The following is a 57,671-nucleotide window of genomic DNA, read 5'->3' as shown; positions in this document are numbered from 1 at the left end:
GCAGCAACATGCGGCTTTTAATTTCGGCTAACATGGCGGCCATCACCATATACTCAGAGGCTAGCTCAAACTGCAGTGCGTGCATTAAACCAATGTATTCCATGTACTGTTTGGTAATTTCGAATACGTTGATATTGAGTATGTCTAAGTTTTGCTTGCGTATTAAATACAGCAGTAGATCGAGCGGGCCTTCAAAGGCATCGAGGAATACTTCTAATGCATCGGGCGGTATATACAAATCGATCGGGATTTGTGTCATCGCCTCGCCGCCTACGACCGCAAACGGCATTTCGCTCTGTTCAGCCGTGGCGCGTTCTCGCAAGGCTTTTAAGGCAAGCTGCTTGGGCGTTGGAGCTTTTTCTGGAACAGGGGCTGTTGTTTCGTCAAACAGAGGTTGCGGCCCGATGAAATTTTCATCAGCCGCTGGGTGTTGACTAGAATCGGGCCGTTGAGAATCAGACGATTCAATAGTCATACATTACCCTTGAAACGGTGTCGCATCACCGGCACCTTCACGCAGAACTTCGGGCACACCTTCTAAAAGGCTGACAATCGTTGATTCATCAAAGCCACAAAAGCCACCATCTATGACGAGGTCTAACTCATGCTCTAGAAGATCTCGGATATCATAAGGGTCGGCCATTGGTTGATCTTCGTTAGGCAAAATTAGTGTGGTGCTCATCATTGGCTCACCCAGTTCCGCTAACAGCGCAGACGCGATGGCATTACCTAATACTCGTAAACCAATGGTACGGCGCTTAGGGTGTAGCAAACGGCGCGGCACTTCTCGTGTGGCCTGCAAAATAAAGGTAATTGGGCCTGGGGTGTTATTTTTAATTAACCGAAATGCTGAGTTATCTACTTTAGCAAACAAGGCCAAGTCGGCTAGATCTCTGCAAACGAGAGTCATGTTATGTTTATCGTCGATCTGACGAATACGGCGGATTTTATCCAATCCATTTTTATTGCCCATTAAACAGCCAAGTGCGTAGGCTGAATCGGTTGGGTAGGCAATAACCCCGCCTTTTTTGAGAATTTCTACCGCATGGCTAATTAAACGAGCCTGAGGGTTCTCTGGGTGTATTACAAAAAATTGACTCATATTGGCTCCCGCCAAGGGCGAAAAAAAACCTATTTTACCTTGATCTAATCAAGGATACCAGCAATCAACCACGCTATTGTGACCGCGCTAACATCCAGTCTTTGGCCAACTTCACTTGCCGAGGCCACTGTGGGAAATAGCCTAACTTTAACCAGCTTGTATTTGGACTGTGAAAATCACTGCCGCCACTAATATACATGTCTCTAGCGGTGGCCTGTTCTACTAAGAATTTGCGCATATTCGGGTCCATACCCACGCACGAGGCTTCAATACCCTGACCACCAGCGGCGTTGAAGTCATCGAGCATTTCTTTGCATTTCGTCCACGTTAAATTGTAGCGATGTGGGTGCGCTATAACCGCCATACCGCCAAGGCTGATAATGGTCTGTACGGTCTCTTCAAGTTCTGGCCACTGGCTTTTCACATCACCAATGCAACCTCGCCCTAACCACTTTTTAAAAGCATGGGCAGATGATTTAACTTGCTTAGTTTCAACCAGATGTGCAGCAATGTGCGGCCGTGCTGGCGGCCCTGGAGCGGCAATGTCACGGATATTTTCTTCATCTAGCTCAAAGCCCGCACGCCGTAGAACAAACAATAGTCGCTCAAAGCGCTTTTCACGCCGAATCACATATTGCCGCTCCACTTCTAGCCAGCCTTCGCTGTAAACATCAATCCCGAGTGCGACTACATGAATAGCGCGGCCCTTCCAGACACTCGAAAGCTCAGCCCCAGGATGCAATGTTAGATTGTCTGGTACCCAGTTATTTTCAATTGAGGCGCGATAACCCGCAGCGGTATCATGATCGGTTAACACTAAATGGCTAATTTCACGCTCTTGTGCCAATTCGAACAAGGCTGGACAATCGAGTTTTCCATCCGAAAACTGACTATGACAGTGTAAATCCCAGTCTTGCTTTACATTTACATGCATTAAACAACCTTTTACTTTGAAATTTAGTTAACAAATTTTACTATCCGCAGTTGCAAACAACCGCCTTGGCCTTGTACCTTAGAGCGCTTCATAAGGTTTCGCACAGGACAATACTTATATGTGGTACGCCATTATCGCAGAAGATCAACCAAACAGCTTACAAAATCGCCTTTCTGTTCGCGCAGCCCACTTAACACGCTTACAAGCACTCCAAGATCAAGGGCGTTTGCTGGTCGCTGGCCCTCACCCTGCAATCGATAGCGAAGATCCCGGCAAGGCGGGGTTTACCGGCTCATTGGTTATTGCTGACTTTGACTCTTTAGAAGCAGCCAAGCAATGGGCCGATGAAGACCCTTACGTCACGGCTGGCGTCTACGCTAAGGTCGTGGTAAAACCCTACAAGAAAGTACTTCCAGCTTAAAACTGTAAACTTGGTTATTATTGAATTCATTTTTTTATAGATAGGACTAACATCGATGCTTTTCCGACACGCTGCTAAGACGCTTTTACTGGCAACCCTTTTAAGCTCTTCCATCACTGCATTTGCCGAAACTGCCTGGCTAAGCGACAGCCTCTGGGTCAACGTACGCACTGGGCCAGCAGACACTTATCGAATTCTCAAAACCGTACAATCTGGCACCCGTATGGAAATACTAGAAAAACAAGAAGATGCCGGTTTTTATCGAGTGCGTACTGAGGCGGGCTTAGAAGGCTGGATTCCTAGCCGCTACCTAACCGATGAGCCTACCGGTCGCTTGCAAGCTCAGGCATTGGCCACTGAAAAAGCTCAGTTACAGCAGCAATTCGATGCACTAGATCAAAAATATAAAGAATTAGCCGCCGACAAAGGCGACGTAAACGGCGAGCTAGGCTCATTACGCACCAGCAATGCCGAACTTACCAAAGAGCTTAACCGCATTAAAGCCATCAGCGAAGGTGCTATTAACTTAGACGAGCAGTATCAATCGCTTGCTGAAGAAACCGCTAAATTGAAAAACGAGCTTGACGTAGCACAAGCAGAAAACCAAGCGAATAAAGAATTTAATGACAACACCATGCTCTACACGGGTGCCGCTTTAGTCATTCTCGGTATTGCATTAGGTACTATTTTACCGCGCTTAAGTGCTCGTCGTCGTCGAGATGGCTGGTCTTAATCGCCACAAATCATGTACACTTAGGCCATTGAATTTATTGGATTAATCTCGATGGCCTGGTCGTCCGAACCCATCCTAAAACCTTACACTTTGTCAAACTTAGTCGATTTATTGAGCCAAGGTTTACTTGGCTCAATGTCGCGCTTTAGTCATTTTCAAATTGTTGAATGGTGCAGCCGTTTTACCGAAGAGTATGATCTTCAGCCCGATGACAATATTCCCCTGTCTCCTCAAGGTGCTATTGAGCTAGCCGATGATGTGCTGGTGCAATGGGAGCTGTTCATTGCGACTCAATACTCTTTAGATGAGTTAAGCATGTTTTCAGTTAGTGTGGTGGTATTACCTAAAACACACTTTGAACAATGGTTAAATCAGGCGCTTGCCTTACCTAGTCAACATTAAGCAATGAAAAACACCGACATATATTTTATTGAAGACGGCACACCAAAGTCTGCGACATTTGATGATTTTTACTTTTCAAATGGCCAAGGTGTTGAAGAATCACAGTATGTTTTCATTGCGCCAAACAACTTGGTTGAGCGCTTTAAGTCTCTGCCAGATTACGGTCACTTCACCATCGCGGAAACCGGCTTTGGTACAGGTCTTAATTTCACTATCGCGTGGCAGTGTTTTTTAGAACATGCTCCCAACACAGCGCGCCTGACTTTTATTAGCTGTGAAAAACATCCGCTATCAGCCGCAGACTTAGAACGAGCACACGCAAATGGGCCACATAACGATCAATTAAGCGCCCAGTTGCAAGCACACTACCCGCCCTTAGTTGAAGGCTTCCACCTGCTTGAATTTAATCGTGTTAATTTAGTGTTGATACTCGATGATGCCGCCAAGGCTTTTGGTGAAGTCACTGCCAAAGTCGATGCTTGGTTTTTAGACGGTTTTGCACCAAGTAAAAACCCGGATATGTGGCAGCCGGCACTTTTCGAGCAAATGACCCGCTTAAGTCACCTTAATACCACAGTTGCGACTTTCACCAGCGCACGCGTTGCCCGCGAAGGCTTGATCGGTGCGGGTTTTGCAATCCAAAAGCAAACTGGCTATGGCTTAAAGCGTGAAATGGTCAAAGGCTCCTTTGTTGGTTTGTGCGGCCCAAAGCCTATTATGGGTTGGCCAAAATCTGAACTACCGGCACCTAAGGCAAACCACGCTAAGCACGTTGCTATTATTGGAGCAGGTATTGCCGGAGCGACAACCGCTATAGAACTAAAAAGACGCGGCTATACGGTGACTGTTTTCGAAAAAGCACCATACCCGGCCAGTGGTGGCTCTGGCAACCGGCAAGGCGCGGTTTACGCAAAACTATCCGCCAGTGCCAATCACAACACACAGTTTTATATTCAGGCGCTCGAAACCGCCCAAAAAGCACTTGAACAACTGCCATCCCGTGTACCGCACGATGCCTGTGGTTTGGTGCAATTAGTCCATGATGCCCGCGAATTAAAACGACTGAAAGATATTGAACGGTCCAGCTATATCCCCATGGACCTAGCGCAAGTTAAAACCGCTGAACAACTGACCGAGCTCGTTGGTACCGCGCTCAGTGAACCGGGCTTATGGTTTCCTAACGGTGGCTGGGTCAGCCCAAAAGAATGGGTGGCTTATTTATTAGAAGGTATCAACTGCCTATATAATGAAGAGATTGTATCGGTGTCACTGCAAGGTCATGTCTGGCAATTAACTAACCAACTTGGCCAAATTAAAAGCTTTGACCAAGTTGTACTATGCTCTGCCTTTGATAGCCTAAAACTCCAGCAAACGGCACATTTACCCTTGAATGCTATCGCAGGTCAGGTGACTCAATTAGCCTGTGTTGAGAAAGCAAACACATTGAAAGCAGTCATTTGTACTGACCGCTATGTCATGCCTGCGCTAGACAACATGCTCACCATTGGCAGCACATTCCGCCTAAAATCATCCGATACCCGTACAAATGAAGCTGAAAACCAGGACAACATTGCTGGATTAAAGTCACGCGTTCCAGTCTTGCTTGAGACCAACCCAAAAGTCGTTGACGACCGTGCAGGCGTGCGTTGTACAACCCCCGATTACCTGCCATTGGTTGGTGCACTTAGTGAGCAACGGGCGCTTGTCGATCAATTTACGGTGCCTTTGCAACGTAATCGAGCACATAAAGAAATACCCGCAAGGCACTTACCAGGCTTCTGGGTAAATGTAGGTCATGGTTCGAAAGGTTTATGCTCTAGCCATTTAAGTGCAAAATTACTGGCCGCGATGATATGCGGTGAGCCATACCCAATGTCCCAGTCCATTGTTGATCACCTCAACCCAAATCGCTTCGTGATACGCGACATGATGCGAGCCAAACGCCAGAAAACTGCCAACTAACTTAGCCTGCCTAATATTACCCCTCCTTAAATTAGACCTACGTCAGAAATATGTCAGCCAAGCATCATTGTGTATAGCTATAAACTTAATAGGTAGATACGCATAGACATAAACCCTGAAAACCTGTACTTTCCGCGCCCCTTATTAACTGGGCTGCGGAGTTTTCTACAGTCCAAATCAATTGAAAAACTAAAGGAAACTTCATGACCGATACTTACGACCTTACGCTCGTATTGGCCTCTTACTTAGTCGCAGTCATTGCCTCTTTTGCGGCAATTTACTTCAGCATCCGCGCCCGTAAAACCAACGCCGGTGTTAAGTCATTTACTTATGCTGCAGGTGCTTTTTGCTTGGGTGCAGGTATTTGGTCTATGCATTTTGTAGGTATGAGTGCCTACCACACCAACTTTGATATGACGTTCAATTTCACTTGGACTGCCTTTTCTCTAGTTGCTGTGCTTATTGCTTCAGCATTAGGGCTGTGGGTCATTACCCTTGAAAAAGTAACTATTTTACAGCTAGCGGTAAGTGCTTTTATTATGGGCATGGGCGTATTCACCATGCACTACAGCGGCATGATTGCGATGCAAATGTCTCCTGGCATTATTTATAATATACCCTTAGTTATTTTATCGGGTGTCATTGCTGTTGTTGCTTCGTTTGCGGCTCTGGTCATCTGCCGAAACATAGAGCACGTCCCGGTCCGCTATAGTTTACGCGCGCGCCTGTCCGCAGCGCTTGTCATGGGCGTTGCTGTATGCGGTATGCATTACACGGGTATGTCAGCTGTCACCTTTTTAGTCGATGCTATGTGCTCAGCAGACAACACTCTGCGAGGTAATTGGATGGGCATCCCGACAGCTATCGCAGCCTCTGCTTTCTTAATTTTATTAGTTTATATTGGCTTTGAAGATTACCGAGCCATTGAGCGTGCTAAACGTAAAAAAGCAGCCGAAGAAGAAGCCGTCATGAAATTCGCGTTTCTAGATGCAGGCAGTGGCCTTCCTAATAGGGCCTCGTTAGATAAACACCTAGAACTACTTTTAAAAGGCAGCAATGGCCAATCAGCTAAACCCTTTGACCTTTTTTATATAGAGCTCAGCGATTACCGCAATCTATTGCAAACTCATGGCGATGCGATTGCCCAAAAGTATGCAACAGAATTTGCTCGTAATATTAAACAATGTATTCCCGAAGGTACTTATTTGGCGCGATACAATACCAACGGTTTTGTGGCAGTGATGCCAGATACTGGACTAGCAACCCTGGAAGAATCGGCCAAAATGCTGTCTGACCAGCTGATTAGATCTTCCGGTGGTAAATTGGCGAATTTACCCGTGCGTTTTGGCCTTGGCTACAGTCATTTTCCACAATCGGGCACCTTAGCTCGATTACTAGTTCGCCAAGCACAGGTTATAAAATTGCGCCAGCAACCTAAGCGAACCAGCGGCGCCAAACCTAGTTTAGTTTAACACCTAAAATCTAGGGTGAGTCGCACCGCTCATCCTAGAATTGCAATCATTTTTGCTTCTTCCTCGATTCATCAATCCTCCTAGCTATATTTCAACCTGCTAATACTAGTTGTTTTCCGATTTTCTTCTATACTTCAAATACGCATCGCAAAATTATAGTTAACTAACTATTGGGCCGTCATTAATGTCATCTAAGTATTCGAGCGAAACCCTTTACCAGCGCATTGCTGAAAACATGACTGACATGGTCGCCTTGCATGCGCCAGATGGCAATTACCTTTGGATAAGTCCTTCGGTAAAACTCATTCTCGGCTACTCCCCAGAGGAGCTTTTAGGCACAAGCCCATACGCGTTGTTCCATCCCGATGATATTGAATCTATCCACAATGATACGCATATACCTGCCGTTACAGGCGCAGGAAATATATTAGTTCGTTACCGGATGCGAAAAGCTGACGGCACCTTTACCTGGCTTGAAACCCTCACTCAGCCAATGAAAAACGATAAAGGCGATATTTACGAATTACTCACTACTTCGAGAGATGTCACGCCACAACGAGAGCTTGAACATGCCCTTATTGAAAATGAAGCACTTTCACGGGCAATCTTCGATAGCCTTGAAGAAGGTGTCATCGTTTATGATTCTGAAGGTCAAATAGAGACGTATAACCCGCAAGTTTTAAAAATAATGGGGTTAAGTGCAGAAGAATTAATAAACAGAACTGCACGCGACTCCCAGTGGCAAACCAGGTACCCAAACGGAGCTGCAATGTCTATTAGGGATTTAGCATTGTCAACAAATAAGCCGGCAAGCCAAGTGCTCATCAATGTTACGAACCCTAAATGGAAAGAACACCGCTGGGTCTCCATTAATTCACGTCCAGTTAGCTCAAGCTCTGATAAGGCTGCGGTCGTTGTGTCATTTGAAGATGTCACCAACTTAATCGAACGAACAGAACAATTAGAACTTTGGTCAACCGTCTTTCGTTACAGCGAAGAAGCTATTGCAATAATCGATACCGACGGCTATATACAAGATATAAACGAGGGTTTCGTAAGATACCTTCACGCAGATAAAGATGCTTGGCTAGGTCGGCAAGTCGATGAGATTACACTCAGCAGCCGTTCGGAAGGGTTATTTGCCCGTACCATCTGGCCAGCACTTGAATCCAATGGCAATTGGCGAGGCGAGATATGGCTGCGCGATGCACTAGGACAAGTTCAGGTGACTTGGGCTGCCATGACAAAAGTACAACAGCAAGTCTCAGCTAAAACCCATTACTCGCTCATCTTGAGTGATATTAGTGAAAAGAGTAGAAAAGAAGATAAATTACGTTACAACGCAGGTCATGACTCACTCACCGGAGTACCTAACAGACTGCTTTTAAATGACCGTTTCGATGTAGCGCTGAAGACCGCTGAACGCCAAGGTCAGACTTTCGCCTGTTTATTTATAGACCTTGATGGCTTTAAGCCGATCAATGACCGTTACGGGCATGCAGTGGGCGATACAGTTCTTCAAACCGTTGCAGAAAAGATTGCAACATTGGTGCGATCAATGGATACGGTATCAAGAATAGGCGGCGACGAATTTACGGTTCTATTATTCGGCATGTCGAATGAAAATGAATATCGCGCTGCAGCAGAGCGTATTGCCCTTTCAATAAACGAGCCCATGATAATTGAAGGACATGAAATCAAAATTGGGGTCAGCATTGGAGGCGCGCTATACCCCTCAAACGGCAATACTCAAGCAGCTCTTATGGCAGCCAGTGACCAAGCGATGTATCAAGCAAAACGTCACGGCAGGTTGGTGGTGTTTGCAGATTCAAATGTCTAGCTATTGCTCATAAGTTATTTGTGGACTTCCAGACTTTACTAGACACTCAAGAGAGTTAAAATGTAGCTCAAACAGGAGTGTTTATGAGCAAAGGTAAGCGTTATACAGAAGAGTTTAAAATTGAAGCCGTTAAGCGATCAGACTATGGTGAACTGATCGATGAAATCGGTGAAGTGGTATTTAAGGCAGCAACAACGGATGCTCTTGAAAAGGCACTAAGATATTTATGAAAACAAAAATAGTCACGAGAGAAGGTTACGAGCGGCTGCAAAATGAGCTGGACACCCTTTGGAGAAAAGAACGCCCTGAAATTACTAAAATAGTCACTTGGGCTGCAAGCCTTGGAGACAGATCGGAAAATGCCGACTACACCACAAATAAGAGGAAGCTTCGTGAAATTGACCGCCGTGTTCGATTTTTACGAAAATACCTTTTCGATGTAAAAGTCGTCGATTATGACCCTCAACAAGAAGGAAAAGCTTATTTTGGAGCATGGGTCGAACTCGGGAATGAGGAAAGCGATACTCTTGAATTTCGAATTGTTGGACCAGAAGAAATTTATTGGAACAAAGCATTCATTTCAGTTGACTCACCGATGGCAAGAGCCTGCGTAGGAAGAGCTATGGATGATGAAATAACAGTTCGCACACCAGAAGGTAGCAAGCATTGGGAGATTGTAAATATTCGGTACGATTTACAGCCAAAGGAAGCCGACATATAAATCAGGCTTGGCTCAAAACGAGTTTGGTACCATTGCACAGTTTGAGCGTGATGTGCCAGGCAGCACTTTGTTGACCGTTGGCGTCGGCAAGAGAGGCTAGATCGATAAACGCGTTTGATGATGGTTGTTTGGGTCATGTGAATCTCACGTCGTGATCAGAATGTGAGATAAAAGTAAGCGTGGCGCTTAATGAAATATAATTACGTGGCGGTATGAATGGTTACCTTATGATCACTTCTCCCAGTCCAAATTTGAGGCAAGACTCCTATAGGCAAATTATTTCTAATTAATCCACGTCATCACAACTCACCCAACATGTTCGTCCAACTCCGACAGGCTGCACACTAAAAGTGCCATTTAACGAAAAAACTTCTAGAGGATCCCGTAAATTTGAATGTGCTTGAAATAAAAATGGTAACATCTATCTAGTAAAATGCCGCTATTGTTAAATTAATGATTGGAATTTTTAAAAGGAGGCGTTCAAATTGACTTTGCAACAATTAAAATATGTATTAGAAGTAGCAAGTAAGGGGTCCATGAATGAAGCAGCAAGAAGTTTATTCATCTCCCAGCCAAGACTATCGACAGCAATTAAGGAATTGGAAAGGGATGTTAAGATTACTATATTCATTAGAACGAACCGAGGCGTTACTGTTACTAATAAAGGAGCCGAGTTTCTGGGTTATGCAAGACAGGTATTGCAGCAATTTAACATGCTTGAAGAAAGATATTTAAGTGAAAAACCCGGTAAACAATATTTTTCTATTTCAACTCAGCATTATACTTTTGCAGCAAATGCTTTTGTGGAACTTGTAAAAGAGTTTGGATCTTCTGAGTACGAGTTTACACTTCGTGAAACAAAGACATATGAAATCATTGATGATGTTAAAAACTTACGAAGCGAGTTAGGAATTATATATTTAAGTAATTACAATGAATCTATTTTATTAAAACTTTTGAGAGAAACTGATTTAGTATTTTCAGAATTATTTACTGCACAACCACATGTATTTATTAGTAAAAGACATCCTTTAGCTGACAGAGAATCAATTGATCTGGAAGAATTAGATGACTATCCTTGTCTTTCTTTTGAACAAGGAGAGTACAATTCCTTTTATTTTTCAGAAGAAATCTTCAGCACTAGAAGTGTGAAAAAAGCATTAAAGTCAGTGACAGGGCAGCCATTGTAAATTTTATGATTGGACTCAACGGTTACACCATTTCTTCGGGAATCTTTCCTAAGTATCTTCATGGGGATGATATTATTGCTGCCCCTCTTAATGTAGATGAACTTATACGTGTAGGAATTATTCAGCACAAAGATGTCACGTTATCGCAACTTGGTGAAATATATATGGATGCTTTAAAAAATGTTAAGCAGAAATTATAAATAAAAACTTGTATCCCCCTCTCACCCTGCTATAGCTTTCTGTTATACCGAGTTATGATTTTTAAGTATTATGCTATAACTGAGAAATACCCTTATAATTTTGCTGTTAATTATTTATATTGAAGAGTGAATGCGGTATGGGAATTCAAGTATTATTATCATTTTGTATATACGTAATAGTAAATGCTTTTACACCGGGTCCGGGTAATATTTTGGCATTAAATACAATGACTAATTATGGATGGAAAAAAGGAAAGCCTTTATACTTCGGGATATTTTGCGGTTATTTTTTTGTACAATCTTTATGCGCCTTGTTTATTTTTGGATTAAACAATTTAATAAACCCAATTATGAGTGTACTTACATATGCAGGAGTTATTTATATTTTATGGCTAGCCTATGGGGTTGCAATTAGCAAACCCGACAATAAGAAATCTGACAAACAGCCCTCTTTTTGGATTGGCTTTATCCTTCAAATTGTTAATGTAAAAATATTTCTATTTGGAATTACTGCTCTAACAGGATATGTTACACCTTATTACTCATCTCTGGGAATGCTTTTATTTTTTGAAATAATTATTGCTACAGTAGGTTCGATTGCCACCATGACTTGGATATTCTTCGGAGGGTTATTACAACACACATATTTTAAATATTATCGAACAATAAATATTATATTGGCATTCCTTCTTTTGCAATGTGCGGTTGCACTCTTACTGCATTAAAAATATAGCGTTAACTTGACGGTCTATGCAAGGGTCGACTATGAGCTTTTCCCGATAATAAGGATGGCATATTTACAATAGTGGGCACCTAAAGCCATTGGCATGAAACTGTAAATAAGTATTTACACGCAAACTTGATTTCAATCAATCTGAAATTCTATCACTACAATATGAATATTAACAAGGTGAAAACTCATAGATTATAACAGAGTCATAGACTTCACCTTCCTCTAATACACTGTTCGGAAACGTAGGTTGGTTCGGTGAATCCGGCCACTGCCCAGGCTCAAAACAAAACCCTCCATATTTCTGATAGTTCTCGTTAGTGCCATAGGGTGTATTCGCTAGAAAATTACCCGAATAGAACTGAAGCCCCGGCTGATTGGACGAACAGGTTAATTGCACATTCGACATTTCAGATTTTGCTGAAGCAACTTGTCGCAAGACGTTGTCATTTGGGTAACAAAAGCAATGGTCAAAACCTCCTGCGCGAAGCAAGCGAGAGTCGTTGGTTTGACTCAAAACCGCATCTACGTTGGTCCAGTTCAACAAATCTAGTGGTGTATTTTTAATCTCGACTAGCTCCCCATTGGGTATCGCATTCGCATCAACATCCACAACGGTTTGAGCAGGAATACAGAACTCATGGTTCTCTAGCGAGCCTGCCGTTCGGCCATCCAGGTTAAAGTAAACATGGTTTGTCATGCCAAATACGGTCTTGGTATCTGAACTCGCACGATAACGAAACTCGACTCGGTCGTCGTCGGTCAACCTAATGTCGACACTAACTTGCACATTACCCGGAAATCCACCGTTACCTGACGGTGAGTTGTGTGAAAATCGAATCATGACTCCGTTCTGAATATCTTGCTGTTCCTCAACGGTCCACAGTGTTTGTGTGAAATTTTCTACGCCGCCATGCAAATGATGACGCCCTTCGTTTTGATCAACCTGCAGTCGCTTACCATCCAATTCAAACTGCCCATTGGCAATTCGGTTAGCATAACGGCCGACTGTTGACCCTAAAAAAGCCGTTTGATTTAACAGGGCTTCTAACGTATCACAACCTAAGACAAGACTTTCCGTATCTTCAGGTCGTTGAAAGCCCATCCACGCAGCGCCGTAATCAACAAAGCTGGCGATGGTTCCTCGACGGTTAGTGAGCCGATACCGTCGAACGTATCGACCATCCGGTAATTGACCAAAATCTTCTACTGTTATCGACATACTATTTTCCTGATCCATGAATGGTAAGCATTAAAACTAGGGCGGCATAAAAAGGCCCGCATTAGCGGGCAAAGGTCCAACATATGATAGAAAAAATGCTAGGTTGACTTATTTTTGTTGTAAACGTCGAAGATCACCGCCGCCAACAAAACCAACCCTTTAATGACTTGTTGCCAATCGATACCGAGGCCCATGATCGACATGCCGTTATTCATCACGCCCATGACTAATGCACCGACAACCGCACCGATTACCTTACCGACGCCACCTTGCATGGAGGCCCCGCCAATAAATACAGCTGCAATGACATCTAGCTCAAACGCCAACCCTGCTTTGGGCGTCGCGGTATTCAAACGAGCAGCGAAAACCATTCCGGCTAAGGCGGCTAACACGCCCATATTTGCAAATGTAAGAAAGGTAAGGCGCTTGGTATTGATGCCCGATAATAAGGCGGCTTTTTCATTACCACCAATGGCATAAATGCGCCGACCTACAATCGTTTTATTGGTAAAAAATGTATATGCCGAAATCAGTAGCGCCATAATGATCAATACATTTGGCAGACCTTGATAGGTTGACAGCAGATACAGGATATACCCAGCCGCGAGTGACAATACACCATTTTTGATTAGAAAAACCTGTAACGATTCGACAGCAATTTCATGTGCAATCTGCTTTTGACGTTGCCTGTATCCAGTAATGAACAAGAACGCGATCAGTAAGATGCCGATCAAAAACGACGTAACATGAAATCCACCTTCACCAAAAAGATCGGGGATAAATCCTGAGCTTAATCGCTGGAATGATTCTGGAAATGGGCCTACCGATTGACCGTTTAATAAGGCTAATGTTAACCCTTTAAACACCAACATACCGGCCAACGTTACAATAAATGCGGGGATGCGATAATACGCCACCCAGTAGCCCTGTGCGGCGCCAATCAAGCCGCCAGCAATTAAGCAGACGATCACTGTAGGTATCATTGGCCAATTAAAATTGACCATTAATACCGCTGCCAGCGCACCAACAAAGCCGACGACAGAACCAACAGACAGATCGATATGACCCGCAACAATAACCAACAACATACCAATCGCCATGATGATGATATAGCTGTTTTGCAGCACCAAGTTCGTAAGGTTCAATGGCTTCAACAAAACACCATCGGTCAGCACTTGGAAAAATAGCATGATCACGACAAGCGCAATCAACATGCCATACTCACGGATATTGCCCTTCCAAGATTTGGTTACAACTGGCTTTTTATTACCTGCCAGCGGTTTGACACTAGTTGATTGTGTGGACATGGTCTTTACTCCCAGCCTTCATAATAATTGACATAATTGCTTCTTGAGAGGCGTCTGCTACTGGCAACTCACCGATCATCGCGCCCTCGTTCATAACGTATATTCGATCACACATTCCCAACAGTTCAGGAAGCTCGGATGAAATCATCAAGACACCCTTTCCTTCTGCTGCAAGCTGATCAATGATGCTATAAATTTCATACTTGGCGCCGACGTCAATACCGCGAGTCGGTTCATCCAATATCAAAACATCAGGATTGGAAAACAACCATTTCGATAAAACAACTTTTTGTTGATTCCCGCCGGAAAGGTTGACGGTTTTTTGATACACATTCGAACATTTGATGTTCAGATCCTGGCGATATTTTTCTGCCACTTTCGACTCACCATTACTGTCAATAACACCTGAACTCGAGACGGCATTTAAGTTAGACAACGTGATATTTTTAACAATGTCTTCGATTAACACCAAGCCGTAGTTTTTTCGATCTTCCGTCACGTAGGCCAAACCGGCCTTCACCGCTTCGTCAACGCTATTAAATTTATGCTCCTCGCCTCGTAACTTAACCGTACCGGAAATGTTTCGGCCGTAGGATTTACCAAATAGACTCATTGCTAGTTCGGTTCGGCCTGCGCCCATTAAACCGGCAATACCGACCACCTCACCGCGACTCACCGTTAGGTTGACATTCTTTACTACTTGGCGATCGCGTTTTAGATGGTGAAATACATTCCAGTTTTCGACTTCCAATACCGTTTCACCCACCGTGGCGGTTTTCGGCGGGAAACGATCTTCCATTGAGCGGCCAACCATGTGTTTAACGATTTCTGCTTCTTCAATTCCGTCTGCAACGCAATCGAGCGCTTTTACGGATGCGCCGTCTCGTATAACGGTAATCGTATCGGCTACTTTTCGAACTTCATTGAGTTTGTGTGAAATCAGAATCGCTGACATGCCTTGGCGCTTAAACTCCAACAGCAGCTCCATGAGTGCATCACTGTCTTTTTCGTTTAAACTGGCTGTTGGTTCATCAAGAATTAATAGCTTTACGTTTTTAGAAAGGGCTTTAGCAATTTCAACCAACTGCTGTTTGCCGACACCGATGTCTAAAATAAGTGAATCCGGCGAATCCGTTAAACCTACTTTCGCTAATAATTCATGGGTTTTTCTAAACGTTGTTTCCCAGTTAATGAATCCGTTTTTTGCTTGTTCATTACCTAAGAATATGTTTTCAGCGATCGACAACTGTGGGACTAATGCCAATTCCTGATGAATAATGATAATGCCTTTGGCTTCACTGTCTGATATCCCACGAAAGGACTGTGTATTGCCTTCATAAACGATGTCGCCGTCATAACTATCGGCCGGATGTACACCACTGAGTACCTTCATTAGAGTGGACTTCCCAGCGCCGTTCTCACCCACTATTGCGTGGATTTCGCCTTCTTGGACCGTCAGATTAACGTTATCCAATGCTTTGACACCCGGAAATGTCTTAGTGATGCCACGCATTTCTAAGATAGCCGTCATTGCATACCTCACTTATTACAATAAAAAGCGCCCAGAGAGTTCTGGGCGCACAGGGCTATTACAATTGTGAACGTTTGTAGTAACCGCTACCGATTAATACATCTTCCCAGTTGGAAATATCGACCAATACTGGCTTCAGCAAGTAGGAAGGAACAATTTTCACGCCATTGTCATAAGTTTTCGTGTCATTAATTTCAGGTTCAGACCCTGTCATCAATGCATTCACCATTCCAACGGTAACGCGCGCAAGTTCACGAGTATCTTTAAATATAGTGGCGGTTTGCTCACCTGCTAGGATTGATTTAACCGATGGAATTTCGGCATCTTGGCCAGAGATGATCGGCATCGGCATATTACCTGAACCGTAACCAACTCCTTTTAAAGATGACAAGATACCAATACTCAAGCCATCATAAGGTGATAATACAGCGTCGATGCGCTTACTGCTGTAGTGAGCACTCAATAGGTTATCCATACGAGATTGTGCAACCGCACCATCCCAACGTAGAGTAGAAACTTTGTCCATACCCGTCTGACCAGAAACCACATTTAACTTACCCGCATCAATGTAAGGTTGTAGAACAGACATTGCACCGTCATAGAAAAAATACGCATTGTTATCATCTGGTGAGCCACCAAATAATTCTATATTGAATGGGCCTTTTCCGGCATCAAGACCTAACGCAGATTCAATACCTTGTGCTTGCAACACACCGACTTGGAAGTTATTAAACGTCGCGTAGTAGTCAACATGTGGTGAACCGACGATTAAACGATCGTAAGCAACGACTTTAATGCCTGCATCGGCTGCTTTTTTAAGGGCACTTGAGAGAGTAGTCCCATCAATCGCTGCAATGACTAAAACATCAACACCGCGTACAATCATGTTTTCTACTTGAGACAACTGCGTAGGAATATCATCTTCTGCATATTGCAAAAAAGTTTTATAACCCGCTTCTTTAAGTTGTTTTACCATATTCTCGCCATCTGCAATCCAGCGAGAAGATGATTTAGTGGGCATTGCAATACCAACCGTATCTTTGGCCAGAACCGCGGTTGCGGTGAATGACAGGGCCGTCGCGAGAGCAGCCGTCAGTAGTGTTCGCATCATCTTCATATTAATACTCCATTGCGACTCAGACATCGCACATCTTATTTTTGTGGTATGTATGGAAATAGTACTGACTGGCAAAGCGCCGATCCGTGTACTTAATCGCAGTCTAACCACGCCATATTCGGTTGCCTACCGCTAGCATTAGATGTAGCCGATTACTCCATAAAGTCAGCAGCAAATAGTCAGAAAATTTAGGTTTCTGCCCACTGAGCCAGTTAAAAAAAATCTATATGCTTAAGGGTTTTTTAAACAAATACGTCACATAAGCACATGAACTCAGTTGGTATTAGACTTTCGTCTAAGCACTAAAATGGGTAATTCATGCTACAAGTATTTCACTTTCAAATTACACTCTAGCCACTCGTCGAAGCAGCGCTAGGATCGAAGTCGTAGAGGGCCCAAAGCCCTATTATTGCTTCTAATTCGCTGATAAATGGTTGGGATCTACAGTTAATTGGACCCGTAATTCTGGTCATAAACGGCCCGGTCAACCCAACTTCTTTGAGCTTCAAGGATTTTATAGCTAGGTATATGGAAATAACTGTTTAATGAGCTAGCGAGGCATTTATCACCAAGTTAAATGGATTAAACTCGGTTTACCCGATGAATGAAATCGGATACAGACCAGAAAAATAAAACAATAAATGGAGCATTATCATGAAGTCCCAAATCTTAAATAAGGCGATAAAACTAACCCTCGGTTGCAGCGTTGTAGCCTTTGCGTCCATGTCTGCTATGGCAGAGTTAACCGTCGGTTTTGCCCAAACGGGCTCAGAATCTGGTTGGCGTACAGCGTTTACTAACGCAACTAAAGCCGAAGCAGAATCTCGCGGCTATAACTTCAAATTCTCTGATGGACAAGGCAAACAAGAGAATCAGATTAAAGCGATCCGTTCATTCATTGCTCAAGGTGTCGACGGTATTGTGCTAGCACCACTAGTCACAACCGGTTGGGACAAAGTATTGAAAGAAGCTCAACGTGCTAAAATTCCGGTTGTATTAGTCGACCGTGGTTTAGACTCAGATTCAAGCTTGTATGTGACCAGCGTAGGTTCAGATTTCACGATGGAAGGTGCCATGATTGGCGCATGGCTAGCCGTTGAAACCGAAGGCACGTGTGATATCGTCGAATTGCAAGGTGCTGTCGGTGCTGATGCGGCAATCAAACGTCAAGCAGGTTTTGCTAATGTTATTCAGAACTTCCCAGGCATGGAGATCATCGCGTCGCAAACCGGTAGCTGGAGTGCCACAGGCGGTAAAGAAGTTATGGAGAGTTTCTTAAAGACCTATGGCGGAGACAACATTTGCGCGGTATGGGCCCATAACGACAACATGGCAATTGGTGCGGCTCAAGCCATCAAAGAAGCTGGGTTAAAGCCAAGTAAAGATATATTGATAGGATCTGTTGATGCGATTGCAGACATCTTCAAAACTATGGCCGATGGCGAAACCAATGTAACGTTGGAGCTTAGCCCGTATCAAGGCGCCGCCGCGTTTGATGCACTAGAAGATCATTTAGCCGGTAAAGACGTTCCTAAACGCATTACGGTACCTGGCGGTTTGTTCTATCCTGATACAGCCGCAGCAGAATACGCAAATCGTAAATAATTACATCGAGGCGTAAGCAGTTAATAGGTAATGGGTACGTACCCATTGCCTATTTTTTAGTAAATATCGGAATAATAAAAAGAGTGCATTATGAATGCCTTAGACAAAACAACACCCACCCGAGCATTGCTAGACATCCAAAACATTTCTAAAGGTTTTTCCGGTGTTCAAGCGCTAAACAACGTGTCATTCACAATAGACGAAGGCGAAATTCATGCCCTACTGGGTGAGAACGGCGCTGGCAAGTCGACATTCATCAAAGTTTTGACGGGTGTTTACAGTCGTGATTCTGGGCAGTTTATTTTTGATGGTCACGAATTCTCTGCAGATGATGCCGGTCACGCACAAACGCTTGGCATTAGTACGGTGTATCAGGAAGTCAACTTGATCCCAACCATGACCGTGACTGAAAACTTAACGCTGACTAATCAGCCACGAAAGTTCGGCTTAATCAGTCGAAAAAAATCTGAAGCACTAGCCCGAAAGATGCTTGCCCGTGTTGGGCTGGATATTGACCCATCCAAACAGTTGGATCGCTATTCAATCGCCGTGCAACAGTTAATTGCCATCGCCCGGGCACTCGGTACCGAAGCTAAACTTTTGGTACTCGATGAACCGACCGCAAGTTTAGATTCTAAAGAAGTCAGCCGTCTGTTTGATCTAATGCGCCAACTAAAATCACAAGGGATAAGTGTTATTTTTGTTACACATTTCCTAGACCAAGTGTATGAAATCACAGACCGTATCACCGTGCTTCGTAACGGTTCTTATGTCGGCACCTACAATACAGTGGATCTACCCCAAACCGAACTAATACAAGCCATGGTTGGGAAATCATTAGACGAACTCGCACAAGGTTCTGCCGAACATCAAGAAGAAAACAAGGACACCATTTTTACCATTTCTGCTTATGGCAAAGAACGCTACATTGCCCCCGCGGATCTTTCTCTCGCCAAGGGTGAAATTGTTGGATTGGCCGGCATGTTGGGCTCTGGACGGTCAGAATTATGCAATATTATTTTCGGGGCAGAAGCGGCAGATCAGGGCGAGATGCACCTCGATGGAAAACGCGTACAGATCAAAACACCCAAACAGGCCATTGATGCAGGTATGGCTTATTGTCCAGAAGACCGGAAGGTTGAAGGCATTGTCGCGGAACTGAGTGTCCGTGAAAACATGATTCTAGCATTGCAAGCCAAGCGAGGTTGGCTCAAACCCATACCGATGGTTGAGCAAAAAGCGATGGTAGAAGACATGATTAATCGCCTAGCGATTAAAACGCCCAACATGAATAAGGCGATTGGTGAACTCAGCGGAGGCAACCAACAAAAAGTTATTTTGGCTCGCTGGTTACTGACTCAACCGAACCTATTATTGCTAGACGAACCAACCCGAGGTATTGATGTTGGTGCACACCACGAGATCATTCACATTATGAAAGAACTGTGTGAACAAGGGATGAGTTTACTCGTTGCGTCTTCCGAACTTGAAGAATTGGTTATTTTTGCGCATCGCGTTGTGGTGATGAAAGACCGAGTAAAAGTCTCTGAATTAACAGGGTCTGAAATCAGTCAAAAATCAATTGTGAGCGCAATCGCGCAGTAGTCATTAAAACGGGTGATAAATATGACGTTAGCTATGAAATGGATCAATATTAATCCGAAAATATGGGGGCCGGTGCTGTCACTGTTTGCCATAATTTTGGTCATGAGTGTTATTGAACCTAGCTTCATTAACATTGAAATGAAAGATGGCCGCTTGTACGGCAGCCTAATTGACATACTCGTTCGCGCAACGCCAACAGCCATCATTGCGCTTGGCATGGCGGTTGTCATCGGCACTAAGGGTATCGACTTATCGGTGGGCAGTGTCGTCGCAATTTGTGGCGCGATCGCCGCTATTCTTATCACGGAAACACAACTGCCATTTGTACTCGTGGTTGCGATTTCTATAGCGGCGGGCGCGGTTATCGGGCTCGCCAATGGCATCATGGTATCGCTCATCGGTATTCAGCCCATTATCGCCACACTCATACTTATGGTTTCTGGACGTGGTATCGCGCAATTGATTACCGGGGGTCGGTCTGTTAGCTTCGACAGTGTGCCGATGGACATCATTGGCAGTGGCATGTTTTTAGCTCTGCCCGTTCGTATTTGGATTGTAGCGGTGATCATTACGCTTACCGTCATTTTACTGCGCAAGACTGCTCTGGGTTTGTTTTTAGAATCCGTTGGCGCTAACGCCAATGCCAGTCGTTTGGTCGGCATTGAAGCGAAAATGCTAAAAGTGATTGCGTACATTTTTTCAGGCATGTGTGCCTCGATTGCCGGCATCATTTTAATTGCAGATGTCAGCATCGCTGAAATCAATCGCTTGGGATTATGGCTAGAGCTAGACGCCATTTTAGCAGTGGTACTGGCAGGTGGTTCTCTTAATGGAGGTCGAATCTATCTAGGATTAACCATTATCGGCGCACTGATTATTCAAACACTGACGACAATTATTTTCAGTAGCGGAGTACCGGTCGAATACAACTTGATTGTAAAAGCCTGCATCATTTTAGCCGTCCTATTGCTGCAATCAGAGACAACTCAAAGCGCAATCAAGCGCTTTAAAAATAGCCGAAAGGAGAAACAACATGCTGAATGAGCGCACGCTACCTCTGTTCTCGGCCATTGCCGTCCTTATTCTTCTCTATGCCTTTGGCTGCTTTGCCTATAACGGTTTCTTCGGCTTACGCCTGTTAGGTTATCTACTGACAGACAATGCCTTTATCATTGTCACTGCCGTAGGTATGGCATTTGTGATTCTCTCGGGCGGTATTGATTTATCTGTTGGCTCGATGATCGCATTTATTTGCGCGCTAATGGCGTTACTGGTTGTAAAACTTCAGATTCACCCGGTTGTGGCAATAATCATATCTGTGATCGTCGGTACCCTACTCGGTATGATCATGGGGATCATCATTGCAGTGTTTAAAATACAGCCCTTTATTGTGACGCTTGCGGGCATGTTTATGTTTCGTGGCCTGGGCTATGTGATCAATACCCAACAGGTCAAAATTGATCACCCATTTATGACAACGTTGTCTGAATTTGGGGTTTACATTGGCCAGGGTGAACTGAATTTCGTCGCGATCATCATGCTAATATTTTTAGCCATTGGTGTGATCGTTTCGCGATTTACTCGATTTGGTCATAATGTCTATGCATTGGGTGGCGACTCACATTCAGCTTCACTACTGGGTGTCAACGTCACTTGGACGACGGTAAAAATTTACGCCCTCAGTGGCTTATACAGCTCAGTTGCTGGAATATTATTTGCCGTGGCTACTGGCTCGGCTTATCCAGAGATAGGTATTGCTGTAGAACTTGATGCGATAGCCGCGGTCGTTCTTGGCGGTACCTTGCTCACCGGCGGTGTTGGCTTTGTATTTGGAGCCTTTGTTGGCGGTCTAACGTTAGGCGTAATTCAGCAACTGATAAATTTCAACGGCACGCTCAATGCATCCTCAACCCGAATTGTGATCGGCGTGTTACTGCTCGGTTTTATTTTAATGCAGAAATTTATTTTGGCCTGGGCTAATAAATATTCTATTGACGACGTAACTTAACGAGCCAGACTCCTCTCTTGATAGAAGGAGGAGTCACATATGGCCAATTCGCCTTTCGAAACATCGCTTATCTGAGCTTATGTAGCTTGACGATAATGACTACTATGCGGAAGCAGACATTAGATAGCGAATGCTATGGCATGTTGATATGACGATTACGAATGAAATAATGAAAGCTCGTCAAGGTAGGGTTTGTTGATCGTTTACGAACAATTCCTATTTTGGATTGAGAGTATTAAGTTAACAGTAACCGTTTAAACATTTATCGCAAACAATTCTCAAAATATTGCTTTATCAATTGATGAAACCGACGAATATGGACCGGTCTTTCACTTTGGTAGGCATGCAATAAATATACTGGCCAACGAGGTCCGGTCCAATCCGGTAACACACGCACTAATTGTTTATTTCGGATCAACGTTTGAACGTTAATATTGGGTAGTAAACCAAACCCAATATGCGACTGAACTAAATGCAAAACGCCCGGGAATGAATGCGCATGAATAAAAGCAGTTGGCTTCAAACTAAAAACAGATAGGTGTTTTACATTGGTGAGTGTAAATTTCCTTTTTTGCCAAGGCGTGGTAATCCATCGGTGGCGTTCAATATCCTCAGCAATTTCAAATTCGTCATGTTCATTCAGGTATTGGGGAGTGGCACAAAACCATTCATTTAACTCCCCAATCGGTAATGCACGGTAGCTGCTATCTGCTAATTCACCAACATGGATTGCCGCGTCTAAATTATGGGTAACCAAGTCCAACGCTTGATCATCCGCAACTAATCGAAACGTGAGCTTTGGGAATTCTAAACTCAATTGCTCAATGGCAGGCAAAACAATATTAGCTTCCAACGCATGCGGATATGTAATCGAAAATTGACCAGATGGACTTGCCTGATCATTGGCAATTTCTTCCAAAATATAATCAGCTTGATCAGCCATCATTGAGGAGCGTGAATACAAACGCTCACCTAACGGCGTTGCGGAAATGCCTCGTGTTGTTCGATTTAACAACCGGCTGTTCAAATCCGCTTCTAAACGCGAAATGTTTTGACTCACGGCCGATTTAGTCATGCCCAAGTGTATGGCCGCTTTCGTAAAAGAGCCTTGTTTCATCACTTCGGTAAAAATGAGGAGTCGCGAAATTTGCTGTGGTGTTGTCATTTTTTCTAAACAATGAGTTAATTTAATAACAATTGTTAAGAGTATTACACTCAAGTAGCCTTATGTCCATCAACCAAGACCACTCACCGAACAGTAACCATAGGGCTCGTACGAAATGAAAGTAAATCCAGGCGATCAACTCTCAGCGATAACATTTCAAACTATTCAGCAAAAGACGGTTCAACTGGCCGACTCAGAATCGGCATTCGTCCACTTACAATTCAGACGATTCGCAGGTTGCCCTGTATGCAACTTACACCTGAGGACTGTGTCCAATCGGTATCCGGAAATTCAAAGTTTAGGAATACGGGAGGTTGTGGTTTTCCACTCTTCGCGAGCTGAATTGCTGCGTTACCAAGCGGAATTGCCTTTCGATTGCATTGCAGACCCAGACAAACATTACTACCGGCAATTCGGAGTCGAACAGTCCCGGTTAGCATTGTTACACCCGCAAGCAATCGGCTCTGCAATGGCAGGGATGTTTCATTCAAAAAAGTTAAAGCGAGACCTCAGTGGTGGAGTGAACGGCGTACCTGCCGATTTCCTGTTGAACAAACGCGGCATTGTACTCGCCACCCACTATGGAGTTCATGCAGATGATCAATGGTCGGTGGACCAGTTACTAGCGCTTGCCCAACAACATCGTGTCCAGAATTCGGCCACGGCCTAACAAGCCAACAACGTTGCCTACATACCAACGACTAAGTTCGGGCTGGTATTAGTGTGAAGCACCAGCCCACTCCATCGGCCTGATGTTAATCCTTACTGCGTTGAAAAACAGAAACCTCAGGTTCAATCAACACGGCTAAGAGAAATTAACTATCAAATCACTTCAAAAATCGAATCTATAATAATCGGCAAAATACCCCGAACCGACATCGTACCAAAAGCCGTTCGCGCACGCATGACCTTCTCGCCAAAAACCTCAACCATTAAATCGGAAAACCACCCACGTAAACATACCTCAAACACCTTCCCTATTCCGTTCACTCGATAATTTCGGCTCATCTTTCTAATTACGAATGACGATGAAGCAAAGGGAAATACGCTTTAAAACCTGAAAAACCGTTTTGAGACCCTTTCTGAAAAGAAATGCCTGAGCCATCGACATATAAATGACTATCATAATTTTTTGATAGTGATGATCAACAGAGAAGACCTATAACACATTTTCCCGACACCCGAGCGCTGGCACATCGGCCTCGGGAGGTCAGTGCAAACGCTGTTGGATTGATATGGTACTAGCCAGCAAACACCCCTGGAAATCGGCCTTACTTCTACCAAGGTGGAATACTATTGAGGCTTATAGGCAGCAGAGGCTGCTGCGCAACCTAATTCACTGCAATTGAAAAATACAATTACTTCAGTTTGAATCGTTGAGTCAATGCAGACTGCTCCGACGACAATCGATTTAAAGATTCACTATTTTCCGCAGCTTGCACTGAATTAGCTTCAATATCTTCGGTCATACTGGATATCTGCACGATATTTTCAGCAACCTCTTTTGCGACCGCACTTTGCTGTTCAGACGCTGACGCGATGGAACGACTTTTATCATTTACATTCGCCAAACTGTTTACCATGTCTTCCAACAGGGCGGTTGTCTGCTCTGTTTGAATAACCGTCTGGTCGGCACGCGATAGATTGTCACGAACCAATGCGACCGCGTTTCCCGCTTGTCGTTGCAAGCTCCCTATCATCTCACCAATTTCATTAGCAGACTGCTGGGTACGGTTTGCTAGCGTTCTCACTTCGTCGGCAACAACAGCAAACCCACGCCCCTGCTCGCCAGCACGAGCCGCTTCAATGGCGGCGTTGAGTGCTAGTAGGTTGGTTTGCTCTGCAATCCCTTGAATGACACTAAGAATATCGCCGATTCGTTGAGATTCTTCTGACAAACTTTCAATAACATTCGAAGCCGACACAAGCGAGGTTTTCAACTCATTTGCAAAGAACAGGTTTTGACTCATGTTTTTCATGTTGGTCTGTGCATTCTCTGTAACCTGAGACACTTCGTTACTAGCATCCACTGCGTGGTTGGCAACTTCATGCACAGCTGCATCCATTTGAGTGACGGCCGCGGCGACCGACTCAGTTCGACTGCGTTGCAAGGCGATACTTTGGTTAGTTTGTTCACTCTTTTCTAAATTATCTTTCGCAACGGAACTGATGGTACTGGCTGATTGCTGTATTTGACCAATCAACTGGTTGAGCTGACTGTTGAGATCGTTAATGTCATCAACCACCAAGCCCATTTCAGATTTGTATGTTTCGGTAATAGTGTGACTTAAATCTCCAGAGGCAACACGCTTTAACGATCTGATGATAGTTTTTAAAGGTTTGCGAATAGACACCACAATTGTCGACGCAATGAGTACGGCCACAAATAGCGACACGATGGCTAATACGAAGTTTATCACTGACGACTGCTTAAAAACGTTGTCGGCATTCAACCGCGCCTGAGTTGCCAAGCTTTGAATGTGTTGCATCGTTTCATCTAGTTGCTGACTGGACACTTCTGCCTTTAGAGAAACCTCTTGCAACAGCTGTGCTGATCGGTTGTCTAATGTGACATAGGCAAGATGTTGTTGGAATAAACCGTTTGGATCAGATATCGCACTCTTGAGTAATGTCTGATAAAACTTAAAGTCTTCAATTAAGTCTGCATCCACCTGTTCAATAGAGGAGATGCTTTCATCCATCAATTGCATATAGCGCTCTAGTTCCTGGGCAAACGTATTGAAACGTTTATCATCACGAATCGCTAAGGTTTTAATCAGGTAGAGCTGTACTCCGTCGCCTTGAGTCGCCAGGTTTGCGATCTCCTCTAAAACGTCGGCAGAGCCTATATCCTCTTCCGCCTCTTCTACTAGATCGTCAATATCTTCTGAAAAGTACTGAAACTCACTTGCAAATTCAGTGAGCTTATTGAGTGAATTTGCACGGGCCACTACCCGCTGGTCTTGCACATCAAAATGCAACTTGGCCTGCGCCATCATATCTTTGGTGGCTATATTTGCTGTTTCAAATGTTGTCAATATGTCGGGATACGCGGCCAACGACTCGATCAGGCCGCGTGCTTGCGCATCGTAGGCGGCTCGAGTTTCATCAAACTCACGTCTTAGTAGTTCACGGCTGTCTTCACTTTCAGAGGTTGCGTGTTGCAACATGGCTTGATTGGCTAAACGCATCAAATCCAGCGATTTTCCAAACTGATCGAACATAGTTGGTACGGTGGTCGAGGTTATGTACATTTGCTCTGACGTACGCCGTTGCGAAATAAACGTGGAGCTAGAAATGGCAATAACAATTAATAGAACAAGGGTAAATCCTACAACGATTCTTTGGATTAATGTAACTTGCATAGCGTTCTTCCCAGATCTTATAGTGAATTATTAGAAATGAACGTATAAATGAAGGCATGAATTTTCAGACATTTACAGCATCGAGTGTGTCAATTATATCGGCTGCGTGTGAGTTTAAATTATTCACTTTCCTGCTATATATATCGACAATTGCGGCGTTGTCACACTGCCCTTCGACAAAGTAGGCATGTAGTTAACGCTTGAAATTGAACCATTTCCCCTCGTTTCTTGCTAAAAACTAAGAACCTGGTCTAGAGGAGAAGCCCGAATAACCTGATCTACTTGAAATTTCGGGCTTTAACCAGCGTTAATATTACAGAGTAACGCGTTGCGCTGGGCGCCCAAATACCGGCTCGCCATGGTCATTCCACTGCAAGACATGGACACAAGTATGTCGGTTTGGGTCCCACAAAGGATCACCTTCAATGCCCTTGTAGTTTCGCGCGTGATAGATGAGGTAGTCCGTTTTACCATCTTGACTGCGGGTAAAGCTGTTATGACCAGGTCCGAAAATTTCTCGCTCTTCATCTGTTTGAAATACAGGTGTTGGCGATTTATGCCAAAGTTTAGCATTGAGTAAGTCGGCATTTTCATCTATCGATAGCAGGCCCATGCAGTAGCGTTCATCGGTGGCGCTGGCTGAATAAGTCACAAAAATTTTACCGTGTCGTTGGATCACCGAAGGTCCTTCGTTAACAAGGAAACCACGGACTTCCCAATCCAATTCTGGTGCGGTTAACATCACCGGTTCGCTTGATAACTCGGTCGCGCTTTTCATGGTTGCAATATACAAGCAAGAATTACCGGGTTTATCTGGGCTTTTCTGTGCCCACAAGTAATACCATTGATCATGCCGTTTAAACAAAGTTGCGTCGAGACAAAAACTGTCGATACCAGAATCGACTTGGCCTGCGAAAGTCCACGGCGATGCAATCGGATCTTCCGCCTCACAGGTGATGGCGTACATACGATGTTGAAACGCATCGTCTTTAATATCGCGATTCGGTGCCGCCGCAAAGTAGATTACCCAAAGTCCATCCATGTAGTGGATTTCGGGCGCCCAAATCAAATCACTGTATGGGCCAGTATCAGGCTTATGCCAGACCGTCACGATTTCTTGTGTTGAGTCTAAATCGGTCAGTGAACTGGAACGGCGTAATTCAATACGATCATATTCTGGCACTGACGCGGTAAAATAATAAGTACCATCCGTATGTAGGTAGACATGCGGATCGGCACGACATTCAATAATCGGGTTACAAATATTCATGTTATAAGGTTCTCTATGGTCAGACCCTACTAATCTCAATTGTTTTCTTCCGGTAATGACGTTCGTGAAGATTCTCGTAGGAAAAACTCACCTTCAACTTTTGTAATTGGAAATTCCGGTAGCCGACTGTCCAGTAGTCGATCAACAGCCAACCGCGCCATTTCATCGTAGGGTAATTCAATACTGCTTAAGCTCGGCGTCATCTCGCTAGCGAGCAATTGATTATCAAAGCCGATAACGGCAATGTCTTCCGGTACACGTAGGCCTCGCTTATGAATTGCTTGGTATACACCCAGCGCCATTAAGTCACTCGCGCTGAAAATAGCTTGCGGAGGTTTTTCTAAATCGAGAAGTATCTCTGTCGCTAAAAATGCTTGTTTAACCGACCAGTTGCCATAGCCGATATAGTCTTCATATACTGGCAAACCATTGTTGGCCAGCGCTTGCCGAAACCCTTTTTCACGATCAATAGATGACAATGACCAGGCTTCACCACAGATAATAGCAATACGATGGTGGCCTTGTTCGATCAAGTGTTCACAAGCTCGATATCCACCAAGCGAGTCGGCGGGCAACAATGCTGGTATTTGATCATTCTCGGGGTCAAAACAATTTAACAATACACGACGATCCACTTTAATCACGTCAACGCTATCGATTTCACGTGGCGTATTGGATGCATAAATCACCCCACTGTATTGCCCTGCTCGAACTTCATCGTAGATAGCCAGCTTCAAGTCTTCGTTATCTTCGTAATCGAAAACCGTGAGCACCGCGTCTCTTTCCCATGCCCTGTCTTTAGCTGCCGATATTGCATTGATAAAAGGGTCGTGCATATTCAAGCTGTTTACAATCAGAGCGATGCGTTTGTGCTTGTAACCGTGTCTAACTGTTTTGAACTGGTAACCCAATTCTTCCGCTTTTTGAAACACGCGTTGTTTGGTTTCTTCCGACACTTTAATGTTGCCCGCACCATTTAAAATGACAGACACTGTCGGCTGAGAAACACCCACTGCAGTGGCTATGTCGAGCATGGTTACTTTTTTCTTGCGCATAAAGCCTTCTTGTTTTTAAAAAGGAGGGGATGCCCCCTCCAACACACCAAACCGACTATAGGTTACCTAGTAAATCGTTCACTCGTTCTTCTGCATCGAGCAATGCATCATCAATTGACTTCACACCCGTAATAGCAGAAGCCAGTTCTTCACCAATAATGTCTTGTACCGCGAACTGACGCTTAACGCCACCTGGTAAACCTTTACCACGCGTGGTCACACTCATTAGCTCTGAACGATAAGGCAGTGCTTGAAAGTCAGGGTTTTCCAACACAGCTTTCATACTTGGTAGATGACCAGTACGAGACCATTCAAAATCATTCTCTGCCATGAATTTGAAGAATGCGGCCGTTGCTGCCAAATCCTTTTTGTTACGCTTTTTGTTCGGCATTACCCAAGAGTGACCATCAACATACAAATCATCGTTGGCATACAACTGTGGATAAGGGTACGCGGCATAAGCGTTATACAATGCGCTATCAGATTTATTTGATTCAGCCGTATAAGCACCTAACAACCAGTTACCATTCATCAAGATGCCACCTTCAGCATTTGAGAAAGCAGATACCGTTGCCGGATAGTCCATGTTCTTAGTGGTTAAGCCTTCATCGTATACCTGTTTGAAATGTTTCAAAATGGTACGCGCCGCTTCTGTTTGCAGAGACACTTTATCGGGGTTAGCGAAAAAGTTGGAGTCTTGCTGAAACAGGTAGGTGTAGAACATACGGGTATAGGCTGCGGTTTCATTCGATAAAATCTGAATCAAATATGGCTTGCCTGTTTTTTCTTTAAACTGTCGCGCCATGGTCAACATTTCTGCCGAGCTGCTAGGCAACATTGGCGTACCGTCGGCGTTCATCAAACCCGCTTCTGCCATAAGGTCAGTATTGACGTGATACAACATTGTCCATGTATCCATAGGCATGCCGAACACTTTTCCATCGCGCATAACACCATTCAATGACGTTGACGTGAAATCATTCGTACTAACACCACCTTGGTCTAGCAAATCATTAATCGGCAAGATCAATTGACGTGATTGATAGTCAGAGATAACTGAATTGTGCATCGTTACCAAATCTGGTGGTGTCCGGCTTGCCATTTGAGCGGTCAGCTGATCATACCCTGGCCATTCTACCGTGGTCACTTTCACCTTAATATCGGGATGCTCTGCATCAAACTGATTGATCAGTGAGGTCATAATACCGCATTCACCTTCAGCTGAACTGACATCGGTGTTTTCACCATACTCTGCTTCACATGCACCAAAGAAGCGTTGTAAATGTAATTCTGTTTTAGCCATTGCGCCCGTTGCGGCCATACAAGAGGCCAGAGCTACTGGGACGATCCATTGTTGTTTAATCATTTTATAAACCTTTTTCAGTTTTATTTTCGTGGTTTAACGTTTGTTAATTGCAATGCAAATTTTCTCAATCCGGCGTTAACCGGTTTGGTACTCAGACAGTCCTTGGCTGAGCACCGATTACTTCGTGAGTCGTTATTGTTTAACGCCACCTCCAGCTACGGCTGTGACAATGTGTTTCTGAAAAATCACATAGACGATTAAAATGGGCAATGCCGAGAAAATCGCCTGAGATGCAAGGAAGCCAAGCCCTTCACTTTGGGCAAAGTTTTGTTGTGAAGACGCTATACCCACCGTCAGCGTAAACATATCTTGTTCGGTCGCAGAAATAAGTGGCCAAAAATAATCGTTCCACGACGTTAAGAAAGTAAGAATACCCAAGGTCGCTTGTGCCGGCAGTGTTAGAGGCAACAACACTTTCCAAAAAATAGTTAACTTGCTGGCGTTATCGAGCATCGCCGCTTCATCAATCTCTCTAGGTATCGCTTTAAAAAACTGTGTCATTAAAAAGACACCGAATGGCGCTGAAAGGCCAGGTAAAATTAAACCTATGTAGGTGTTGTGTAGTGTCAGTGAACTGAATATCTGATGGCGCGCAATAATCACCGCCTGCTCTGGTACGGCTAGCCCCATCAACACAATTATAAAAATGGTTTTTCGGAATGGGAACTCTAGTCTCGCAAAGGCATAGCCAGCTAATGACGACATCAACAAAACACCCGTGGTCATACCGAGCGAAACAACCAGGCTATTCGTCAACCAACGGAAAACATGCGAGTTTTGAAAAATATCCGTGTAGTTTTTCAAGGTGTAAGGAAATCGAAAAACAGCATCGGTTCCCATCATCAGTTCTTGGTTGGATTTTAAGCTGAGCCCAACGGTCCATAAAAATGGCGCTAACATGATGATCGAAAAAATAACCATCAACGCGATCAAGACATGCTTCATGCTCAACCGTCTAAAGAAACCCGTTAGCAACATTGCGCTCGCCCTTTTTTGTAGAGAATCAGTGTGTGTAACAGTATCGGGCTGAATCATTACTCTTCTCCTTTCTTACGGCTAACCATGAACTGCGCCATGGCGGCAATTAAGATAAGCAAGAATAGGATTTGTGACGCCGCGGCCGCTGAGCCAATGTCCCATCGACGGAAACCAGCATCGTAAATAAACATGACGATGGAACGTGAGGTATTATTTGGCCCACCTTGGGTCATCAGCAACGCTTGACCAAACAATTGGAACTGCATAACAATTTCAATAATGATAACAAGAATAATGGTGCGTAAAATACTGGGTAATGTAATTCTAAAAAACTCATTCCATTTATTGGCGCCATCGATTGCAGCTGCCTCGTATAGATCTTTTGGAATTTGTTGCAACGCCGCAACAAACAGCATCATAGGTAAACCAAGACACCACCAAATGGTTGCAACAGCAACTGAAATTAATGCCCAATCCGGATCAGAAAGAAAGGCAATAGGTTCCCAGCCATAGTGAGTAAACAAATTGGCGATCAGGCCATCATTAGGAATGAATATGATTCGCCAAATCAAGGTAACTACTGTGACTGACAGAACCGTTGAAGAAAAAAAGATGCCACGCAAAATACTTGGGAGTCTTGTCTCTTTGTTCAAGCTTAAGGCTAAACCTAAACCCAAGACCACCAAGGGTGGCACCGTAAACAAAACAAATTTAAAGGTATTACCTACCGTTTGGAGGAAAATCTTGTTGTCGAATAAGCGGCGATAGTTATCAAAGCCAACGTACTCACCGGGGCCAAATAAATCGGCTTTCTGCATACTGAGATTAATACCCCAAACCAAAGGAATGACAATCATAGTAATGAAAATCAGTAAGTAAGGCGCTAAGAAGGCATAAGCCGCCCAATCAATACGCTTATTCATACGTCAACCCCTGTAAAAATAGGCAATTGTCGGTGCCTTAAGTGAACGGTATGTGTGCGAATATAACCGGATACCATGAATATTCTCCAATGGCGGTATTGCAACCGCTGTGATTCTTATCTTTATTATTTAGTCTGAGAACATAATATTACTAATATTATTAGTCGGGTAGGAATTTTATGCCATTTATATGGACAATACGGGAATAGATGATTCGAACACTGGTAACTTCAACGGTTGGCACTCTTGTCGAGTTGGCACACATTGCCACCGCTGAAGCGACCCAATTTTGAGTGTTTCAACGCAAGGCTCAGTCAGACGCTAACACTGGCCAACCCGCGACAAAGCGAATGCTTGCGATTACTAGTTCTGGGTAACCATTATGGTCTGCGTTGTATATGTGCCATGCCATCGCCCAGGTGCCATCCGGCAACTGAAAGACATCTTGGCCGCCACCATACCCTTGCACACGTCCTGCAGACTGGTTATCCCAAAGTAAATTGCCGCCGCTATTGACCATTTTAATACCCAGATCATCGACATATGGACCCGTTACTGATTCTGAACGACCAACAATAATCTTGTAGGTACTATTTGAATCGGCACAGCAGCGATCAATCGATGCAAACAAGTAATAATGGCCATCGTTATAAGCCAGTGCGGGTGCTTCAATCGGGTTATGTGTCACTCCTGGTCGGGAAGCCAAACTTAGGTAGTTTGAATTTGTTTTAGGCTTCATTGTTTTTTGATCAAGTTCGACTAGTTTAAGGCCGCTCCAAAACGAACCAAACGCCATCCATAATTTACCTGTTTCTGGATCTTCAAACACATTTGGATCAATAGCATTGAAGCCGTCATTCTGCGCGCTTGCGAGTACCAAGCCTTCATCAACCCATTCGCCGTCAATTAAAGAATCGGCCGAGAGCAACCCAATCGCTGATTGGTTTTGACCAAATGTAGAGACGGAATAATAAAGGTAATCACGGTTTTCGGTTTGAAAAACATCCGGCGCCCAGACACTGGTACCACTGTAAGCAGGGACAGTTTGCTTCCACCATGCGTCTCGAACTTGACGAAGCTGTGACCAAGGGATTGCCGGTCGGCCCGTTTTCTGCCAAGTATGGCCACCATCACTCGAAACATTCAGACCGATGCCATTCGCTGTAAAGAAGGAAATCCAAGTGTCTCCGTCTATGCCAATGGCAGGGTCATGTGTAAAAAGCTCGCCCGTTAGCGGCCACTGACTGTCCGCTGTGGTCATCGGCATTTGCGACGTGTTTGAAATTTCGTTGTCTTGATCTGAGGCGGTGTTTAATAAGGTACAACCAGTGAACAATGGTAATAAACAAAGTGAAAGGGTAATTTGACGCACAGGCTTTTCTCACAATTAAAATTTGTGTGAGTGTGCAATGCAGAACACGCCAGGTAAATTCAACATGAACGACATAGCTGTGCAGTACATGTATGCAGTGAGTTTTTCGCTAATACTTCGTCGATCAAAACAGTATGGTGAGAGCAAAGCATCGACGAGGAAACGAAATGAAAACCGAAATGGAAAAAATGTTAGCCGGTATGGCCTACGACGCACATTGCCAAGAGATGATTGAACTAAGAAAACGCGTTAAACATATCTTACACAGATTGAATGTTACCGAATACTATACGGAAAATTTTGAATCGACGATGCGCGAGTTATGCCCGAACTCTGCAGGCGATCTTCATTTAGAACCACCTTTTTATTGCGATTATGGCGAAAACATCGTTGCTGATGAGGGGGTATTTATCAACTTCGGAGCAACCATATTAGATGGTGCAAAAGTTACAATCGGGCGTAAAACACTCATTGCACCGGGGGTTCATATTTATACCGCGCGACACCCACTGGCAGTTAAAGAGCGAAGGGAATGGGAAGATTGCGCACCGGTCACCATCGGTGAAGAATGTTGGATCGGCGGTCAGGTGACTATATGCCCTGGCGTCACCATTGGCGACCGTGCGGTGATCGGTGCTGGCTCTGTCGTGATACGAGATGTACCCGCCGATACGTTGTATGCCGGCAACCCTGCCAAGTTTATCAAACAACTAAATGCCGGCGATTAAACCGGCGTTATTCAGTTCAGCACGAAGCAGGCACTCAATTACTGAACTCTGAATCGAAACATCGTCCAAGTTGCTTTTGGCAGAGTGACTTGAAATTGAGTCGCCTTTCCCTCAGTGACCGTCTCTGCCTTTGGTACAACATTACTAGGTTCCGCAAAACTGTTGACCGCGAACAAATCAGCACCTTGCATGACCTGTCGATCAATCATGGTCAATTCACCAAATTCACTTATATTTAAATGACAGTCGATGTCTTCATCTAAATTAATATTTAAAGCGAAAAATGCCAGTTCTCCCGCAGCCTCATCAAACGTTGTCAGTGTGGCAACTTCTGCGACTTTGCCATATTTTTCAGTTTGGATAGCATCGCAATCGACGGTATTTTTATAAACAGCGCCTCGCCCATAGTTACTTACTTGTTGAAATGGATAGTAAGTAGCATGTTTGAGTACACCACCGTTTGCATCGGTATGGATCGGGGCAAGCGCGTTAACCAGTTGTGCCAAGCAGGCCATTTTAACTCGGTCTGCGTTGTTAACAATGGTGGTTAGCAAGCCTCCCACGACAAGCGCATCCATCAGTGAATAAACATCCTCGGCAATTGGAGGTGCCCACTGCCAGCGTTTTTGATCCATGTGTTTAATGTACCAGACGTTCCATTCATCTAGACTGAGCATCATCACCTTATCACTGCGTTGCTGTGCTTTCACATAGTCAGCCGTCGCTTTAATGGTGCCAATAAAATCATCCAAATCGTGATAGGCGGCAAGGAAGCTTTGCTTATCGCCTTCATATTCGTAATAACGGTGCAGCGAGATAAAATCAACTTCGTTGTAACAAATTTCAAGGACGGTGCGATCCCATTCAGGGAAGGTCGCCATTTCCTTCGATGAACTGCCACAAGCCACCAGTTCAATATCTGGGTCGACCCACTTTAAAATTTTTGCAGTTTCGCGAGCTTTCTTGGCATATTCATCGGCGGTCATCGCGCAAGTTTGCCAAGGGCCATCCATTTCATTACCTAAGCACCACACTTTAAAATTGTGCGGCTGTTCATAGCCATGAGAGATACGTTTATCGCTCCAATAGGTGCCTTTTTGTAGATTGCAGTATTCAGCAAGGTAGCCCGCCTCCTGTGGTGTTCCTGTTCCCAAGTTCACCGCTATCATGCCTTGTGTACCGGCTTTTTTTGCCCAATCCGCGAATTCATTTATGCCAAACTGGTTTGTTTCAATAGAGAACCATGCGTAGTCTAGCCGCGTTGGACGCTCTACCTTTGGCCCAATGCCATCTTTCCAATCGTATCCCGATACAAAATTTCCGCCAGGATATCGCACCACCGGAACGTTCAAATCGTTAATCGCGTCTATAACATCGGTACGAAACCCTTGCTCATCTGAACTTTGGTGATCAGGATCGTATATACCTGTATAGACTGCGCGTCCCATATGCTCAATAAACGAGCCGTAAACTCGATCATCAATATCAGAAATTTTATTGTGCTTACTAACAAAGCATTGAATTTTTTTCATATACTTTTGGTCCATCTCAAACACTTTCTTGTTAGGAGAAGTGAACACATCTTGCATTTCACGGCTGACGATCTATTAATAAACCTTGACGTAGAACTCTCTTGAAATTTTTATTAAAAAGCTCGTGTATAATTTCCGAAAAAGCAATGTGAACAAGTAATAAAAAGTAGCGCTTTGCGCTGCTGTCTGAATACCGATGCTTAACTTCTACTGACGTTAAGCGAAGATTCAACTAGGTCGACCAGCGCTTGATCGGTAATACCAAAGTGTTCAAATAGTTGTGCGGCTGGCGCAGATTCCCCGAAACTATTCATTCCAACAACATCGCCATCTAACCCGACATACTTGTACCAACAATCTTTGATACCCGCTTCAATGGCAAATCGCTTCACATTTTTTGGTAGAACACTGTCCTTATACTGTGCATCTTGTTGATCGAACACATCGGTACATGGCATTGAAACCACTTGCACTTTACGCCCTAACGCTTCTAACTTTTCAGCGGCACTTAATGCCAACGACACTTCTGAGCCTGTGCCAATTAGCACAACGTCCGGTTGCTCAGTAGACCTCAATACGTAACCGCCCTTACGGACATTGGCCAATTGTGCTGCGCTTCGATCTATGTGAGGTAACGCCTGACGAGAAAAAACCAAAGCGGTAGGCGTATGTGTGCTAACAATTGCTTGAGTCCATGCCACGGCTGTTTCAACTGCGTCAGCCGGGCGCCAAGTATTTAAGTTTGGCGTTGCACGCAATGCAGCCAATTGCTCTACGGGCTGATGCGTTGGACCATCTTCACCCAGACCAATAGAATCGTGAGTGTAAACTTGGATTACTGGCAACTTCATCAACGCAGCCATACGCAAGGCGTTGCGTGCGTATTCCATAAAGATAAAGAACGTAGCACCAAACCCTTTGAAACCACCATGAACGGAGATGCCATTCAGAATAGCGGTCATACCAAACTCACGTACACCGTAGAAACAGTAATTACCATCGGCATCGTTCGCTGAAATGCCTTTTGCTTCTGGCCACAGTGTAAGATTCGATGCTGCCAAGTCAGCCGAGCCGCCGAACAGCTCAGGTAATTTTGGTGCGAGTGCAGCTATTGAATTTTGAGACGCTTTACGACTCGCAATGGTTTCGCCCTTGGCTTGCACATCGGCAATGTACTCATCGGCAAAATCACTAAAGTCATCTGGGAGTTCACCACTCATGCGCCTTGTGTATTCACTCGCCAGTTCCGGGTATTCCCTCTCATAGGCAGCAAACACTTCTTGCCACGAAGCTTCTGCCAATTTTCCAGTAGCGGATGCATCCCAAGCGTCTTTAACATCTTCTGGAATGTCGAAGGGTCCATTCGTCCAACCTAACTGTTGACGCACTGAAGCGACTTCCTCAACACCTAAGGGGGCGCCATGACAATCTTCCTTGCCTTGTTTGTTAGGTGAACCAAATCCAATAATGGTTTTGCAACAAATAAGCGTCGGTTTATCACTTTCGGCTCGAGCGGTTTCAATCGCTTGACGGATTTCTTCCGGGTTATGACCATCAACATTCGGGATCACTTGCCAACCATATGACTGAAAACGTTGCACCGTATTGTCAGTAAACCAACCTTCAACTTCGCCATCAATCGAGATGCCATTGTCATCGTAAAATGCAATCAGTTTTCCTAGCCCGAGCGTGCCCGCCAATGAGCTGGCTTCGTGTGAAATACCCTCCATCATGCAGCCATCACCCATAAAGGCATAAGTATTGTGATTTACGATGTCGTAATTTGGACGGTTGAACTTTGCCGCCAATACTTTTTCAGCCAACGCCATACCAACGGCATTTGCAATGCCTTGCCCTAGTGGACCGGTCGTGGTTTCTACGCCTGGTGTATAACCATATTCAGGATGACCAGGTGTTTTCGATTCAAACTGACGGAAGTTTTTTAAGTCATCAATACTAACGTCGTAGCCAGTTAAATGAAGTAATGAATAAATCAGCATCGAACCATGACCATTCGAGAGAACAAAGCGATCTCTGTCTGGCCATGAAGGGTTTTTAGGGTTGTGTTTTAAAAAGTCGTTCCACAGCACGTGCGCAATGTCCGCCATTCCCATGGGGGCCCCAGGGTGCCCGGAGTTAGCTTTTTGCACGGCGTCCATGCTGAGAACGCGAATAGCATTCGCCAAAGTATGTGCCTTAGGCATGGTATGTATTCCTATTTTTAAATTGAATTAGAAAGATTCAAGCAAATTACGCAATGTCTGGTGATCTTGGTTGAACAATCGAATGCCCTCGGCAAGTTTGTCAGATGTCATTGGGTCATTGTTAATTGCCCAACGAAACTCAGCTTCATCGGTTGCGATGTCCACATCAATAAATGGCTGTACGATACCGGTGGTAATGCTATCTTGTACCGGGCCATCATTCACTGCTAACTTCGCTAACAATGCCGGGCTAATGGTTAACTTGTCACAACCAGCAAGCTGCAAAACTTGGTCAGTTGAACGGAAACTTGCTGCCATAACCACAGTCGAATAACCGTTGTGCTTAAAGAACTGATAAATTCCTTTAACCGATTGCACGCCAGGATCTTTCTCAGGGGCTTGGGGTAACTCACCATAGGCTTTGTACCAATCTTGAATACGGCCCACAAAAGGCGAAATTAAGAATGCGCCTGCGCGCGCAGCGGCAATGGCTTGCACTCTATGAAATACCAAAGTGACGTTACACTTAATGCCGATGGCTTCTAGTTGCCGTGCTGCCTCAATACCTTCAAACGTTGCGGCTAACTTAATTAATATTCGTGATTTATCGATACCAAGGTCTTTGTAATAGCCGATGATGCGATGTGCGTTTTCAACCATTGCGTTGGTGTCAAATGAAAGACGTGCGTTGACTTCGGTAGAGACATATCCCGGCACGAGCTTTGACATTTCCGCGCCAAACTCGACAGCGATTAAATCCACTGCGTCATCTTGCCATTGAACCGAATCTTTTGCTTTTGCTTGTGCAACACAACGTGAGATGACCTTCGCGGTATCGGGCAGTTGTGCTGCTTTTAATATGAGCGACGGGTTGGTGGTGACATCCGTTGGTTCAAATTCACGGATCTGACTGGTGTCGCCAGTATCTGCAACGACGGTTGAAAACTGACGAAGTTGTTCCAGTTGATTCACTTTTTATTTCCTTCTATTTCTGCCCGTAGTAAGCATTTTTCCCATGCTTTCTCAGGTAGTGTTTATTTAATAGGGTTGGATTTATTTGCGCAACAGCCGGATTGATCGCAAGAGTCTTCAGTGCCATATTGGCAACCTCTTCAATCACAACTGCATTGTGCACAGCGTTGTCGGCGTCTTTACCCCAGGCAAACGGCGCATGCTCACGGACTAACATGCCTGGTATAGATAGCGGTGGCACATTGCCCATTGTTTCAATGATGACTTTGCCTGTATTGGCTTCGTAGTCACCGTTGATTTCTTCATCGGTCAGTGCACGGGCACACGGAATGTCGCCAAAGAAATAGTCAGCGTGGGTGGTGCCCAAAGCAGGGATGCTTTTCCCTGCTTGCGCCCATGAAGTAGCCGTAGAAGAATGGGTATGCACAATGCCGCCTATTTCCGGAAAGGTACGATACAATTCTAAATGGGTTGGCGTATCTGACGAGGGTTTATACTCGCCATCGACTACTCGACCTTCAAGATCTAGTACAACCATGTCATTGGCCGTCATATTTTCATAGGGGACACCACTGGGTTTTATCACCCACAAACCCGTATCGCGATCGATACCGCTGACATTGCCCCATGTAAAGGTCACCAAGCCATGACGAACAATCGCTAGGTTTGCTTTAAACACCTGCTCTTTTAATTCGGAAAGATTCATTGACTCGATTCCTTAATTCTTGATGCGACTTTCAACATAAGAGGCGTGTTGAAGGTACTGCTGATAGCGTAAGCGATACACTTTGGATTCCTCTTTTCGAGGCGTATACGAAACTTCGGTATCACTGGCTAATGCCTCGATGGCGGCTTCCATAGATGGATAAATATCCGCTGCTACCGCCCCACAGATGGCTGCACCCAAGGCACAACATTGATCAGACGCTTTAACTTCAACGGCCTTCCCAAAAACATCGGCGCAAATTTGCATAATCGACGCTGACTTACGCGAGATACCACCAATGGCGATAACTTTGTTGATGGCTACACCCTGGTCTTCAAACGTATCATTTATTTTTTTAGCGCCAAAGGCGGTTGATTCAACAACGGCATGGAATAAATCCAGTACTGAACTGCCCAAATTCATTCCGAAGAACGCGGCGGTTAGTCTCTGGTTTGCATCGGGCGTGCGGCGACCGTTAATCCAATCTAGAGCAAGCGGCGCTTTGTAGTTTGGTGAGTAATGCGTCAATTGATTACCGAGCTCTGGTAAGAATCTTTCACTGGCTTTGGTGATCTCAGTTTCGGATAAACCGGCCAAGGACAGCGACCAAGTCATGGTGTTTTTAAACCAAGCATAATAGTCACCAAATGCAGACTGCCCAGCTTCCAAACCAATCTTGCCAGGTATCACCGAGCCATCGACTTGACCACAAATGCCAGCGACACAATTTTCGCCTAATGCATCGTAGTCTGCAGTAATGATGTCACAGGTACTGGTGCCAATAACCTTTACGAGTTCATTGCTTTTTGCGCCGGCGCCCAGTGCTCCCATGTGCGCATCGAATGCACCAACTGCGACAACAACATCCGAAGACAAACCTAATTTCTTCTGCCACTCGTCAGTAACAATACCGGCACTCACATCGCTGGTGTAGGATTGATCTCCCACGTTGTCACGCACTTCAGACATTTTTGGATGAAACAAAGAAAAGAATTTTCGCGGTGGCAAGCCACCCCAAGAAGCGTTCCATAAAATTTTATGGCCACTTGCACAACGAGATCGCTTTAAATGTTTAGGCGCGGTGGTTCCCGTTAAGATCGCTGGAACCCAATCGCACATTTCGACAAAGCTATGGATTGAATCAGACACTTTCTTATTGTTCCGCAACACACGCAACAGTTTTGCCCAATACCATTCCGAAGAATAACTGCCGCCCACGAAACGCGTGTAATCGACCGTTCCTTGTTTGGCCACACGAGTAATCTCCTCGGCCTCTTCGATTGAGGTATGATCTTTCCACAAGATAAACATCGCATCTGGATCTTCGGAAAATTCCTCACGCAAACTCAATGCCGTTCCGTATTTATCTATGGCAATCGGCGTTGAACCCGTGGTATCGACACCAATGGCTTTAATATTTTGAAATACTTCGTCTCCGATCGTATTACGTAGGGCGACACCAGCACTCGTTAACGCTCTCAAGATGTCTTTAGGGTGTTGTCGATATTGTTGTTTGGTTGGGACACAATAATCACCATTCATCCAGGACCGGTAGTAAGCGACTTCTGAACCAATTTCGGCTCCCGTGGCGGCGTCAACGACTAGCCATCGAACGGAATCGCTGCCAAAGTCGAGCCCTGCAACATAAGCAGACATAAGGGTTTCCTTCTCATTAGAATCTTTGCGATCTACTGTGCCGCTACATGGAAAAATTCGTTATAGAGATTCGTGCTGTTTATATTGATTTTTCGGGCAAATTAACGCCATTAGAAGCTGTAAAAACAACAAAAACGGGCCAAAAACCGCTAAAATTCAAGCACTTAATGCGTAAAAACACCGTGATCATCCAAAAATATCTAAACGAGACAAGCACCCCATTTATGGATATATTGGCTAGAAAATAAATATAAGGCAGACGAGGTATGACACAAGCGATGCCAAATACTGATCCATTAAAACCCGGATACCCGTTCAACGCGCACTTAGTGGCGGGCATTACCCCGATCGTCAAAGACGGCGAATTGGATTTTTGGATTGACCGTCCTTCTGGTTTGAAGGGGTATATCATTAATATCACCGTTTCTGGTGGAGGCTTGGTTTTCCCCAATACAGAAAACGAGCGAACCGTCACCAAAGGCGACATGATGATCATCCCTACCGGTGCCGTGCATGATTACGGTCGACACCCGGATTACCACAATTGGTATCACCGCTGGGTATTCTTTCGACCTCGCGCAACCTGGTACGAGTGGCTCGATTGGACAGACAAATGCAGTAACGTCGGTTTTCTTTCGCCAAGAAAGCAAAAATCTGAAGGTTTGATTTCAACCATCGATGAACTTTTTCAATCAATCGATAATACGTGCCACCAAAACAGCATGCTCTCTGAAGAGTTAAGCTTGAACTTACTCGAACAGATACTCATCCGATGCCGAGTACTCGACAATTCAAAGCCAATGAGCCCAATCGACCCTAGAATATTGCGTGCATGTCAGTTTATTCATGAAAACATAGCCCGCGAGCTGTCTATCGACGAACTGGCACAAGTCGCCTGTATGTCTCAATCTCGTTTTTCCCATCTATTTAAGAAACAAAAAGACGTGTCTGTTCGGCAGTGGATAGAAGACCAACGTATCGCCCTTGCTCGTCAACTATTGATCACGACGGATCTGGCCATTAATCAGGTTGCGCAGTATTTGGGGTATCAGGATGCGTTGTACTTCTCTCGTGTCTTTAAAAAGAACCTCGGTGAAAGCCCGAGAGAGTTTCGCCAGAGTCAACGTTAGGTCATATTTCTAGCGAGTCAACTGTCTGTGCTTTTGACTCGCTGCCCTACAATCTCTGTGCTTCCGTATGCAGAATGATCAATCGATTTAATCCACAGTGCCGTAAACCATTTTGTCCATATAACTAATCTGTTCGTCTATTCATCTCCGTTCCGACCTGATCGACACTAGTGCTAATACTGCAGCGAATTTAAGTCTGCTATTTACAGGAGCGTTTTCTATGTCGACAAAATCTATTTGGTTCATCACCGGTTCTCAGCATCTGTATGGTGATACCGTTTTAAAGCAGGTTACAGCAAACAGCCAAGTCATCGTTTCAGGGCTGAATGACACCGCGAACTTACCCGTTCCACTGACTTTCAAGTCTATTGCCACTACGCCAGAAGAAATTCAACGATTGTGTTTAGAAGCAACGTTTGATGAATCGTGCATAGGCGTTGTCTTCTGGATGCACACCTTCTCGCCATCGAAAATGTGGATCAAGGGTTTGCAAGCACTGCAGAAACCTTGGATGCATCTGCATACCCAATTCAACGCTGAACTGCCTTGGCAGTCCATTGATATGGATTTTATGAACCTGAACCAAAGCGCTCATGGTTGTCGCGAATTCGGATTTATCGGTACTCGATTGGGCATTAACCGGTTTATTACTGTCGGCCATTGGCAAGACCCGAGCGTGCATGAAGATTTGCAACATTGGGTGCGCGCAGCAATGGGTTGGAACGAAAGCCAAAACTTAAAAGTAGCGCGTTTTGGTGACAACATGAGACAAGTTGCCGTTACAGAAGGCAATAAAGTATCGGCACAAATTCAATTTGGCTACGAAGTTCATGCTTATGGTCTCGGTAAACTGGTTGAGTACTGCAACGCAGTTTCAGAGCAAGACATTCTTCGCCAAGTCGACCTATACGGTTCAGAGTATACCTTAGCGTTCTCACTTAAAGATGAAGAGAAGCTACTGCGCCTTAAGAATGAAGCACGTTTGGAAATCGGCATGGAGCGATTCCTAACCGACAAACAATGCATGGCGTTTACCAACACCTTTGAAGATTTGACAGGCCTAAGTGGCTTGCCCGGTTTAGCGACGCAACGATTAATGGCTAAAGGTTATGGCTATGGCGGTGAAGGAGATTGGAAAACCTCTGCCATGGTTCGCATCTTGAAAGCAATGTCACAAGGCTTACCTGGTGGAACCTCCTTTATGGAAGATTACACTTATCACCTTGGCAAGCAAGGGCAGGTACTGGGTGCGCACATGCTGGAAGTTTGCCCAAGCATTACCAATGACAAACCGATACTCGACATTCAACGCCATACCATTGGTGTTAAAGAGGACATTGCTCGACTCATCTTCACAGCGCAAGCCGGCCCCGCTCGGAACTTAACGACCATTGATCTTGGCGATCGATTCCGCTTTATTTTAAATGAAGTCGATACCGTGACTCCGCCGGATTCGTTACCAAACTTACCCGTCGCACACGCGTTATGGACACCGATGCCAGATTTAAAAACATCGGCACATGCTTGGATTTTAGCCGGCGGAGCTCATCACAGTGCCTATACCTCATCAGTACCCACTGAGGTCATTGAAATTTATGCAGAAATGGCTGACGTAGAGCTGTGTATTATTGATAAAGACACAACCATTCGTGATTTTAAAAACGATTTGAAACGCTCAAGCTTCTAACGGAAAAAGATTCATAGTCTACTGTAGTCGGTAAACTTTGCCCTTCTGCTCTAAAAAGGCAGAAGGGTTTTTTTGAACCTAGTTCAGGTTAATGCAACTCACCGCCGTGTTTTTTTTGCTATGGAATTGTCTTTTGAGACAGCCAAGGATGTACCAGGTAGCCCCGATAATCTCATAAAGTTAGCAATATACGCCGAGGCTTGCAGCCCAGGTAACTTTCTTGGTGATATCTGGCCGCTCAACTCGCCATAAATCATTAAGCTCTTGCTGTAAGTTTTCGTACCCTTGGCGGGTAATCAGTGGTGTTCTCAAGATTCTGTCTCACACGTAAAGTTATTAAAGTTTGAAATATTTGAACTTCTTCTATATATTAGATAAAACTAATTTAAAGAAGAGTAGATTAACGATGCAGTATACTGAAAAATTCCAAGCATTAGCGGATAAAGCTCAATCGGAAGTGGAAGGCATTCTTCCCGAGACAGTAGATGAGCGCATGGCTAATGGCGCGATTGCCCTAGATATACGCGACCCTGATGAGCATGCGGCGGGCCACCTTAAAGGCTCTATGAACATTAGCCGTGGCAAGCTTGAAATGATTGTCGAAGGAAAGATACCAGATTTGAACACTGAAATTTTATGCTATTGCAATGCCAATAATCGCGGGGCTCTCTCTGCCGCTGCGTTAAAGCAAATGGGCTATGTTAATGCCAAGTACATTGCAGATGGTCTTAATGCTTATAAAAAGCTCGCCAAATGATATTTTCCGTCTAATTGGTCAGTTTTTGTCAATTCACTTTAGTCGTGGGTATTTATTCTGGTAGAATCCCCCGCCGCGCTATACTGTGTGGTGAATTGAATAAATACTCTTGACTATTTGGAGCGCCTTGTCCGTGTTGAATCGCCTGTTTGTTGATAATTTAACTGTCCTAGATTTTAGCTATTTCCATCCACGACGCGGTGTGGTCGGTGAAAGCTGGATAGTCGATGTGGAATTACTCGGTGAATTAAACGACGAAGGCATGGTATTCGATTTTGGCCACGTTAAAAAACTGCTAAAAGCAGCACTTGACGGCGGCATGGACCATACGCTTGTCGTTCCTGAGCATTTACCGGGCCTCAGCGTTGAGCATATTCAACTTAATGAAGAAATACGTATTACTTATACCGATAAAGACGTTATTAAGTTCGTTTATCAAGGTCCTCGCGACTCTGTGTTTTTGATCGATAGCGACAAAGTCTCCATTGACAGTGCTCGCCCGCTCTTAGAGAACCATCTCAACAGCCTTGTGCCGAACAATGTAAGGCAGGTAAAACTTAACCTGCGTATTGAAGAAATAAGCGGTGCTTTTTACCATTATTCACATGGATTAAAAAAACACCTTGGCGATTGCCAGCGTATTTGCCATGGTCACCGCTCTAAAGTGATTATTCTAAAAGACGGTCAACGAGACCACTCTGTTGAAGCTGAACTTGCTCAACTATTTCAAGATATTTATTTAATCACCGATGAAGATGCAGTTACACCTTCTGTGCATCCACACTTAACGCACGTTGGCTATGATGCAGAACAAGGCCGTTTTGATGTCTGGCTTAACCCTGAACAATGCTACACCATGAACACCGATACCACTGTTGAGCTTATTGCGACTCACCTCTGCAATCGCATAAAAGCAGAGTATCCTGACCATGAGTGGACAATTCGAGCTTTTGAAGGAGTCGGGAAAGGTGCAATTGCACTTTCAGACTAAAAAAAGTCTCAAATCTAAGATACAATTCTTTTCCTATATTTTTTAGTCAGATGACGAATGGATAGCGCATGTCTTTGGTATTGCATAACAGCTTAACCGGTAAAAAAGAGTCTTTTAAACCACAAGACCCAAACCACGTAACGATGTACGTCTGTGGGCCAACGGTTTACAACTATATTCACATTGGTAATGGCCGTTCAGCGCTGGTATATGATCTACTCTACCGAACGCTGTCACTGCTTTACCCAAAAGTTAGCTATGCACGCAATTTTACCGATGTAGACGATAAAATTAATGCCGCAGCCAGCGAACAGGGTGTCGATATTTCGGTTATAACTGAAAAATACATCTCCGCTTACGATGAAGACATGCAAAAACTAGGTAACTTAGAGCCAACCCACGCGCCACGCGCCACTGGCCATATTGACCCTATAATTGCCACCATCGAAAAGCTCATCGAGCGTGGCCACGCCTATGCCTCTGACGGCCATGCGTTATTTTCTGTCGACTCCATGCCCGATTATGGAAAACTTTCAAAGCGCAACACCGAAGATATGATTGCCGGTGCTCGTGTTGAAGTTGCATCTTACAAAAAGAACCCAATGGATTTTGTGTTGTGGAAACCATCAAGTAATGACCAGCCTGGTTGGGACAGCCCTTGGGGCCGCGGCCGACCCGGTTGGCATATTGAATGTACTGCCATGATCCAAGCTCTATTTGGCGACACCATCGACATTCATGGCGGCGGTACTGACTTATTATTCCCGCACCATGAAAATGAACTGGCTCAAGGCGTTTGCTGTACCGATCACAGCAACGGCTACTCTAAATATTGGGTGCATAACGCCATGCTCGATATTGAAGGCGAGAAGATGTCTAAGTCTTTAGGCAACTTCATTGTGTTACGTGACATGCTGGCAGATCAGCCACCAGAGCTCGTGCGTTTAGCTTTATTGTCTGCCCACTACCGCTCAAATATGAACTGGTCTGCGCAATTGTTACACCAAAGTAAATTACTTCTCGATCGTCTTTATACGATTAAACGTGACGCAGCCAACATAAGCGCAATTAAACCTCGCAACTTAAATGACTTGCCTGCCATTAGTGCGATGCTAGACGACTTGAATACACCTAAAGTGATTGCTTCGTTGCATGACCTAACCAATCGCTTCTTTAAATGCGACGATGATCTCGAAAAAGCCGAATTAAAAGGTGAAATATTCGCCATCACTAATTTTTTAAATATCGCGCAACTCGAAGCCAAAGATTGGTTCCAAAGTGAATCTAGCGATGGTTTACAGGTAACCGAAATTGAGGCGTTAATCGAACAGCGAGCTGAAGCTAAAAAATCCAAAGACTTCGCCCGCGCCGATGCCATACGCGATGAGCTAGCACAAGCGGGCATTCAAATTAAAGATACCCGTGAAGGCACACAATGGGTTCGAGAAAACTAGCCCATGAAATGGCCGCTGATCGCTATCGTTTATTTTTATCGTTGGGTGATCAGTCCAATGCTAGGACCCCGTTGTCGCTATTACCCAACGTGCTCCGAATATGCCTTAATTGCGCTAAAAGAACACGGCGCAATTAAAGGCAGTTGGTTAACCATAAAACGAATTGGCCGATGCCACCCGGGCGCAAAAGGTGGTTTTGATCCTGTGCCGGGCGTTCCACTTAATTTAGAAACCGAGGAAGATGACCATGCTCATCGATAAGCACCTACTAACCATTTTGGTTTGCCCTGTGACTAAAACAACATTGCAAATTGACAATGAAAAAGAAGAACTAGTTTCGACTGCCGCAAAGCTGGCTTACCCAGTACGTGATGGTATACCCGTAATGCTAGAAGATGAGGCACGCGCCTTAAGCCAAGATGAATTTGAGTTTTGGCATAGCAAAAAAGCATAATCTGCTGCTCAATACCTAAACATCATGTACAAACAGTCATGATGTTTAGCTTAGTTTATGAGAATCAAAGACTAAATGGATATTAAAAAGTAACCAGTGATTACTTAGCTGGCTGTCGCTGAATTGTCTTCCACAACTGGCGTTATGCTTATAGCAGGCTTTGATGCTTTGGTCGGCCAAGCACGAACCAGGTAATGTATCCAAATAAAAGCAGCCATTGCGCTAAATAGGATGAGCATCGATTCCTTAAAGCCCGCACCTTCCATGAGTCGGTAAAAACCGTATTGAACAAAATAGCCACTGACAACCGCACAACTGACACAAAATTTAGATGTATTTAGACCTTCGTACCAACAGAGAATCGGCACAAATAAGCAAGCTACAATCCATTGTACTGCGAGGAGATAAGGTAAAATAAGCTGGACTTCAAACATAGCCTTTATTTTAGTCTTTACTGATACAGTAAAACAAGACTCAAAGCCGCACAAAACGTGATCTAGTGCATATTTTTACAATTTTGGGCATTGCAGCAAGGAAATTTTTTGAAAGTCCTTTAACATAGTGTCATTAATTAAGAGACTTTGCCGTGTTCGCTTTAACCTTTGCGCAAAAACTCGCCCTGTCGATGATCAGTATGGTCGTTCTCAGTGCAGGTTTATTAGGCTACCCAATGGTGTATCGACAGTTCTCCTTAATGGATGAACAGTACAATATTATGGGGACAACCTTAGTAAACCAACTCGCCACAAACGCTATTGAACTTGTCTTTGTGAAAGATGAGTTGAAACTTGGTGAGCTTGTCAAAAACATCAGCGAACAAACCGATGTACTCTCAACAGTCATTGTTAACAAAGATCAAGAGGTTGTTACTGGCTCAGGCATTCAGCCACCTCAAGACTGGCTATTTGATGAACTAAAAACCGAACACCCCGGCTTCGCCCTCGACAACAATAATATTGGCTGGTTTCACCAACCGATATCCTTTGATGGTGTCATTGGCGGTGTTGCGTGGATTGGTCTCGACAAAACACAGCTTATCGAGAATCAGCGGTTTATTCTAAGCTCAGCACTTACCTTAGTTGCCTTAATGGTCCTTTCCATTATGTTGTTAGCGGTACGCATTAGCCGCAACCTGAGTAAGCCCATTTTAGAAATTATCGATGCTTCTGAAGCCATCGCTTCTGGGCAACTGAGTTTTCGTATGCGAGGTAACTATTCTGGTGAGTTTACCGCCGTTAAATCTGCCTTCAATAACATGGCCGATGGCTTAGAACAAAAATTGACCTTAGAAAAGAATATCTCTCGCTTTGTCTCTTCTTCTGTTGCAGAGCATTATATGTCTCGTGATGACAACGATTTAACACTGCAGGGCGAACGAGTAGAAGCCAGTATTTTGTTTGTCGACTTAGTGGGTTATACAAATTTCAGCAACAAACACAGTCCAGAAGTGATTGCCGATGTCCTCAACTTTTACTTCACTGAGTTTGCTAATACCTGCCATCACTTTCATGGTAACGTCGATAAGTTTATTGGCGATTGCGCAATGCTTGTATTCGGCTGCCCAATACAAGATGAACGCCATAAACAACATGCGTTACATTGCGCTGTGCGTATTCGCGATGACATTGCCGCATTAAATAAGCAACGCCAAGAGGAAGAGTTACCCTGGTTAGACATTCGTATTGGTTTAGCGTCGGGCGTTGTTTTGGCAGGGCTACTTGGCTCACCGGAACGGTTAAACTATTCTGTGGTTGGTGATGCTGCAAACCTTGCCGCCCGGTTATGCGACAAAGCACCTTCTGGGCAAATACTAACCGACCGTCACTTTGTTGATTCTCTTCGAGCTAGTAAAAATGACATTGGTATAAGCACGCATCAAACACAACAAGTTCATGTTAAAGGGTTTATCGACGCTATTGATACCTTAGTAGTGGACCAAGTAGAGATTACAAATGAAACCTAACCTTCGGCCGACACTTTTTTTAAATATTATTTCGCTCATCATTGTTCTGAGTTTAACGAGTTGCGCCAGCTTTTACGCACAACAACCGGGCTTAGCTGGGCAGATTGATCAATGGCGCGACAAGTCCGATTACGACAAAGCCCTTAACACTATTGCCAAGCTAAAACCCGACCACCCTAACTATCAACAGCTTATGGCGTTGGCGCCGACTATTGAACGTGAGCGTTCAAACTACATCAAACAGATATTAGCTGAGGCCAAACAATATTCAATTTCACAAGACTGGGTAGGCGCAACGAAAAGCATTGATCAAGCCCTACTTCGTTTACCTAGCTCGCCGGAGCTTATCGAGCAACGTCGCTACTATGACAATAAACGTTTAGAACGTGTTGAAATGGATAAAGCCTCGATTCTTATTGCACAGGCAAAATACATCATAACTGCCCGGCCTTATCAGGAATCAATGCTCTACAATGCCAGCTCTAAGTTTTTTGCCTCTAATATCTATAACAATTTTAATACAGCGGCCAAACAAGCCTCGCGAGAGCTTTACGTGCTAGGAGCGCGTTATTGGAACGAGAAAAAAGTCGTTCAAGCCAGAGAGGCGTTAACCTTATCGATTCAAACAGCACCCAACAGTTTAAGTGAAGAACTCTTAGCAGAAGTTTTGGAGCTTGAGCAATACAATAGACGTATCGCACGCGCTAATGCCCTCAAAAAAGCCGATGACCAATGGCCCGAGCTAGTACAGAGTTATAGCAATCGTATTGAGAACGATGACTATTTAGGTGCAGAAAGAATATTAAAAGAAATGAATGCACTCGGGTTTTCAGATTCAACTGCTTACCAGGAGCGTTTTGATCAATTAAAACAAGAGCGCGTAAAAGCCCTAACAATACGTGGGAATAAGCTCTACAACACAGGCCTCATTGCGGAAGCCATTGAAAGCTGGGAGCAAGCACAAAAACTTGCACCGAATAATACAACGATATCGCAAAACTTAGAACGGGCACGTACATTTTTAGGTAATCTTGAGCGCTGGTCAGAAGAAGACAATCCCTAATTAGCTTGCTGAAACTTTGGTTTTATCACATCGAGTACAGCGATAAAGATTGACCAATTTACCTTGCTTGCTATCAAAAATGGTTTCTTTATCAACAGACCACTTATGATGGCCATTTTTACATAATGTAACACCCGCCGCCCTTGCTTTGGTTTTAGCCTTTTTGAACGCCGCTAACGACTGAATATTGCTCACTTAACCTCCTTGATGCTCTAAATCGACCCACTGTTTTGGTGAAAACGGTAGGATGGCCCCATGACAGCCTATATACTGACAAGTTAAATTAACAAATATCACTGGTGCACATGTTAGATCTTAAATCATTAGACGTATTAAACTCTCTTAAAACTGAAATTCAAGCAAACAAAGAAGTTTTTACTGGCACAGTCAAAGGCACCGGTAAAAGCTTTGGATTTGTGGTGGCTGAAGACGGCACTGAAACCTTTTTAGCGCCTGATGAGATGAGTAAGGTTTTTCCTGGCGATAAAGTGACTTTCATTATAGAAGAGCAAGCCGATAACAAAACGAAGGCGATACTCGAAACCTTAGTTTCTAGTGATTTAAGCGAGTTTATTGGAACTTATGTCTCGCGCGGAAAAGCTCAAGGTGTAGAACCATTCCAGACCAACTTCCCCGGCTGGTTGTTTGTACCACCCAGCCAGATTAATGGTGCGCAAAGCAAGCAAATAGTGAAAGCAAGCGTGACTCGGCACCCATGGGATTCTGGCAAAGCCCAAGCCAAGGTAACGGATGTTATTGGCGACTCTGGTGACAACCGTACTTGGTACAAAATGTCACTGTTAGAGCACAACCTTGCCATGGCTTTTTCTGAAGAAGAATTGACCGAAGCTCAGCGCCTTGCAGAATCACTTGATATCGAAAGCTTAGGTTATCGAGATCGAACCGATGTTGCCTTCATTACTATTGACTCTAAATCGACCAAAGATATGGACGATGCTTTGTTTGTTAGCCCAATAGATCAAGGCTGGCGACTAGAAGTTGCTATCGCAGACGCCAGCGCTTTTTTACCCGAAAGTTCAATTATTGATGCCCGAGCTAAACAGCAGCTTACAACCTGTTACCTTCCCGGCCTAACCCTGCCAATGGTGCCAAACTGCTTATCAAATGAAGCGATGTCTCTAAAAGAAGATGTCATACGGCCAGCGCTCGTTTTTACAATGGATATCGATACTAACGGTGAAGCATCTAATTTCTCAATTGAACCATGCTTAGTAAAAAACCACGCCAAACTCAGTTATGAAGAGGTTAGTGAGTGGATCGGGACTGATTCAATCCCGACTCAATATAATGATTTAAAACATTTAAACGACTGTACCCAAGCCATGGCGCTTTGGCGCGGCAACAATGCAAACCCAATGCTTAACCGCCCCGACTATCGTATTCGTGTAGATGAGCAACTCGTCGTTACCAGCATTGAGAAAGAAACCCGCAATATCGCCCGAACCATAGTCGAAGAGTCGATGGTCCTGACCAACTATATGACTGCGCTTTGGTTTGATCAAAGCCCTGCTCTATTTATGACTCACGCAGGGTTCAAAGGCGACAGGCATACAGAATTAAAAGGCTTATTGCGAGACTATTGCCCAAGCGTCTCAGATCTAGACTCAACTCAATTAGATGACTTTAAAAAGATAATCCAACAAGCGCATTTAGTTGAGAGCTTTCCTTTAGCGACCTTACTGACAAAACGTTTCGACCGCGGTATTTGGCAATCGAGTCCAAAGCCTCATTTTGGTCTTGGCTTAACGGCATACAGCACAGTTACTTCGCCTATCCGTAAATACTCCGATTTAGTTATGCACCGGCTAATAAAGCTCAAGCTATCCGGCCAAACGGGTGCAGTACGCGCAGAATTAGTTCAGCATTTCAATGAAAAAGGAAACGTCACACGAAGCATATCAAATGCCATCGAAAAGCGACTAGGCCAACAATGGCTAGAAGCTCAGCCTAAACAAGAGTGGCAAGTTCGAGTAACTCATATCACTGTTAACGGTTTAATTTTACAGATTATTGAAAATGGCATCACTGGGTTTATGGACTTAAAACGCAGTGAAGAAAAGTTCAGCTACGACCCTCTACGTATGACGTTAAAATCAGAAGAAACGCACTACCAGCTTAATGATGAGTTAGTGGTGACCCTTGCGAAAATAGATGACCAAGGTATTACTTTTAAACTCGTAGTAAAAAGTTAACCTATCTTTTACGCACATAAAAAAGCCCCACATTAAGTGGGGCAAAAGATAATACTACGAGATACAACTTCCAACTTCCAACTTACTCTTTAACACCGCCTTGCGTTAAACCTGATATAAACTGCTTCGATGCCAATATAAATGCAATCATAGTTGGCGCCATCATAATTAAGATGCCCGCAAACATCATGTGCCACTGAATTGCATATTGCTGATTAAACTGTTTCAAGCCCAGCGTTAATGGATATAACTCTTCCGACTGTATAAAAATTAGCGGTAAGAAGTATTCATTCCAAGCCTGCACAAAGGTTAGCAATGCAATTGTTGCCAATGCAGGGCGAATGAGCGGCAACATTATTTTAGTATAAACGGTAATTGGCATAGCACCATCCATAATGGCAGCTTCTTCAATTTCTTTCGAGATCGTCTTATAGAAACTCACCAAAATAAACACGGCGACTGGCATCATACTGGCACTTTGTACAAAAATTACGCCCCATAATGAATCGAGTAAGCCTAAGGTTCGAACCGTATCAAATAAAGGTGCCAGTGCTAATCGAATTGGAATGATCACCCCAATCATAAAGCATATGAAAATAAGCGTACTACCTTTAAATGGCATACGTGCCAATACGAACGCGGTCGTACTTGAACAAAAGGTCACAATCACAACGCTGGTTAGCGCAATAAAGGCAGAGTTGGCAAAATACTGACCAAAGTTTGCATTCACCCATGCCTTTGCAAAGTTACTCCACGTCACAGGGTCAGGGAAGCCAAAAGGATCACGGAACACTTGCCCAACGTTTGGCTTTAAAGCATTCATAACCGCAGACATGAAGGGTATGAGCACGACAATTGCCCAAGCAATCATAATAAATTGTACGACTACTTGTTCTTTCTTACTGAGCTTAAATATTTTATCCATATCGATGCCTACTTATTACGAAGGTTGCGTAGCGCTAAAAACAGAGCTGCAGGAAGAATCATTAAGGCGGTCACTAAACCAATTGCGGCAGCCATACCGAAGTTTGCATCCGATGCGGCAACAGACGCACCAAACGCGGAACGGAATAAGAAAGTACCCATAATATCCGTTGAGTAAAATGGCCCGGCTTCTGGTCCCATAATCAAGAGTGTGTAATCGGCGTTGTTGAATACATCGACCATGGTAATAACAGTAATCAAAATAAAAGCTGGCCCTAATACTGGAAACACAACATTTTTAATTGACTGGAAACGATTTGCACCATCTAACATAGAGGCCTCTAGTAAATCGGTACGTACCGCTAGTACTCCTGATAAGATCAGCATGATCGCAAAACCCATACGATGCCAAGAGTAAAATAGGGCCAGAGTAACCAAGGCTGTATCTTCAGAGCCTAGGAACGGTATTGCTACGTCGGTCAAACCAGACTGCACTAACGCGGCATTTAATAAACCTCTAGGATGGACAAAGAGATCCAATAGGTAAGCAACCGCAGCGCCCGCCATTGGATAAGGTAAGAAATAGATAATTTGATAGGTTTTGCGTCCCCAAGTTTTGAAACTCAGAAGCATCGCTAAACCAGTACCAATAACTAAAAAAGAACCAATAATAACAATAAAAAATATTACGTTTTGTCCCAAGGCATTGAATAACTGATCGCGATAGTACTCTTCACCGAGTACTTTGCGAAAGTTGTCAAAACCAACAAATTTCTTTTCGCCAATACCTGGCCAGTCAACCATTGAAATGTAAAACAGACCCATCAATGGGAAAAAGTTGAATATACCGTAAAGAATTACGCCTGGTGCGAGTAAAAGTGCACGTTGGAAATTCTGAACTGTTTTAAAACTGAGACGAGATTTAGATGGACTTTCAACTTCTGTCTTTGACATATCGAAACCCTTTGAATGTAATTCTTCAGTTTCACTTCGGACTTGATTGCTTTGAGTCATTGTAGATACTTCTTTAATGCGAAAGAGAGGGGCATTGCGAGGAACTAATACTGCTTTACTAAAATGGGTTGCTAAGCTTAGCCTAGCAACCCGACTTCAATTACATAGCGCAGTTCTTCGCACCAACATAGCCTTGAGAGTTCAAAGTCTTTTGAATTTTCTCAGCCATACCTCGAGCAGTTGTCTTACCGGCTAACAATTCCTGTAGACCAGAAGCAGTTAATGCTTGATATGTTGGCTCACCACCGTTTAATGCCGGAGTAAAGAAAGGTAGACCAGGTAGCGCGTTTGTTCCAATTAATTTCGCAGCTTGGTTCACACGATCGGAATCAACATTGATTTTATGAGTTGATGCTGGGATAGCCTCAACCTTGTCAGCAAACAACTGAGAGAATTCTTTAGTTGTATAGAACTCTAGAACTTTCTTAATTGCATCAGTTTTCTTGCTGTTCGGGTTATAAGCAATATGACCGTCAACAAACCCATAAACCTTGTTGCTTGTGCCAGGAATTGCCATGTAGCCTAATTCTAAAGATGGATCAATTTCATACATTGGTGAAGCTGGAGTTGCTGACCAAATACCATCGACCATCATTGCAGAAGTACCCAATGCAACACCAGTACGCATAGAGCCATAATCGTCAGCTAAAGGCGTCGGATTCATATAACCCTTATCCTGCCAAGACTTGAAACGCTCCATTGCATCGACATAGACATCATCAGTGAAACATGCATCACCAACAACTACGTCTTGAGACCATTTATCATCTGTCATACCTGCAAGAATAGTTTCGTGTAGTACCTGGTTTAAGTACCAAGCATCACGACCATCTACGTGTAAAGGCACGATACCTTGACCTTTCAAAGACTCAAACAATGCTTCAAGTTCATTTAGGTTTTTAGGCTCAGACTTAACAACAGCTTTGTTGTAAAGAATAGATTGCATCTGCATAACGAAAGGTACGCCATAAACCTCGCCATCTGTACCGGTTGCACCAAATAACGCAGCTTCGCCGAAATTGTCTAAATTAATTCCTAGATCGGTTACCGGCGCGGCAACACCTGCATCAATCCATGGCTGGATCCAAGCAGTGCCTGCTTTCGCATGGTAAAGGTCTGGGCGGTTAGTTTGGAAGTCGATACGAAGCTTTGTTTCGTGCTCGCCTGCACCGTTATATATGTTTGACTTAATTTGAACACCTGGGATCAGGTTGTTTTCATTAATGTAATCAAAGACAGCTTGGTCTTGCTCACGCCAAGTGTATAACTGAAGAACAGTATCTTCTGCAAACGCTAGGTTAGATGTTACCAAAGTTGCCGCAGCCACAGCGACTGCCATTCCAGTTTTCATAAGTTTCATTTTAGTTAGCCTCTTTTTTGTTTTTCTCTGTTTGAATGAGCCCAATATAATACCAATCGAGAACACTGGCAACCTTAAATCCTTAAAGTTTTGAACAATTTCCTCTCGTTCTGGATAAACTATTGATATAAAACAACTTTTTGGAGCTAATATCGGGGATTTAGGGCGTTTCCTAGGAATATGCTTGGAGTGAAAGCCACCGTGATTTCTATTATTCCGATAAAAACTGATCGATTAAGCGCAACACAAATGGTACTTAAACTAGATACCAATTTCGAAATACCAATCGTTTCCGTCATAATTACCAGACTTACTTGACAATCCAAACACGCTCAATGCATGCGAGAAGCCTAAGTTGATTAATTCACTCTTTTAAAGGGCTTGTTTAAGCAACATCAAATAGACGATAACCAATATAGGACCATTATTTTAGCTAAGCACTTCAAGCAAAAAAAACCCTAAGACGGTTAATCTTAGGGTTAGTGTCTTAATCTAGATAACCACTGTTTATAAGGCTAGGAAACTTCTTACCTGATTGACAATGCCTTCAGCAATGGACTTATTTTCCATTTCAGAAAAAATTCGCAACAAGGGCTCTGTACCTGAGAAACGCGCAATCACCCAGCCACCGTTTTTAAAATAGACCTTTAGGCCATCTGCGTAACTGACTCTTTCAACTTCGTATTCAAAAGAGGGTAACGACTTTTCGACATATATTTTATTGTAAATAATAGTCTTTTGTTCTGCTTTAAAGGTGCAATCGCCTTCAGCTGTATATGCGTAACCATATTTATCGTAAATTTCACGAAGTAGTTCAGATATTTTCTTTCCTGATACTGCGATCATTTCCACCAATAGACTGGCGGCAAATACACTGTCTTTGCCTTTAATATGACCTCGTATTGTTAAGCCACCAGAACTCTCGCCACCAATGAGTGAGTCGTCAGCTGCCATTTGAGAGCTGATGTGTTTAAAGCCGACAGGAACTTCAAAAGATTTTTCACCATGATCCGCAGCAATTTTGTCTAAAATATGAGATGTAGCAATGTTACGAACCACTGAACCTTTTTGCTTTTTGTAATTAAGTAAATAGTAGTACAGCAGTATTAGTATTTCATTTGGATGAACAAAATTACCCTTTTCATCTATAATGCCGATGCGATCTGCATCGCCATCGGTGCCAATACCCACATCATAACCACCGTGCACAACTAAGTGCTTAAGTTGGTAGAGTGTCGCGGCAGATGGCGAAGGCATGAGCCCACCA

Annotated in this window: 55 protein-coding genes (2 of these 55 running past the window's edge); 28 read left to right on the top strand and 27 right to left on the bottom strand. The window is 44.1% G+C overall.

Annotated features, from left to right (window positions below; translation table 11 throughout):
* The 3 genes from ACI882_RS01330 to ACI882_RS01320 form a co-directional block, all read right to left on the bottom strand.
* Nucleotides 1-475, bottom strand: the start of a protein-coding gene (locus tag ACI882_RS01330; RefSeq protein WP_411745435.1) for a segregation and condensation protein A. It extends 485 nt beyond the left edge of the window; only the first 475 of its 960 coding nucleotides appear in the window; the start codon lies at nucleotides 473-475; the stop codon falls past the left edge of the window.
* 3 nt (nucleotides 476-478) lie between these two features.
* Nucleotides 479-1,102, bottom strand: a complete 624-nt coding sequence (locus ACI882_RS01325) for an L-threonylcarbamoyladenylate synthase (protein ID WP_411745436.1) — start codon at nucleotides 1,100-1,102, stop codon at nucleotides 479-481.
* Between the two features lie 73 nt (nucleotides 1,103-1,175).
* Nucleotides 1,176-2,036, bottom strand: a complete 861-nt coding sequence (locus ACI882_RS01320; RefSeq protein ID WP_411745437.1) for a PHP domain-containing protein — start codon at nucleotides 2,034-2,036, stop codon at nucleotides 1,176-1,178.
* Nucleotides 2,037-2,154: 118 nt separating this feature from the next.
* Here ACI882_RS01320 and ACI882_RS01315 point away from each other — a divergent pair, with 118 nt between their 5' ends.
* The 11 genes from ACI882_RS01315 (at nucleotide 2,155) to ACI882_RS01265 (ending at nucleotide 11,702) form a co-directional block, all read left to right on the top strand.
* The gene (locus tag ACI882_RS01315; protein WP_411745438.1) at nucleotides 2,155-2,457 is read left to right on the top strand and encodes a YciI family protein; all 303 of its coding nucleotides are present in this window, start codon (nucleotides 2,155-2,157) and stop codon (nucleotides 2,455-2,457) included.
* A 55-nt stretch (nucleotides 2,458-2,512) separates the two neighbouring features.
* Entirely contained in the window at nucleotides 2,513-3,190 is a 678-nt protein-coding gene (locus ACI882_RS01310; protein ID WP_411745439.1) for a TIGR04211 family SH3 domain-containing protein, read from the top strand.
* A gap of 51 nt (nucleotides 3,191-3,241) precedes the next feature.
* On the top strand, nucleotides 3,242-3,592 hold the full coding sequence (locus tag ACI882_RS01305) for a hypothetical protein (protein ID WP_411746719.1): 351 nt from the start codon (nucleotides 3,242-3,244) through the stop codon (nucleotides 3,590-3,592).
* A 3-nt stretch (nucleotides 3,593-3,595) separates the two neighbouring features.
* Nucleotides 3,596-5,554: a bifunctional tRNA (5-methylaminomethyl-2-thiouridine)(34)-methyltransferase MnmD/FAD-dependent 5-carboxymethylaminomethyl-2-thiouridine(34) oxidoreductase MnmC gene (gene mnmC / locus ACI882_RS01300; RefSeq protein WP_411745718.1), complete on the top strand. Its 1,959-nt coding sequence runs from the start codon at nucleotides 3,596-3,598 to the stop codon at nucleotides 5,552-5,554.
* A gap of 203 nt (nucleotides 5,555-5,757) precedes the next feature.
* Nucleotides 5,758-7,026 (top strand): MHYT domain-containing protein, encoded by a 1,269-nt coding sequence (locus ACI882_RS01295; protein WP_411745717.1) that lies wholly within the window; start codon nucleotides 5,758-5,760, stop codon nucleotides 7,024-7,026.
* Between the two features lie 184 nt (nucleotides 7,027-7,210).
* The gene (locus ACI882_RS01290; protein ID WP_411745716.1) at nucleotides 7,211-8,866 is read left to right on the top strand and encodes a diguanylate cyclase domain-containing protein; all 1,656 of its coding nucleotides are present in this window, start codon (nucleotides 7,211-7,213) and stop codon (nucleotides 8,864-8,866) included.
* An 83-nt stretch (nucleotides 8,867-8,949) separates the two neighbouring features.
* A complete protein-coding gene (locus ACI882_RS01285; RefSeq protein WP_411745715.1) occupies nucleotides 8,950-9,096 on the top strand; it encodes a hypothetical protein in 147 nt (48 codons plus the stop codon).
* A complete protein-coding gene (gene greB, locus ACI882_RS01280; protein ID WP_411745714.1) occupies nucleotides 9,093-9,587 on the top strand; it encodes a transcription elongation factor GreB in 495 nt (164 codons plus the stop codon). Before ACI882_RS01285 ends, greB begins: the two co-directional genes overlap by 4 nt.
* 485 nt (nucleotides 9,588-10,072) lie before the next feature.
* Nucleotides 10,073-10,777: a LysR family transcriptional regulator gene (locus ACI882_RS01275; RefSeq protein ID WP_411746718.1), complete on the top strand. Its 705-nt coding sequence runs from the start codon at nucleotides 10,073-10,075 to the stop codon at nucleotides 10,775-10,777.
* 5 nt (nucleotides 10,778-10,782) lie between these two features.
* On the top strand, nucleotides 10,783-10,977 hold the full coding sequence (locus tag ACI882_RS01270) for a hypothetical protein (RefSeq protein ID WP_411748431.1): 195 nt from the start codon (nucleotides 10,783-10,785) through the stop codon (nucleotides 10,975-10,977).
* A 137-nt stretch (nucleotides 10,978-11,114) separates the two neighbouring features.
* Complete coding sequence (locus tag ACI882_RS01265; protein WP_411746545.1) at nucleotides 11,115-11,702, top strand: LysE family transporter; 588 nt, start codon at nucleotides 11,115-11,117, stop codon at nucleotides 11,700-11,702.
* A 177-nt stretch (nucleotides 11,703-11,879) separates the two neighbouring features.
* Here ACI882_RS01265 and ACI882_RS01260 read toward each other — a convergent pair whose 3' ends face one another.
* From ACI882_RS01260 to chvE, 4 genes are all read right to left on the bottom strand, one after another.
* Nucleotides 11,880-12,929, bottom strand: coding sequence for an aldose epimerase family protein (locus tag ACI882_RS01260; protein WP_411745552.1), 1,050 nt, complete (start codon nucleotides 12,927-12,929; stop codon nucleotides 11,880-11,882).
* 98 nt (nucleotides 12,930-13,027) lie between these two features.
* Complete coding sequence (gene mmsB / locus ACI882_RS01255) at nucleotides 13,028-14,236, bottom strand: multiple monosaccharide ABC transporter permease (protein ID WP_411745551.1); 1,209 nt, start codon at nucleotides 14,234-14,236, stop codon at nucleotides 13,028-13,030.
* Nucleotides 14,217-15,767: a multiple monosaccharide ABC transporter ATP-binding protein gene (mmsA, locus tag ACI882_RS01250; protein ID WP_411745550.1), complete on the bottom strand. Its 1,551-nt coding sequence runs from the start codon at nucleotides 15,765-15,767 to the stop codon at nucleotides 14,217-14,219. Before mmsA ends, mmsB begins: the two co-directional genes overlap by 20 nt.
* Before the next feature lie 58 nt (nucleotides 15,768-15,825).
* Nucleotides 15,826-16,911 carry a multiple monosaccharide ABC transporter substrate-binding protein gene (chvE, locus tag ACI882_RS01245; protein ID WP_411745549.1) on the bottom strand — a complete coding sequence of 362 codons (1,086 nt, stop codon included), beginning with the start codon at nucleotides 16,909-16,911 and terminating at the stop codon, nucleotides 15,826-15,828.
* Between the two features lie 627 nt (nucleotides 16,912-17,538).
* On the opposite strand from chvE, the gene ACI882_RS01240 reads away from it, so the two are divergent.
* From ACI882_RS01240 to ACI882_RS01225, 4 genes are all read left to right on the top strand, one after another.
* Nucleotides 17,539-18,489 (top strand): ABC transporter substrate-binding protein, encoded by a 951-nt coding sequence (locus ACI882_RS01240; RefSeq protein ID WP_411745548.1) that lies wholly within the window; start codon nucleotides 17,539-17,541, stop codon nucleotides 18,487-18,489.
* Nucleotides 18,490-18,579: 90 nt separating this feature from the next.
* Nucleotides 18,580-20,094 carry a sugar ABC transporter ATP-binding protein gene (locus ACI882_RS01235; protein WP_411746546.1) on the top strand — a complete coding sequence of 505 codons (1,515 nt, stop codon included), beginning with the start codon at nucleotides 18,580-18,582 and terminating at the stop codon, nucleotides 20,092-20,094.
* A gap of 21 nt (nucleotides 20,095-20,115) precedes the next feature.
* Complete coding sequence (locus tag ACI882_RS01230) at nucleotides 20,116-21,138, top strand: ABC transporter permease (protein WP_411746547.1); 1,023 nt, start codon at nucleotides 20,116-20,118, stop codon at nucleotides 21,136-21,138.
* Nucleotides 21,128-22,102 carry an ABC transporter permease subunit gene (locus ACI882_RS01225; protein WP_411745921.1) on the top strand — a complete coding sequence of 325 codons (975 nt, stop codon included), beginning with the start codon at nucleotides 21,128-21,130 and terminating at the stop codon, nucleotides 22,100-22,102. Before ACI882_RS01230 ends, ACI882_RS01225 begins: the two co-directional genes overlap by 11 nt.
* Before the next feature lie 262 nt (nucleotides 22,103-22,364).
* Here ACI882_RS01225 and ACI882_RS01220 read toward each other — a convergent pair whose 3' ends face one another.
* Nucleotides 22,365-23,321: a LysR family transcriptional regulator gene (locus ACI882_RS01220; RefSeq protein ID WP_411745922.1), complete on the bottom strand. Its 957-nt coding sequence runs from the start codon at nucleotides 23,319-23,321 to the stop codon at nucleotides 22,365-22,367.
* A 61-nt stretch (nucleotides 23,322-23,382) separates the two neighbouring features.
* Between ACI882_RS01220 and ACI882_RS01215 the strand changes: the two genes are divergently transcribed.
* Nucleotides 23,383-23,937, top strand: a complete 555-nt coding sequence (locus ACI882_RS01215; RefSeq protein WP_411746548.1) for a peroxiredoxin-like family protein — start codon at nucleotides 23,383-23,385, stop codon at nucleotides 23,935-23,937.
* 688 nt (nucleotides 23,938-24,625) lie between these two features.
* Here ACI882_RS01215 and ACI882_RS01210 read toward each other — a convergent pair.
* From ACI882_RS01210 to ACI882_RS01180, 7 genes are all read right to left on the bottom strand, one after another.
* Entirely contained in the window at nucleotides 24,626-26,632 is a 2,007-nt protein-coding gene (locus ACI882_RS01210; RefSeq protein WP_411743030.1) for a methyl-accepting chemotaxis protein, read from the bottom strand.
* 313 nt (nucleotides 26,633-26,945) lie between these two features.
* A complete protein-coding gene (locus tag ACI882_RS01205) occupies nucleotides 26,946-27,902 on the bottom strand; it encodes a family 43 glycosylhydrolase (protein ID WP_411743029.1) in 957 nt (318 codons plus the stop codon).
* 35 nt (nucleotides 27,903-27,937) lie between these two features.
* Nucleotides 27,938-28,957 carry a LacI family DNA-binding transcriptional regulator gene (locus tag ACI882_RS01200; protein ID WP_411743028.1) on the bottom strand — a complete coding sequence of 340 codons (1,020 nt, stop codon included), beginning with the start codon at nucleotides 28,955-28,957 and terminating at the stop codon, nucleotides 27,938-27,940.
* Nucleotides 28,958-29,012: 55 nt separating this feature from the next.
* Nucleotides 29,013-30,323: an ABC transporter substrate-binding protein gene (locus ACI882_RS01195; protein WP_411743027.1), complete on the bottom strand. Its 1,311-nt coding sequence runs from the start codon at nucleotides 30,321-30,323 to the stop codon at nucleotides 29,013-29,015.
* Nucleotides 30,324-30,455: 132 nt separating this feature from the next.
* Entirely contained in the window at nucleotides 30,456-31,358 is a 903-nt protein-coding gene (locus tag ACI882_RS01190; RefSeq protein ID WP_411743026.1) for a carbohydrate ABC transporter permease, read from the bottom strand.
* Complete coding sequence (locus ACI882_RS01185) at nucleotides 31,358-32,224, bottom strand: carbohydrate ABC transporter permease (RefSeq protein ID WP_411743025.1); 867 nt, start codon at nucleotides 32,222-32,224, stop codon at nucleotides 31,358-31,360. Before ACI882_RS01185 ends, ACI882_RS01190 begins: the two co-directional genes overlap by 1 nt.
* Nucleotides 32,225-32,534: 310 nt before the next feature.
* Entirely contained in the window at nucleotides 32,535-33,596 is a 1,062-nt protein-coding gene (locus ACI882_RS01180) for a family 43 glycosylhydrolase (protein ID WP_411743024.1), read from the bottom strand.
* 167 nt (nucleotides 33,597-33,763) lie between these two features.
* Here ACI882_RS01180 and ACI882_RS01175 point away from each other — a divergent pair, with 167 nt between their 5' ends.
* Nucleotides 33,764-34,324: a sugar O-acetyltransferase gene (locus ACI882_RS01175; protein WP_411743023.1), complete on the top strand. Its 561-nt coding sequence runs from the start codon at nucleotides 33,764-33,766 to the stop codon at nucleotides 34,322-34,324.
* Nucleotides 34,325-34,362: 38 nt separating this feature from the next.
* On the opposite strand, the gene ACI882_RS01170 is transcribed toward ACI882_RS01175, so the two are convergent.
* From ACI882_RS01170 to ACI882_RS01150, 5 genes are all read right to left on the bottom strand, one after another.
* A complete protein-coding gene (locus ACI882_RS01170) occupies nucleotides 34,363-35,856 on the bottom strand; it encodes an alpha-N-arabinofuranosidase (RefSeq protein ID WP_411743022.1) in 1,494 nt (497 codons plus the stop codon).
* Nucleotides 35,857-36,056: 200 nt separating this feature from the next.
* Complete coding sequence (gene tkt / locus ACI882_RS01165; RefSeq protein ID WP_411743021.1) at nucleotides 36,057-38,060, bottom strand: transketolase; 2,004 nt, start codon at nucleotides 38,058-38,060, stop codon at nucleotides 36,057-36,059.
* Nucleotides 38,061-38,087: 27 nt separating this feature from the next.
* Nucleotides 38,088-39,032, bottom strand: coding sequence for a transaldolase (tal, locus tag ACI882_RS01160; protein ID WP_411743020.1), 945 nt, complete (start codon nucleotides 39,030-39,032; stop codon nucleotides 38,088-38,090).
* A gap of 13 nt (nucleotides 39,033-39,045) precedes the next feature.
* Nucleotides 39,046-39,738: an L-ribulose-5-phosphate 4-epimerase gene (locus ACI882_RS01155; RefSeq protein ID WP_411743019.1), complete on the bottom strand. Its 693-nt coding sequence runs from the start codon at nucleotides 39,736-39,738 to the stop codon at nucleotides 39,046-39,048.
* Between the two features lie 12 nt (nucleotides 39,739-39,750).
* On the bottom strand, nucleotides 39,751-41,394 hold the full coding sequence (locus ACI882_RS01150; RefSeq protein ID WP_411743018.1) for a ribulokinase: 1,644 nt from the start codon (nucleotides 41,392-41,394) through the stop codon (nucleotides 39,751-39,753).
* Nucleotides 41,395-41,441: 47 nt separating this feature from the next.
* On the opposite strand from ACI882_RS01150, the gene ACI882_RS01145 reads away from it, so the two are divergent.
* From ACI882_RS01145 to araA, 3 genes are all read left to right on the top strand, one after another.
* A complete protein-coding gene (locus ACI882_RS01145; RefSeq protein WP_411743017.1) occupies nucleotides 41,442-41,642 on the top strand; it encodes a hypothetical protein in 201 nt (66 codons plus the stop codon).
* Between the two features lie 18 nt (nucleotides 41,643-41,660).
* Entirely contained in the window at nucleotides 41,661-42,524 is an 864-nt protein-coding gene (gene araC, locus ACI882_RS01140) for an arabinose operon transcriptional regulator AraC (RefSeq protein WP_411743016.1), read from the top strand.
* A 220-nt stretch (nucleotides 42,525-42,744) separates the two neighbouring features.
* Nucleotides 42,745-44,211: an L-arabinose isomerase gene (araA, locus tag ACI882_RS01135; RefSeq protein ID WP_411743015.1), complete on the top strand. Its 1,467-nt coding sequence runs from the start codon at nucleotides 42,745-42,747 to the stop codon at nucleotides 44,209-44,211.
* 180 nt (nucleotides 44,212-44,391) lie between these two features.
* Here the strand turns inward: araA and ACI882_RS01130 are convergent, their stop codons facing one another.
* Nucleotides 44,392-44,523, bottom strand: a complete 132-nt coding sequence (locus ACI882_RS01130; RefSeq protein WP_411743014.1) for a hypothetical protein — start codon at nucleotides 44,521-44,523, stop codon at nucleotides 44,392-44,394.
* 94 nt (nucleotides 44,524-44,617) lie between these two features.
* Between ACI882_RS01130 and ACI882_RS01125 the strand changes: the two genes are divergently transcribed.
* From ACI882_RS01125 to ACI882_RS01105, 5 genes are all read left to right on the top strand, one after another.
* On the top strand, nucleotides 44,618-44,968 hold the full coding sequence (locus ACI882_RS01125; RefSeq protein WP_411743013.1) for a rhodanese-like domain-containing protein: 351 nt from the start codon (nucleotides 44,618-44,620) through the stop codon (nucleotides 44,966-44,968).
* Nucleotides 44,969-45,101: 133 nt separating this feature from the next.
* Nucleotides 45,102-45,959 (top strand): 6-pyruvoyl trahydropterin synthase family protein, encoded by an 858-nt coding sequence (locus ACI882_RS01120; protein WP_411743012.1) that lies wholly within the window; start codon nucleotides 45,102-45,104, stop codon nucleotides 45,957-45,959.
* A gap of 68 nt (nucleotides 45,960-46,027) precedes the next feature.
* Nucleotides 46,028-47,413, top strand: a complete 1,386-nt coding sequence (cysS, locus tag ACI882_RS01115) for a cysteine--tRNA ligase (protein WP_411743011.1) — start codon at nucleotides 46,028-46,030, stop codon at nucleotides 47,411-47,413.
* 3 nt (nucleotides 47,414-47,416) lie between these two features.
* Entirely contained in the window at nucleotides 47,417-47,674 is a 258-nt protein-coding gene (gene yidD / locus ACI882_RS01110; RefSeq protein WP_411743010.1) for a membrane protein insertion efficiency factor YidD, read from the top strand.
* Nucleotides 47,661-47,867, top strand: a complete 207-nt coding sequence (locus tag ACI882_RS01105; protein WP_411743009.1) for a Trm112 family protein — start codon at nucleotides 47,661-47,663, stop codon at nucleotides 47,865-47,867. The genes yidD and ACI882_RS01105 overlap by 14 nt, the downstream gene beginning before the upstream one ends.
* A gap of 104 nt (nucleotides 47,868-47,971) precedes the next feature.
* On the opposite strand, the gene ACI882_RS01100 is transcribed toward ACI882_RS01105, so the two are convergent.
* Nucleotides 47,972-48,301: a hypothetical protein gene (locus ACI882_RS01100; RefSeq protein ID WP_411743008.1), complete on the bottom strand. Its 330-nt coding sequence runs from the start codon at nucleotides 48,299-48,301 to the stop codon at nucleotides 47,972-47,974.
* Between the two features lie 152 nt (nucleotides 48,302-48,453).
* Here ACI882_RS01100 and ACI882_RS01095 point away from each other — a divergent pair, with 152 nt between their 5' ends.
* Both ACI882_RS01095 and ACI882_RS01090 read left to right on the top strand, forming a co-directional pair.
* A complete protein-coding gene (locus tag ACI882_RS01095) occupies nucleotides 48,454-49,830 on the top strand; it encodes an adenylate/guanylate cyclase domain-containing protein (protein WP_411743007.1) in 1,377 nt (458 codons plus the stop codon).
* Nucleotides 49,820-50,893: a hypothetical protein gene (locus ACI882_RS01090; RefSeq protein ID WP_411743006.1), complete on the top strand. Its 1,074-nt coding sequence runs from the start codon at nucleotides 49,820-49,822 to the stop codon at nucleotides 50,891-50,893. The genes ACI882_RS01095 and ACI882_RS01090 overlap by 11 nt, the downstream gene beginning before the upstream one ends.
* Here the strand turns inward: ACI882_RS01090 and ACI882_RS01085 are convergent, their stop codons facing one another.
* On the bottom strand, nucleotides 50,894-51,088 hold the full coding sequence (locus ACI882_RS01085) for a hypothetical protein (protein WP_411743005.1): 195 nt from the start codon (nucleotides 51,086-51,088) through the stop codon (nucleotides 50,894-50,896). It abuts the gene before it with no gap.
* Between the two features lie 110 nt (nucleotides 51,089-51,198).
* On the opposite strand from ACI882_RS01085, the gene ACI882_RS01080 reads away from it, so the two are divergent.
* Nucleotides 51,199-53,106 (top strand): VacB/RNase II family 3'-5' exoribonuclease, encoded by a 1,908-nt coding sequence (locus tag ACI882_RS01080; protein ID WP_411743004.1) that lies wholly within the window; start codon nucleotides 51,199-51,201, stop codon nucleotides 53,104-53,106.
* Nucleotides 53,107-53,188: 82 nt separating this feature from the next.
* On the opposite strand, the gene ACI882_RS01075 is transcribed toward ACI882_RS01080, so the two are convergent.
* From ACI882_RS01075 to ACI882_RS01060, 4 genes are all read right to left on the bottom strand, one after another.
* Complete coding sequence (locus ACI882_RS01075) at nucleotides 53,189-54,031, bottom strand: carbohydrate ABC transporter permease (protein WP_411743003.1); 843 nt, start codon at nucleotides 54,029-54,031, stop codon at nucleotides 53,189-53,191.
* 8 nt (nucleotides 54,032-54,039) lie between these two features.
* Complete coding sequence (locus ACI882_RS01070; RefSeq protein WP_411743002.1) at nucleotides 54,040-54,984, bottom strand: carbohydrate ABC transporter permease; 945 nt, start codon at nucleotides 54,982-54,984, stop codon at nucleotides 54,040-54,042.
* 160 nt (nucleotides 54,985-55,144) lie between these two features.
* Entirely contained in the window at nucleotides 55,145-56,404 is a 1,260-nt protein-coding gene (locus tag ACI882_RS01065) for an ABC transporter substrate-binding protein (protein WP_411743001.1), read from the bottom strand.
* Between the two features lie 507 nt (nucleotides 56,405-56,911).
* Nucleotides 56,912-57,671: the 3' portion of a phosphoglucomutase/phosphomannomutase family protein gene (locus ACI882_RS01060; protein ID WP_411743000.1), read on the bottom strand. The gene runs 653 nt beyond the window's last position; 760 of the gene's 1,413 nt are visible here — the last part of the coding sequence; its start codon lies beyond the right edge, outside the window — the gene reads right to left on this strand; it ends in the stop codon at nucleotides 56,912-56,914.

Origin of the sequence: Reinekea sp. (assembly GCF_046710285.1) — a bacterium.
Taxonomy (GTDB): domain Bacteria; phylum Pseudomonadota; class Gammaproteobacteria; order Pseudomonadales; family Natronospirillaceae; genus Reinekea.
The sequence above is the reverse complement of the archived record's forward strand: the minus strand, read 5'-3'. Positions and strand labels throughout refer to the sequence as shown.

Bases quoted from the DNA above. Each gene is read 5' to 3' on its own strand.
- ACI882_RS01325 (WP_411745436.1), bottom strand. From the start codon at position 1,102: ATGAGTCAATTTTTTGTAATACACCCAGAGAACCCTCAGGCTCGTTTA.
- ACI882_RS01320 (WP_411745437.1), bottom strand. From the start codon at position 2,036: ATGCATGTAAATGTAAAGCAAGACTGGGATTTACACTGTCATAGTCAG.
- ACI882_RS01315 (WP_411745438.1), top strand. From the start codon at position 2,155: ATGTGGTACGCCATTATCGCAGAAGATCAACCAAACAGCTTACAAAAT.
- ACI882_RS01310 (WP_411745439.1), top strand. From the start codon at position 2,513: ATGCTTTTCCGACACGCTGCTAAGACGCTTTTACTGGCAACCCTTTTA.
- ACI882_RS01305 (WP_411746719.1), top strand. From the start codon at position 3,242: ATGGCCTGGTCGTCCGAACCCATCCTAAAACCTTACACTTTGTCAAAC.
- mnmC (WP_411745718.1), top strand. From the start codon at position 3,596: ATGAAAAACACCGACATATATTTTATTGAAGACGGCACACCAAAGTCT.
- ACI882_RS01295 (WP_411745717.1), top strand. From the start codon at position 5,758: ATGACCGATACTTACGACCTTACGCTCGTATTGGCCTCTTACTTAGTC.
- ACI882_RS01290 (WP_411745716.1), top strand. From the start codon at position 7,211: ATGTCATCTAAGTATTCGAGCGAAACCCTTTACCAGCGCATTGCTGAA.
- ACI882_RS01285 (WP_411745715.1), top strand. From the start codon at position 8,950: ATGAGCAAAGGTAAGCGTTATACAGAAGAGTTTAAAATTGAAGCCGTT.
- greB (WP_411745714.1), top strand. From the start codon at position 9,093: ATGAAAACAAAAATAGTCACGAGAGAAGGTTACGAGCGGCTGCAAAAT.
- ACI882_RS01270 (WP_411748431.1), top strand. From the start codon at position 10,783: ATGATTGGACTCAACGGTTACACCATTTCTTCGGGAATCTTTCCTAAG.
- ACI882_RS01265 (WP_411746545.1), top strand. From the start codon at position 11,115: ATGGGAATTCAAGTATTATTATCATTTTGTATATACGTAATAGTAAAT.
- ACI882_RS01260 (WP_411745552.1), bottom strand. From the start codon at position 12,929: ATGTCGATAACAGTAGAAGATTTTGGTCAATTACCGGATGGTCGATAC.
- mmsB (WP_411745551.1), bottom strand. From the start codon at position 14,236: ATGTCCACACAATCAACTAGTGTCAAACCGCTGGCAGGTAATAAAAAG.
- mmsA (WP_411745550.1), bottom strand. From the start codon at position 15,767: ATGACGGCTATCTTAGAAATGCGTGGCATCACTAAGACATTTCCGGGT.
- chvE (WP_411745549.1), bottom strand. From the start codon at position 16,911: ATGTCTGAGTCGCAATGGAGTATTAATATGAAGATGATGCGAACACTA.
- ACI882_RS01240 (WP_411745548.1), top strand. From the start codon at position 17,539: ATGAAGTCCCAAATCTTAAATAAGGCGATAAAACTAACCCTCGGTTGC.
- ACI882_RS01235 (WP_411746546.1), top strand. From the start codon at position 18,580: ATGAATGCCTTAGACAAAACAACACCCACCCGAGCATTGCTAGACATC.
- ACI882_RS01230 (WP_411746547.1), top strand. From the start codon at position 20,116: ATGACGTTAGCTATGAAATGGATCAATATTAATCCGAAAATATGGGGG.
- ACI882_RS01225 (WP_411745921.1), top strand. From the start codon at position 21,128: ATGCTGAATGAGCGCACGCTACCTCTGTTCTCGGCCATTGCCGTCCTT.
- ACI882_RS01215 (WP_411746548.1), top strand. From the start codon at position 23,383: ATGAAAGTAAATCCAGGCGATCAACTCTCAGCGATAACATTTCAAACT.
- ACI882_RS01210 (WP_411743030.1), bottom strand. From the start codon at position 26,632: ATGCAAGTTACATTAATCCAAAGAATCGTTGTAGGATTTACCCTTGTT.
- ACI882_RS01205 (WP_411743029.1), bottom strand. From the start codon at position 27,902: ATGAATATTTGTAACCCGATTATTGAATGTCGTGCCGATCCGCATGTC.
- ACI882_RS01200 (WP_411743028.1), bottom strand. From the start codon at position 28,957: ATGCGCAAGAAAAAAGTAACCATGCTCGACATAGCCACTGCAGTGGGT.
- ACI882_RS01195 (WP_411743027.1), bottom strand. From the start codon at position 30,323: ATGATTAAACAACAATGGATCGTCCCAGTAGCTCTGGCCTCTTGTATG.
- ACI882_RS01190 (WP_411743026.1), bottom strand. From the start codon at position 31,358: ATGATTCAGCCCGATACTGTTACACACACTGATTCTCTACAAAAAAGG.
- ACI882_RS01185 (WP_411743025.1), bottom strand. From the start codon at position 32,224: ATGAATAAGCGTATTGATTGGGCGGCTTATGCCTTCTTAGCGCCTTAC.
- ACI882_RS01175 (WP_411743023.1), top strand. From the start codon at position 33,764: ATGAAAACCGAAATGGAAAAAATGTTAGCCGGTATGGCCTACGACGCA.
- ACI882_RS01170 (WP_411743022.1), bottom strand. From the start codon at position 35,856: ATGAAAAAAATTCAATGCTTTGTTAGTAAGCACAATAAAATTTCTGAT.
- tkt (WP_411743021.1), bottom strand. From the start codon at position 38,060: ATGCCTAAGGCACATACTTTGGCGAATGCTATTCGCGTTCTCAGCATG.
- ACI882_RS01155 (WP_411743019.1), bottom strand. From the start codon at position 39,738: ATGAATCTTTCCGAATTAAAAGAGCAGGTGTTTAAAGCAAACCTAGCG.
- ACI882_RS01150 (WP_411743018.1), bottom strand. From the start codon at position 41,394: ATGTCTGCTTATGTTGCAGGGCTCGACTTTGGCAGCGATTCCGTTCGA.
- ACI882_RS01145 (WP_411743017.1), top strand. From the start codon at position 41,442: ATGGAAAAATTCGTTATAGAGATTCGTGCTGTTTATATTGATTTTTCG.
- araC (WP_411743016.1), top strand. From the start codon at position 41,661: ATGACACAAGCGATGCCAAATACTGATCCATTAAAACCCGGATACCCG.
- araA (WP_411743015.1), top strand. From the start codon at position 42,745: ATGTCGACAAAATCTATTTGGTTCATCACCGGTTCTCAGCATCTGTAT.
- ACI882_RS01125 (WP_411743013.1), top strand. From the start codon at position 44,618: ATGCAGTATACTGAAAAATTCCAAGCATTAGCGGATAAAGCTCAATCG.
- cysS (WP_411743011.1), top strand. From the start codon at position 46,028: ATGTCTTTGGTATTGCATAACAGCTTAACCGGTAAAAAAGAGTCTTTT.
- yidD (WP_411743010.1), top strand. From the start codon at position 47,417: ATGAAATGGCCGCTGATCGCTATCGTTTATTTTTATCGTTGGGTGATC.
- ACI882_RS01105 (WP_411743009.1), top strand. From the start codon at position 47,661: ATGCTCATCGATAAGCACCTACTAACCATTTTGGTTTGCCCTGTGACT.
- ACI882_RS01100 (WP_411743008.1), bottom strand. From the start codon at position 48,301: ATGTTTGAAGTCCAGCTTATTTTACCTTATCTCCTCGCAGTACAATGG.
- ACI882_RS01090 (WP_411743006.1), top strand. From the start codon at position 49,820: ATGAAACCTAACCTTCGGCCGACACTTTTTTTAAATATTATTTCGCTC.
- ACI882_RS01080 (WP_411743004.1), top strand. From the start codon at position 51,199: ATGTTAGATCTTAAATCATTAGACGTATTAAACTCTCTTAAAACTGAA.
- ACI882_RS01075 (WP_411743003.1), bottom strand. From the start codon at position 54,031: ATGGATAAAATATTTAAGCTCAGTAAGAAAGAACAAGTAGTCGTACAA.
- ACI882_RS01070 (WP_411743002.1), bottom strand. From the start codon at position 54,984: ATGTCAAAGACAGAAGTTGAAAGTCCATCTAAATCTCGTCTCAGTTTT.
- ACI882_RS01065 (WP_411743001.1), bottom strand. From the start codon at position 56,404: ATGAAACTTATGAAAACTGGAATGGCAGTCGCTGTGGCTGCGGCAACT.